At 71.4% G+C, this 52656-nt stretch carries 61 protein-coding genes and 4 pseudogenes (2 of these 65 cut by a window edge); 35 read left to right on the top strand and 30 right to left on the bottom strand.

The features are described from left to right. Window positions 1–4 carry the 3' end of a hypothetical protein gene (locus tag ACIGFK_RS39175; RefSeq protein ID WP_386470307.1) on the top strand. Its footprint begins 587 nt before the window's first position, so the window shows 4 of its 591 coding nt (coding positions 588–591); the start codon falls outside the window, past its left edge; it ends in the stop codon at window positions 2–4. On the opposite strand, the gene ACIGFK_RS39170 is transcribed toward ACIGFK_RS39175, so the two are convergent. Next, window positions 1–366 carry the 5' portion of a hypothetical protein gene (locus tag ACIGFK_RS39170; RefSeq protein ID WP_386470304.1) on the bottom strand. The gene continues 6 nt to the left of window position 1, outside the view, so the window shows 366 of its 372 coding nt (coding positions 1–366); its start codon is at window positions 364–366; the stop codon falls past the left edge of the window. The genes ACIGFK_RS39175 and ACIGFK_RS39170 overlap by 10 nt on opposite strands. 110 nt (window positions 367–476) lie before the next feature. On the opposite strand from ACIGFK_RS39170, the gene ACIGFK_RS39165 reads away from it, so the two are divergent. Further along, window positions 477–1877 carry a hypothetical protein gene (locus ACIGFK_RS39165; RefSeq protein WP_400055637.1) on the top strand — a complete coding sequence of 467 codons (1401 nt, stop codon included), beginning with the start codon at window positions 477–479 and terminating at the stop codon, window positions 1875–1877. A 1-nt stretch (window position 1878) separates the two neighbouring features. Here ACIGFK_RS39165 and ACIGFK_RS39160 read toward each other — a convergent pair whose 3' ends face one another. The 3 genes from ACIGFK_RS39160 to ACIGFK_RS39150 all read right to left on the bottom strand — a co-directional run bounded on the left by ACIGFK_RS39160 (window position 1879) and on the right by ACIGFK_RS39150 (window position 5023). Continuing rightward, the gene (locus tag ACIGFK_RS39160) at window positions 1879–2904 is read right to left on the bottom strand and encodes an RNA ligase family protein (protein ID WP_400055635.1); all 1026 of its coding nucleotides are present in this window, start codon (window positions 2902–2904) and stop codon (window positions 1879–1881) included. Beyond that, window positions 2894–3874, bottom strand: a complete 981-nt coding sequence (locus ACIGFK_RS39155; protein ID WP_400055634.1) for an MBL fold metallo-hydrolase — start codon at window positions 3872–3874, stop codon at window positions 2894–2896. The genes ACIGFK_RS39160 and ACIGFK_RS39155 overlap by 11 nt, the downstream gene beginning before the upstream one ends. A gap of 165 nt (window positions 3875–4039) precedes the next feature. Further along, window positions 4040–5023 (bottom strand): LuxR family transcriptional regulator, encoded by a 984-nt coding sequence (locus ACIGFK_RS39150; protein ID WP_400055632.1) that lies wholly within the window; start codon window positions 5021–5023, stop codon window positions 4040–4042. 149 nt (window positions 5024–5172) lie between these two features. On the opposite strand from ACIGFK_RS39150, the gene ACIGFK_RS39145 reads away from it, so the two are divergent. Next, window positions 5173–6585, top strand: a complete 1413-nt coding sequence (locus ACIGFK_RS39145) for an aminopeptidase P family protein (protein ID WP_400055631.1) — start codon at window positions 5173–5175, stop codon at window positions 6583–6585. Between the two features lie 107 nt (window positions 6586–6692). On the opposite strand, the gene ACIGFK_RS39140 is transcribed toward ACIGFK_RS39145, so the two are convergent. From ACIGFK_RS39140 to ACIGFK_RS39125, 4 genes are all read right to left on the bottom strand, one after another. Next, window positions 6693–7127, bottom strand: coding sequence for a hypothetical protein (locus tag ACIGFK_RS39140; protein WP_376657198.1), 435 nt, complete (start codon window positions 7125–7127; stop codon window positions 6693–6695). A 163-nt stretch (window positions 7128–7290) separates the two neighbouring features. Beyond that, window positions 7291–8559: a hypothetical protein gene (locus tag ACIGFK_RS39135; RefSeq protein ID WP_400055630.1), complete on the bottom strand. Its 1269-nt coding sequence runs from the start codon at window positions 8557–8559 to the stop codon at window positions 7291–7293. A gap of 123 nt (window positions 8560–8682) precedes the next feature. Then, window positions 8683–10407, bottom strand: coding sequence for an acyl-CoA dehydrogenase family protein (locus ACIGFK_RS39130; RefSeq protein WP_376657200.1), 1725 nt, complete (start codon window positions 10405–10407; stop codon window positions 8683–8685). 66 nt (window positions 10408–10473) lie between these two features. Continuing rightward, entirely contained in the window at window positions 10474–11028 is a 555-nt protein-coding gene (locus ACIGFK_RS39125) for a PadR family transcriptional regulator (RefSeq protein WP_376657201.1), read from the bottom strand. A gap of 203 nt (window positions 11029–11231) precedes the next feature. Here ACIGFK_RS39125 and ACIGFK_RS39120 point away from each other — a divergent pair, with 203 nt between their 5' ends. From ACIGFK_RS39120 to ACIGFK_RS39110, 3 genes are all read left to right on the top strand, one after another. After that, entirely contained in the window at window positions 11232–11696 is a 465-nt protein-coding gene (locus ACIGFK_RS39120) for a DUF6228 family protein (RefSeq protein WP_400055627.1), read from the top strand. Further along, window positions 11689–11874, top strand: a complete 186-nt coding sequence (locus tag ACIGFK_RS39115) for a hypothetical protein (RefSeq protein ID WP_400055625.1) — start codon at window positions 11689–11691, stop codon at window positions 11872–11874. Before ACIGFK_RS39120 ends, ACIGFK_RS39115 begins: the two co-directional genes overlap by 8 nt. A 264-nt stretch (window positions 11875–12138) precedes the next feature. Beyond that, complete coding sequence (locus tag ACIGFK_RS39110) at window positions 12139–13041, top strand: hypothetical protein (protein ID WP_400055624.1); 903 nt, start codon at window positions 12139–12141, stop codon at window positions 13039–13041. A gap of 452 nt (window positions 13042–13493) precedes the next feature. On the opposite strand, the gene ACIGFK_RS39105 is transcribed toward ACIGFK_RS39110, so the two are convergent. Continuing rightward, entirely contained in the window at window positions 13494–14516 is a 1023-nt protein-coding gene (locus tag ACIGFK_RS39105; protein ID WP_400055623.1) for a beta-propeller fold lactonase family protein, read from the bottom strand. 304 nt (window positions 14517–14820) lie between these two features. Between ACIGFK_RS39105 and ACIGFK_RS39100 the strand changes: the two genes are divergently transcribed. Continuing rightward, window positions 14821–15573 (top strand): hypothetical protein, encoded by a 753-nt coding sequence (locus tag ACIGFK_RS39100; RefSeq protein WP_400055622.1) that lies wholly within the window; start codon window positions 14821–14823, stop codon window positions 15571–15573. A 135-nt stretch (window positions 15574–15708) separates the two neighbouring features. Here ACIGFK_RS39100 and ACIGFK_RS39095 read toward each other — a convergent pair whose 3' ends face one another. Continuing rightward, window positions 15709–16119 carry an SsgA family sporulation/cell division regulator gene (locus tag ACIGFK_RS39095; RefSeq protein ID WP_376657207.1) on the bottom strand — a complete coding sequence of 137 codons (411 nt, stop codon included), beginning with the start codon at window positions 16117–16119 and terminating at the stop codon, window positions 15709–15711. 271 nt (window positions 16120–16390) lie between these two features. On the opposite strand from ACIGFK_RS39095, the pseudogene ACIGFK_RS39090 reads away from it, so the two are divergent. Next, window positions 16391–16525, top strand: a pseudogene (locus ACIGFK_RS39090) (SpoIIE family protein phosphatase); the annotation flags it as partial. Between the two features lie 55 nt (window positions 16526–16580). On the opposite strand, the pseudogene ACIGFK_RS39085 reads toward ACIGFK_RS39090, so the two are convergent. Together ACIGFK_RS39085 and ACIGFK_RS39080 are read right to left on the bottom strand one after the other, a co-directional pair. Further along, window positions 16581–17059: pseudogene (locus ACIGFK_RS39085) on the bottom strand (HAMP domain-containing protein); the annotation flags it as partial. 37 nt (window positions 17060–17096) lie between these two features. After that, the gene (locus tag ACIGFK_RS39080) at window positions 17097–17498 is read right to left on the bottom strand and encodes an STAS domain-containing protein (protein WP_376657208.1); all 402 of its coding nucleotides are present in this window, start codon (window positions 17496–17498) and stop codon (window positions 17097–17099) included. A 140-nt stretch (window positions 17499–17638) separates the two neighbouring features. Here ACIGFK_RS39080 and ACIGFK_RS39075 point away from each other — a divergent pair, with 140 nt between their 5' ends. The 7 genes from ACIGFK_RS39075 (at window position 17639) to ACIGFK_RS39045 (ending at window position 23244) form a co-directional block, all read left to right on the top strand. Next, window positions 17639–18553 (top strand): SigB/SigF/SigG family RNA polymerase sigma factor, encoded by a 915-nt coding sequence (locus ACIGFK_RS39075; protein WP_386470273.1) that lies wholly within the window; start codon window positions 17639–17641, stop codon window positions 18551–18553. A 9-nt stretch (window positions 18554–18562) separates the two neighbouring features. After that, window positions 18563–18871, top strand: a complete 309-nt coding sequence (locus tag ACIGFK_RS39070; protein WP_376657210.1) for an STAS domain-containing protein — start codon at window positions 18563–18565, stop codon at window positions 18869–18871. Beyond that, the gene (locus ACIGFK_RS39065; protein WP_386470270.1) at window positions 18868–19818 is read left to right on the top strand and encodes an anti-sigma factor RsbA family regulatory protein; all 951 of its coding nucleotides are present in this window, start codon (window positions 18868–18870) and stop codon (window positions 19816–19818) included. Before ACIGFK_RS39070 ends, ACIGFK_RS39065 begins: the two co-directional genes overlap by 4 nt. Before the next feature lie 120 nt (window positions 19819–19938). After that, window positions 19939–20403, top strand: coding sequence for an ATP-binding protein (locus tag ACIGFK_RS39060; RefSeq protein ID WP_376657212.1), 465 nt, complete (start codon window positions 19939–19941; stop codon window positions 20401–20403). A gap of 416 nt (window positions 20404–20819) precedes the next feature. Beyond that, complete coding sequence (locus ACIGFK_RS39055) at window positions 20820–21611, top strand: class II aldolase/adducin family protein (RefSeq protein ID WP_376657237.1); 792 nt, start codon at window positions 20820–20822, stop codon at window positions 21609–21611. Between the two features lie 8 nt (window positions 21612–21619). Continuing rightward, a complete protein-coding gene (locus ACIGFK_RS39050) occupies window positions 21620–22372 on the top strand; it encodes a TetR/AcrR family transcriptional regulator C-terminal domain-containing protein (protein WP_376657213.1) in 753 nt (250 codons plus the stop codon). After that, window positions 22369–23244 (top strand): alpha/beta fold hydrolase, encoded by an 876-nt coding sequence (locus tag ACIGFK_RS39045; RefSeq protein ID WP_376657214.1) that lies wholly within the window; start codon window positions 22369–22371, stop codon window positions 23242–23244. The genes ACIGFK_RS39050 and ACIGFK_RS39045 overlap by 4 nt, the downstream gene beginning before the upstream one ends. Window positions 23245–23269: 25 nt before the next feature. Here the strand turns inward: ACIGFK_RS39045 and ACIGFK_RS39040 are convergent, their stop codons facing one another. Further along, the gene (locus ACIGFK_RS39040) at window positions 23270–23899 is read right to left on the bottom strand and encodes a hypothetical protein (protein ID WP_400055620.1); all 630 of its coding nucleotides are present in this window, start codon (window positions 23897–23899) and stop codon (window positions 23270–23272) included. A 204-nt stretch (window positions 23900–24103) separates the two neighbouring features. Here ACIGFK_RS39040 and ACIGFK_RS39035 point away from each other — a divergent pair, with 204 nt between their 5' ends. Continuing rightward, window positions 24104–24766: a DUF998 domain-containing protein gene (locus tag ACIGFK_RS39035; protein ID WP_386470262.1), complete on the top strand. Its 663-nt coding sequence runs from the start codon at window positions 24104–24106 to the stop codon at window positions 24764–24766. A 4-nt stretch (window positions 24767–24770) separates the two neighbouring features. Here ACIGFK_RS39035 and ACIGFK_RS39030 read toward each other — a convergent pair whose 3' ends face one another. The 3 genes from ACIGFK_RS39030 to ACIGFK_RS39020 form a co-directional block, all read right to left on the bottom strand. After that, window positions 24771–26309: an MFS transporter gene (locus ACIGFK_RS39030; protein ID WP_400055618.1), complete on the bottom strand. Its 1539-nt coding sequence runs from the start codon at window positions 26307–26309 to the stop codon at window positions 24771–24773. A gap of 238 nt (window positions 26310–26547) precedes the next feature. After that, window positions 26548–27417 (bottom strand): GyrI-like domain-containing protein, encoded by an 870-nt coding sequence (locus tag ACIGFK_RS39025; RefSeq protein ID WP_376657218.1) that lies wholly within the window; start codon window positions 27415–27417, stop codon window positions 26548–26550. Window positions 27418–27703: 286 nt separating this feature from the next. After that, entirely contained in the window at window positions 27704–28630 is a 927-nt protein-coding gene (locus ACIGFK_RS39020) for an NAD(P)-dependent oxidoreductase (RefSeq protein ID WP_376657219.1), read from the bottom strand. 83 nt (window positions 28631–28713) lie between these two features. On the opposite strand from ACIGFK_RS39020, the gene ACIGFK_RS39015 reads away from it, so the two are divergent. After that, window positions 28714–29085 carry a winged helix-turn-helix transcriptional regulator gene (locus ACIGFK_RS39015; protein WP_400055616.1) on the top strand — a complete coding sequence of 124 codons (372 nt, stop codon included), beginning with the start codon at window positions 28714–28716 and terminating at the stop codon, window positions 29083–29085. Window positions 29086–29299: 214 nt separating this feature from the next. On the opposite strand, the gene ACIGFK_RS39010 is transcribed toward ACIGFK_RS39015, so the two are convergent. Then, window positions 29300–30445 (bottom strand): epoxide hydrolase family protein, encoded by a 1146-nt coding sequence (locus tag ACIGFK_RS39010; protein ID WP_376657221.1) that lies wholly within the window; start codon window positions 30443–30445, stop codon window positions 29300–29302. A 63-nt stretch (window positions 30446–30508) separates the two neighbouring features. Between ACIGFK_RS39010 and ACIGFK_RS39005 the strand changes: the two genes are divergently transcribed. After that, window positions 30509–31477: a helix-turn-helix transcriptional regulator gene (locus ACIGFK_RS39005; protein ID WP_376657222.1), complete on the top strand. Its 969-nt coding sequence runs from the start codon at window positions 30509–30511 to the stop codon at window positions 31475–31477. Window positions 31478–31526: 49 nt separating this feature from the next. Here ACIGFK_RS39005 and ACIGFK_RS39000 read toward each other — a convergent pair whose 3' ends face one another. After that, window positions 31527–32642 carry a serine hydrolase domain-containing protein gene (locus ACIGFK_RS39000; protein ID WP_376657223.1) on the bottom strand — a complete coding sequence of 372 codons (1116 nt, stop codon included), beginning with the start codon at window positions 32640–32642 and terminating at the stop codon, window positions 31527–31529. A 199-nt stretch (window positions 32643–32841) separates the two neighbouring features. On the opposite strand from ACIGFK_RS39000, the gene ACIGFK_RS38995 reads away from it, so the two are divergent. Then, a complete protein-coding gene (locus tag ACIGFK_RS38995; protein WP_376657224.1) occupies window positions 32842–33723 on the top strand; it encodes a GyrI-like domain-containing protein in 882 nt (293 codons plus the stop codon). Between the two features lie 81 nt (window positions 33724–33804). On the opposite strand, the pseudogene ACIGFK_RS38990 reads toward ACIGFK_RS38995, so the two are convergent. Further along, a pseudogene (locus ACIGFK_RS38990) lies at window positions 33805–34482 on the bottom strand (GlxA family transcriptional regulator); the annotation flags it as partial. Here ACIGFK_RS38990 and ACIGFK_RS38985 point away from each other — a divergent pair. Continuing rightward, complete coding sequence (locus tag ACIGFK_RS38985; protein WP_386470332.1) at window positions 34378–34728, top strand: zinc-binding dehydrogenase; 351 nt, start codon at window positions 34378–34380, stop codon at window positions 34726–34728. The pseudogene ACIGFK_RS38990 and the gene ACIGFK_RS38985 sit on opposite strands and share 105 nt — an antisense overlap. Window positions 34729–34837: 109 nt before the next feature. Here the strand turns inward: ACIGFK_RS38985 and ACIGFK_RS38980 are convergent, their stop codons facing one another. Continuing rightward, entirely contained in the window at window positions 34838–35758 is a 921-nt protein-coding gene (locus ACIGFK_RS38980; RefSeq protein WP_400055613.1) for a tyrosine-protein phosphatase, read from the bottom strand. Between the two features lie 206 nt (window positions 35759–35964). Here ACIGFK_RS38980 and ACIGFK_RS38975 point away from each other — a divergent pair, with 206 nt between their 5' ends. From ACIGFK_RS38975 to ACIGFK_RS38965, 3 genes are all read left to right on the top strand, one after another. Then, the gene (locus ACIGFK_RS38975; RefSeq protein WP_400055611.1) at window positions 35965–36183 is read left to right on the top strand and encodes a hypothetical protein; all 219 of its coding nucleotides are present in this window, start codon (window positions 35965–35967) and stop codon (window positions 36181–36183) included. 134 nt (window positions 36184–36317) lie between these two features. Then, complete coding sequence (locus ACIGFK_RS38970; protein WP_376657228.1) at window positions 36318–36869, top strand: SigE family RNA polymerase sigma factor; 552 nt, start codon at window positions 36318–36320, stop codon at window positions 36867–36869. Further along, complete coding sequence (locus ACIGFK_RS38965; RefSeq protein WP_400055609.1) at window positions 36866–37774, top strand: hypothetical protein; 909 nt, start codon at window positions 36866–36868, stop codon at window positions 37772–37774. The genes ACIGFK_RS38970 and ACIGFK_RS38965 overlap by 4 nt, the downstream gene beginning before the upstream one ends. 242 nt (window positions 37775–38016) lie before the next feature. Here ACIGFK_RS38965 and ACIGFK_RS38960 read toward each other — a convergent pair whose 3' ends face one another. Next, the gene (locus tag ACIGFK_RS38960) at window positions 38017–39576 is read right to left on the bottom strand and encodes an FAD-dependent monooxygenase (RefSeq protein ID WP_376657230.1); all 1560 of its coding nucleotides are present in this window, start codon (window positions 39574–39576) and stop codon (window positions 38017–38019) included. Window positions 39577–39664: 88 nt separating this feature from the next. On the opposite strand from ACIGFK_RS38960, the gene ACIGFK_RS38955 reads away from it, so the two are divergent. Further along, entirely contained in the window at window positions 39665–40300 is a 636-nt protein-coding gene (locus tag ACIGFK_RS38955; protein ID WP_400055607.1) for a TetR/AcrR family transcriptional regulator, read from the top strand. A 130-nt stretch (window positions 40301–40430) separates the two neighbouring features. Here ACIGFK_RS38955 and ACIGFK_RS38950 read toward each other — a convergent pair whose 3' ends face one another. The 3 genes from ACIGFK_RS38950 to ACIGFK_RS38940 all read right to left on the bottom strand — a co-directional run bounded on the left by ACIGFK_RS38950 (window position 40431) and on the right by ACIGFK_RS38940 (window position 42061). After that, window positions 40431–40838, bottom strand: coding sequence for a TraR/DksA family transcriptional regulator (locus ACIGFK_RS38950; RefSeq protein ID WP_376657238.1), 408 nt, complete (start codon window positions 40836–40838; stop codon window positions 40431–40433). 91 nt (window positions 40839–40929) lie between these two features. Continuing rightward, entirely contained in the window at window positions 40930–41382 is a 453-nt protein-coding gene (locus ACIGFK_RS38945; RefSeq protein ID WP_376657232.1) for a hypothetical protein, read from the bottom strand. 244 nt (window positions 41383–41626) lie between these two features. Further along, window positions 41627–42061, bottom strand: a complete 435-nt coding sequence (locus ACIGFK_RS38940; RefSeq protein ID WP_376657233.1) for a hypothetical protein — start codon at window positions 42059–42061, stop codon at window positions 41627–41629. A 124-nt stretch (window positions 42062–42185) separates the two neighbouring features. Here ACIGFK_RS38940 and ACIGFK_RS38935 point away from each other — a divergent pair, with 124 nt between their 5' ends. The 5 genes from ACIGFK_RS38935 to ACIGFK_RS38915 all read left to right on the top strand — a co-directional run bounded on the left by ACIGFK_RS38935 (window position 42186) and on the right by ACIGFK_RS38915 (window position 44997). Then, window positions 42186–42452 carry a GlsB/YeaQ/YmgE family stress response membrane protein gene (locus ACIGFK_RS38935; protein WP_376657234.1) on the top strand — a complete coding sequence of 89 codons (267 nt, stop codon included), beginning with the start codon at window positions 42186–42188 and terminating at the stop codon, window positions 42450–42452. A 95-nt stretch (window positions 42453–42547) separates the two neighbouring features. Next, a complete protein-coding gene (locus ACIGFK_RS38930; protein ID WP_376657235.1) occupies window positions 42548–42685 on the top strand; it encodes a hypothetical protein in 138 nt (45 codons plus the stop codon). An 82-nt stretch (window positions 42686–42767) separates the two neighbouring features. Next, window positions 42768–42938: a CsbD family protein gene (locus ACIGFK_RS38925; RefSeq protein WP_376657236.1), complete on the top strand. Its 171-nt coding sequence runs from the start codon at window positions 42768–42770 to the stop codon at window positions 42936–42938. A gap of 827 nt (window positions 42939–43765) precedes the next feature. Continuing rightward, complete coding sequence (gvpJ, locus tag ACIGFK_RS38920; protein ID WP_400055651.1) at window positions 43766–44170, top strand: gas vesicle protein GvpJ; 405 nt, start codon at window positions 43766–43768, stop codon at window positions 44168–44170. Beyond that, window positions 44167–44997, top strand: a complete 831-nt coding sequence (locus ACIGFK_RS38915; RefSeq protein WP_386470236.1) for a GvpL/GvpF family gas vesicle protein — start codon at window positions 44167–44169, stop codon at window positions 44995–44997. Before gvpJ ends, ACIGFK_RS38915 begins: the two co-directional genes overlap by 4 nt. A gap of 76 nt (window positions 44998–45073) precedes the next feature. Here ACIGFK_RS38915 and ACIGFK_RS38910 read toward each other — a convergent pair whose 3' ends face one another. Both ACIGFK_RS38910 and ACIGFK_RS38905 read right to left on the bottom strand, forming a co-directional pair. Next, a complete protein-coding gene (locus ACIGFK_RS38910) occupies window positions 45074–46162 on the bottom strand; it encodes an SRPBCC family protein (protein ID WP_376661913.1) in 1089 nt (362 codons plus the stop codon). A gap of 3 nt (window positions 46163–46165) precedes the next feature. Then, window positions 46166–47098 carry a histone protein gene (locus ACIGFK_RS38905; RefSeq protein WP_400055604.1) on the bottom strand — a complete coding sequence of 311 codons (933 nt, stop codon included), beginning with the start codon at window positions 47096–47098 and terminating at the stop codon, window positions 46166–46168. A gap of 237 nt (window positions 47099–47335) precedes the next feature. Between ACIGFK_RS38905 and ACIGFK_RS38900 the strand changes: the two genes are divergently transcribed. The 6 genes from ACIGFK_RS38900 to ACIGFK_RS38875 all read left to right on the top strand — a co-directional run bounded on the left by ACIGFK_RS38900 (window position 47336) and on the right by ACIGFK_RS38875 (window position 49897). Next, window positions 47336–47716 carry a gas vesicle protein gene (locus ACIGFK_RS38900; protein ID WP_376661915.1) on the top strand — a complete coding sequence of 127 codons (381 nt, stop codon included), beginning with the start codon at window positions 47336–47338 and terminating at the stop codon, window positions 47714–47716. A 30-nt stretch (window positions 47717–47746) separates the two neighbouring features. Next, window positions 47747–48211 (top strand): gas vesicle structural protein GvpA, encoded by a 465-nt coding sequence (locus ACIGFK_RS38895; protein WP_400055603.1) that lies wholly within the window; start codon window positions 47747–47749, stop codon window positions 48209–48211. 3 nt (window positions 48212–48214) lie between these two features. Next, window positions 48215–48925: a GvpL/GvpF family gas vesicle protein gene (locus tag ACIGFK_RS38890; RefSeq protein ID WP_376661917.1), complete on the top strand. Its 711-nt coding sequence runs from the start codon at window positions 48215–48217 to the stop codon at window positions 48923–48925. A 74-nt stretch (window positions 48926–48999) separates the two neighbouring features. Further along, on the top strand, window positions 49000–49248 hold the full coding sequence (locus tag ACIGFK_RS38885) for a gas vesicle protein GvpG (RefSeq protein WP_400055601.1): 249 nt from the start codon (window positions 49000–49002) through the stop codon (window positions 49246–49248). A gap of 44 nt (window positions 49249–49292) precedes the next feature. Next, on the top strand, window positions 49293–49505 hold the full coding sequence (locus ACIGFK_RS38880) for a gas vesicle protein (protein WP_376661922.1): 213 nt from the start codon (window positions 49293–49295) through the stop codon (window positions 49503–49505). Window positions 49506–49564: 59 nt separating this feature from the next. Further along, complete coding sequence (locus ACIGFK_RS38875; RefSeq protein ID WP_386470327.1) at window positions 49565–49897, top strand: gas vesicle protein K; 333 nt, start codon at window positions 49565–49567, stop codon at window positions 49895–49897. 14 nt (window positions 49898–49911) lie between these two features. Here the strand turns inward: ACIGFK_RS38875 and ACIGFK_RS38870 are convergent, their stop codons facing one another. The 4 genes and pseudogenes from ACIGFK_RS38870 to ACIGFK_RS38855 form a co-directional block, all read right to left on the bottom strand. Further along, window positions 49912–50082: a hypothetical protein gene (locus ACIGFK_RS38870; RefSeq protein ID WP_376661920.1), complete on the bottom strand. Its 171-nt coding sequence runs from the start codon at window positions 50080–50082 to the stop codon at window positions 49912–49914. Between the two features lie 115 nt (window positions 50083–50197). Next, the gene (locus tag ACIGFK_RS38865) at window positions 50198–51442 is read right to left on the bottom strand and encodes a geranylgeranyl reductase family protein (RefSeq protein ID WP_400055649.1); all 1245 of its coding nucleotides are present in this window, start codon (window positions 51440–51442) and stop codon (window positions 50198–50200) included. Between the two features lie 215 nt (window positions 51443–51657). Further along, entirely contained in the window at window positions 51658–52410 is a 753-nt protein-coding gene (locus ACIGFK_RS38860; RefSeq protein ID WP_386470223.1) for a DUF72 domain-containing protein, read from the bottom strand. Between the two features lie 159 nt (window positions 52411–52569). Then, a pseudogene (locus ACIGFK_RS38855) lies at window positions 52570–52656 on the bottom strand (lytic transglycosylase domain-containing protein); the annotation flags it as partial.

Here is a 52656-nt window from a genome sequence, read left to right as displayed (position 1 = left end):
CTGACGGCCCCGGCCGAACAGCTCCCGCAGCCGGCCGCCGCGGCGCTTCGCCGCGAGCGGCCACGGCCCCTGGGATTCGAGTGCGTCGGCGAGCCGGGCCAGGAAGGTCCGGAACTCGGCTTCGCCGAAGGGCTCTTGGCCCGGGTACGGGTCGAAAGTGCTCGCCAGTGGCGTGTCCGTGGCCAGCACCGCCCGCAGCCCCGCCACCTGTTCGGCCATCGGCCGGTCGGAGAGCGGTTCGACCTGCATGGCCGTCGCGTACCGCCGCACCAGCTCCTCGTCGAGCGCCGCGCCGCTCTCCCGGTACATCGCCTGGTACAGGATGCAGTTGACGAGCCCGAACGCCCATGCCCCCACCCGAGCCATCGCCGAGCCCCCTTCCTCTGACGCATTCACCGACGAACAACAGAGTCGACCGGGGCCCATCAAACCAGCCGTCGCCCTCGTTGTCGGTGGAACCGTCTAACCTGCGGTCCATGATCGAGGGGGAATACGCCGTACCGTCAGCCGGTGCGCTCGCCGACGAGGTCGCGGCCGTGCTGGCCGGCCGCCGCAGCCCGGGAGTGGTGGCGTACGAGCGGCTGCTCGGCGCCGTGGTGGTGCACGCCTACCGGGACCGGGAGGCTCTGACCGCCGCGCTGGGGTCCGTCTCCCGCGAGTTCGCGGTACGGCCGGACCGGCAGGTGGCGTGCCTCGCCGGCATCGTCGGCGCCGCGGTGGAACCCGTACGGGCCGGGGAGTCCTGGGAGGACGCCGGGTCGGGCTGGCTCGAGCTGTGCCAGCACGTGGCGCTGGACTACATCGAGGGGGCACGCGTGGGCGAGCTCCGGGCGCGGCTGCGGGTCGGCGGCCCCGTCCCGTTCCCGCTGTCCGTGCCGAGCGGGCCGACCGGTGCGCTGGAGCCGAGCCAACTGGTCGGGCGGCTCGCGGAGTACGCGCGCCTCGGTGTCCGGCCCGGCCCCGCGGACCTGGGGCTGGCGCTGCTCCGGTGCGGCGGCCCTGTCGACGGGGAAGCCGTGCGCGCCGCCGAGCAGCTGGATCTCGCGGAGGGGCCCCGGGTGGCCGACTGGCTGCGGCAGGGCGGGCTGCCGCAGCCGGCGGCGTGGCGGGAGCAGGAGTCCGGTGCGCCCGAACGTCCCAGCAGGCGGCGGGGTGCGCGCGTCGGGCGCCGGATCCTGGTGGGGCATGAGGCGATCGACGGCCGCGGGGCGTTCCCCCGGCCGTTCTGGTCGCTGTTCCGGAAGTTCGAGCCGGCCATCGGGTGCCCGCACATGTCCCTCGCGGACTTCCGGGACGCCCATACGGTCGCGACCCTGCCCTGGCACCCGGAGATCGCCGCGGCCCGGCTGCTGACGGGCGTCGCGTCGGCGGCCGACCAGGACGGCGGCCGCGGTGCGCCCGCCTTCCTGGAGGCGCTCGCCGCCGCCGACGGCCCCGCCGGACCGGCCGTGCACCTCGCCGTCGCCTACGGGCTCGCCTCGGCTCCCCCGGAGGACCGGGAGGCCGCCGTACGGGCGCTGCTCCTGCTGGCCGCGCGGGGCAGGCTGGACGGGGACCTGCTGGGCCGGGAACTCGCCGAACTCGTGGGGCTGGGCACGCTGAAGGCGGCCCTGGTGACGGAGTCGCTGGGGGTGGCGGCCGCCGCCCCGCAGGGCGCCGCCCCCGTCTGGGCGGTCATATCCTCCGCCCTCCCGAGCCTCCTGGCCTGCACCAAGCCGCAGGCGCACGGGGCGCTGCTGGCCGTCGCGGCCGACGCCGCACGGCTGTCGGGTGCGCGTGGTGCACTGCCCGAGGTGACCGTCCTGGCGCAGAGGCCGGGGTCGTCCCGGCTGCTCAGGGAGGCTCGGCGGCTGCACGACGCGCTGGCCGGGACCTGAATCACGGGGCCCGGCGGTCGGCCGCGTCGAAGCGGGCGAGGGCGAGCGCGCCGGCGTGCAGTGCCCGCTCCAGCGCCGGGGCGAGGCCGTCGTCCAGGCCTCCGAGGGCCTCGGCGGCCTCCTCGACGGCGTCCCGGACGATCTCGGCGGCGACCTCCTCGACCGGGGTGCGCGGCCCCAGCTTGCTGACGGCTGCCGCCGCCCGGTTCGCGGTGAGCAGCGCGGCGACCTGGCCGAGGAGCCAGCCGGGCACCCCCGCCGCGCCTTCGGCGGGCGCGCGGTACGGTCGCGAGCCGTCGAAGCGGTCGTCCTCGGCGAAGGCGGGGTGCTTGAACTTGGCCACCGGGCGCCCGGCCGGGCGCGTGCCGTCAGCGCTCCCCCACTCCTCGGCGGGCTTGACGACGAGCCCCTCCGCGAGGTTGCCGGGCAGTTCGGGCAGGCCCAGCAGGGCCGGTACGCGGGTCGGGAACACCGGCGTCCGCTCCTGCACCTGGGCGAGCGTCCCGCGTGCGATCAGCGGGGCGCAGTGCAGGCCCGCGGCGCCTGCCGCCTCCCGCAGTGCCCGGTCGCCGACCCAGCGGGTGCCCTTCCCGGCCGTCTCGACCGTGGCGTCGAACGGCAGCCAGAGCAGCCCGGGCGCGTACCAGACACCGGTCTGCACCGGCTCCGTACCCGGCGAGGGCGGCACGTCCGGGTGCGGGTAGCGCCCGCCGGCCAGTTCGCCGTAGACCGTGACCGGAGCCGAGGGGGCGGTGCCGTAGGCGCGGCGCAGGGCGGCGGCGCAGCGCTCCGCGGCGACGGCCAGGGCGGGCCAGATCCGTCCTACGCCGAAGAAGTCGTCGAGCCCGCTCTCCCCCAGCAGTTCACGGCGCTTGGCCGGGCGCGCTCCGGCCGCGTCGCACACGACGGCGAAGTTCGCACCGTGGACCTTCTCCGATGCGACCCACTCCCGGGCCCCCCGGTTCTCGCCCAGCCGGACCCGGGAGGGGATCTTGGGGTACGGCGACCAGCCGCTGTCAGCCGCCATTCCGGCCACCGCCGTGCTGGTGCTGTTCGGGCAGTCGGCTGTCGGGGTGCGCCCACAGGAGCACGTTGTCGGGGCGCGCATCTGCGAAGAAGTCGAGGACGTCCTGGTCCGAGTGGCGCAGGCTGAAGTGGGTGAGGACGAAGAGGGTGTCCGGGTGGGCCTCGACGACCGGCCGCAGCCGGCTCCACACGGTGTGCCCGACCCGGTCGGCGCGGTCCAGCTCGGCGTCGTCGAGGTAGGTGCACTCGGTGATGATCACCGGGTGGTCGAAGAGCCACGGGTTGTCCTCGAAGACGCTCACGTGGGTGTCGCCGAGGAACGCGAACAGCGGCTTGGGGACCTCGTGTTCCACCTCGGCGCCTTCCTTGCGGCGCTGCGCGAGGATGCGCCCGAACTCGGCTCCGCCCCGGCCCTGTGCGGCGAGGGTGTTCCGCAACTCCTGGTACGCGGGGAGCAGTTCCCTGCGGCGCTCGGAGAACGCGTAACCCACGCAGGGCACCTTGTGCGCGCACTCCACCACCCGTACGTGGTGCCCGCGGCGGCCGAAGGTGAACTCGTCGCCGCCGCGCACGCCGTGCAGCCGGCAGTTCGCGGCGAGGGCGGAGTCGTAGGCCGTGCCGTGGTTGAGTTCGGCGGAGGCCCGCAGGAACCGCTCCACGTACGGGACGGCGGGGGCGGGCAGGTGGATGTCGACCCCGCCGGGCCGGGCGGCGAGGTAGTCGAGGTCCTTGGAATGGTCGTGGTGGGTGTGGGTGAGGAAGACGGTCTCCGGCTGACGGCCTTCGGCGAGGCCTGCGTCGAGCGCGCAGCGCAGCTCGGGGATGTGGAAGAACGTTTTGTCGTTGGCGCGCGAGTACCCGGTGAGGGTCAGCTCGGTGCCGGGTATGCGCCAGGTCTTCCACTGACGGAACGGGTGTCCGCGCTCGAGCCGTTCGGGGTGGGCGGGGGTCCGCTCGGGGGCCTGTGCCATCGGTGCCGGTGCCTCCGTCGGACCGCGGTGATCAAGGTGAGGGCCCGATCGTAGCGGCCCGTGCGGCGGGCCGGCCCGTGGTTTTCCGCGTGCGCGGCGCGGCCCGCACCTCTGCGGGGCGGGTGCCGCTCGAGGGCGATTGCGCCGGTCCCGGCGCTCCCCCGCTCACAGCCAGCCGTGGCGCTGCGCCTGGAGGCCCATCTGGAAGCGGTTCTCGGCGCCCAGGCGCGCCATCAGGATCTGGAGCCGGCGGAAGAACGTGCGGCGGCTGACGCCCAGCTCACGGGCGATGACCTCGTCGCTCGCGCCTCCGGCGAGGAGCCGGAGCAGCCGGCGGTCGGCCGGGGGCAGGCCGGCCGGGCGGGTGGTGCGGCCGTGCAGCGGCAGGGCCGCCTGCCAGGTCTGCTCGAACAGGGCGAGCAGTGCGGAGAGCAGACCGCACGGCTGTACCACCAGCATCGTGTTGTGCACGTCCGCCTCCCTGATCGACAGGGACACCAGCGCGTACGCCTCGTCGATGATCACCAGCTTGACCGGTACCGACGGCGCCACCCTGGCCTGCTCGCCGGCCTCGATGCACGGTTCGATGGCCGTCTCCAGCTGCCCGGGCACCTCCAGCGACGCCCTCGAGTAGACCACCCGCTGCGTGATGCCGCGGGCGAGTGTCGCCAGTGCGTCGTCCGTGGCACCGGCCAGCGGGAAGTACGGCGGCGAGTCCAGCTGGCGGATCTGCTCACGGGCACTGGCCCACGCGTGGCGCATCCTCGGGCCGATGGCGTCGCCCGTCACCACCTCGACGAGGTTGTCGTTGTACGCGGCGAGCCGCTGGCGGCGGAACGACTCGAACGCGCCGCCCACGGTGATGCGCGACTCCTCCAGCTCCGCCGCCCGGTGCCGGGCGAGGATCTCCAGGCCGGCGGCGGGCGGCACCGGCGCCACCACGTCCGCGCCCTCCTCGGCGGCGCTGGCCAGTCCGGCGTCGACCAGCTCGCCGTAGGCCGCGGCGAGCCCGGCGCCGTCCACTCCGGCCGCCTCCCCGATCGCGCCGAGCGGAGCGGGGGCCAGTTCCAGGAGCGCCAGGTACACGCGGCCCGCCACCGGGTCGATCCCCAGCAGCCGCAGTGCCTCGCCCAGTTTCGTGTTCGCCATGCACCGCATTATCGACGCCCGCGAGGTGCAGTGGCTGATCGGTGCCACTGACACCACCGGCCCTCCCCCGCCTGCCGTCCCGCAGTACCGTCCGGGAGTCGCCGAGGCCTCGCGCGGCAGTCGAACCCATCCGGAAGAAGGTGCACGACGTGGCGAAGGGTCGGAAGAACGGCCTCTACTCGGGGATCTCCGAGGAACTGTCCGCTCTGATGAAGACGGGCTGGGCGGACACCGAACGGCACGACGTCCCGCTCGACGATCAGGCTCCTTACGCGGCCGGCCGGCGCGCCGCACTCTCCGCGCGCTTCCCCGGCGAGCGGCTGGTGATCCCCTCCGGCAACCTCAAGACCCGGTCGAACGACGATCCCTACCCGTTCCGCCCGTACTCCGGCTACGTCCACATGACCGGGGACCAGGCCCGCGACGGCGCGCTCGTCCTCGAGCCCCGCCCGGACGGCGGCCACGACGCGTACTGCTACCAGTTGCCGCGCGACGGCCGGGACACGGACGAGTTCTGGCTCGGCTACACCGCCGAGCTGTGGATGGGCCGCCGTGCCTCCCTCGCCGAGTCCGAGCGCCGGCTCGGGCTGGCCTGCCGCGACGTCCGTACCGCGGTGAGCGAACTGACGGCCGCCCCCGATGCACCCACCCGGATCGTCCGTGGCATCGACCCGGCGCTGGAGGCCGCCGTCACCACGGACGCGGAGCGCGACGCCGAGCTGGAGGAGGCCCTGAGCGACCTGCGCCTCGTCAAGGACGCGTGGGAGGTCGGCGAGATGCGCAAGGCGGTGGACTCCACCGTGCGCGGCTTCACCGACTGCGTGGCCGAGCTCTCCCGGGCGGTCGCGTCCTCCGAGCGGTGGATCGAGGGCACCTTCTTCCGCCGCGCACGGCTGGAGGGCAACTCCGTCGGCTACGGCTCGATCTGCGCCGCGGGCGACCACGCCACGATCATGCACTGGACGGACAACGACGGGCCGGTACGCCCCGGCGATCTGCTCCTGCTCGACGCCGGCGTGGAGACGCACACCCTCTACACCGCCGACGTCACCCGCACCCTGCCGATCAGCGGCACGTTCACGCCCGTGCAGCGCAAGGTGTACGACGCGGTGTACGGGGCCCAGGAGGCGGGCATGGCCGCCGTGAAGCCGGGGGCCGCCTACCGCGAGTTCCACAGGGCGGCGCAGCAGTACCTGGCGGAGAAGCTGGTCGAGTGGGGCTTCATCGAGGGCCCGGCGGACCGTGCGTACGAACTCGGCCTGCAGCGTCGCTTCACCATGGCGGGCACCGGCCACATGCTCGGCCTGGACGTCCACGACTGCGCCGAGGCCCGCAACGACGAGTACGTCGACGGCGTGCTGGAGCCGGGCATGGTGCTCACGGTGGAGCCGGGCCTGTACTTCCAGCCGGACGACCTCACGGTGCCGGAGGAGTGGCGCGGCATCGGCGTCCGGATCGAGGACGACCTGCTGGTGACGGCCGACGGCCACGAGAACCTGTCGGCGGGCCTGCCGCGTTCGTCGGACGAGGTCGAGGCGTGGATGGCCCGCGTCGCGGGCTGACGGGCACCGACGGCCTGGGCAGCCGGACCCGTCCAGGAGCGGGACGGCGATGGAACACCGCGGCTTCCGGTGCCGCGGAGCTCCATCGCCGTGCTTCCGGGTCCGGATCAGAAACGCCGCTCGGTACGCCAGGTCGCCTGGCTCGAGGGGTTGGTGAGGTCGTAGGTGGTACCCGAGAGCCGGCCGTCCGGGCCCCGCGTCCCGGTGTAGCGGCCCACGGGACCGTGCGACCAGGCGATCACGAAGTAGATCTGCTGGCCGTCGACCGCGCCCTCCCGGACGTTGCCCACGGTGTTGCCGGACCGCACCGACCCGAAGAGGCGCCCGTCGGCGTCCTGCGAGAAGTCCACGCGGACGGTCGCGTTGCTCTGGTAGATGTCGTACACCCCGCTCGCGTTGAAGCCGGGCACGCGGGCCGACCGCTCCGCCGCCGGGGCTGCCGTGGTGCTGCCGGCGGGGGCGGCGAAGGCTGTTCCCGTGACGGAGAGGAGCACGGCAACGGCGGTCGCGGTGAGCAGCTTGGGGATGCGTACTGTGGACACGGGCCCTCCAGGGCGGCCGGGACGATCGGCTCCGGTGCATGATGCACGGAACCTCAACCGCAGCCATACCCAGCGCATGCGCCCTGAGGCCTGAGTTCACCCGAACGGGGCTGCAGCCTGCGCGAACGCCCTGGCCACGCGCCCTTGCGGCCCGGTTCGGGGGTCAGAAGCGGTTGCTCCGGACCGGTCCCGTCGAACGGAGGGCGGAGCGCGGGCCCGTGAGCCAGAGCGGGGCGACGGCGGCGGCGAAGGCGCGGAAGGCCGCATCGGTGTCAGCGCCTGCGGGGGCCGAACCGTCTCCGGGATCGGTCTCGGCCCCGTCGGCCGTGACGATGTCACGCGCGATCGCCTCCGCCGGCCGGGCGTCAGCCTCGCCACGGCCGTCCACGCGCAGTTGCTCGCCCCAGGGCTCGGAGCCGAGCTGCCGTTGCAGACAGCTGAAATCGGCCGGAACCGTGCCGGGTTCGGTCCACCGGCTCGCGTGCTCGTACAGGACCTGGCCGGGGGCGCGGTCGCGGAGTCCGGCCTGTACGTCCTCGTCGTGCGCGCTGAGGTCGTAGGCCACGAGGAGGGTGCCCGGGCGATCCGGGTCGTACGGGACCTTCTCCAGACCCAGGATCTCGGCCGCCGCCAGGGCGAGGATGCCGTCGGAACGACCCGGGAGTGCGCTCACCGCGTCCGGCCGGTGCCCGGCCGCCTCCAGGGCTGCCGACAGGCGGTCCAGGCCGCGTCGGCAGGCCTGGTAGCTGTCGCTCAGGTAGGCGTATCGGCCCGTCATGACTTCGAAGCCGTGCGGGGAGAGCGTGCCGAGCAGTGTCCCGGTCAGCGCGAACTGCCACCCCCGCAGGTCCGCGGCGTCCAGCGGAGCCACCTGCGCGGCGGCCCGGGCCCGTTCGAGCATCCGGCTCAGCCTGCCGTACGCCCAGCTCCAGGTGTCGTCATCGGGTGCGGGCAGGCCCGCAGCTTTGGCCCGGGCGGTGGCGACGTCTCCGGCGAGCAGGGCGTTGTAGGCGACCAGGTACTGGCCGGGCCACGGTTCCAGGAGGGCTTCGTGGCGCAGGAGTTCCTGCGTCGCCTCGGCGTGCCGGTCCTCGGCCTCCAGGGCCGCGACCAGCTCGGACAGGACCCGCCGGGCAGAGCCCGGGGCCAACCGCAGTACCTCGCGCAGGGCCGGTACGGCGGCGAAGGCGATGCCGTGCTCGATGCACAGGTATCCGAAGTCGAAGAGACCCTGGGGGTCGCCGGGCTTGCGGGCCGCCTTCTTGGCGGCCTCGGCGAGGTCGTCGAACCCGACGGCCTCGGCGAGCGGGCCGACTTCGGCGGCGAGTTCGCCGGGTGCGGCCGTGTCGGCCAGGGGGCGCAGGGCTCGGACGGCGCTGGGTATGTCGCCGGAGGCCAGGTGGCGCCGGACGTCGTCGAATGTATTGCTCATCGCCGATGATCCTGGACGTGGGGCGGGACGGGATCAACTGGATTTCGCGGCGCCCCGGCCCCGGTGCGGGCGGACGGCTCACCGTGGTGGGAGCCGTCCGCCCGGAGCGCGGACCGACCTGGGTCAGGGGGCCATCTCGTACGCCCCGGCCAGGGACTCCACGCGGGCCCAGACGCGGGCCGTGCGCTCGGCGCCGGTGACCGGACGGCGCACCGCGGCCAGGGCCCAGGCCTGCTGGGCAGCCGTGGCGGATTCCTTGCCGTGGAGCTCGACCGCGTGCGCGGAGAAGTCGCGCACCAGCACGCCGAACAGCTCGTCGAGCACGTCCTCGTCCAGGCCGGTGAGGCGGGCCTGCTCCAGGATCAGCTGGCCGTGGACGACCAGGGCGAACAGCTGGCCCACCGCCAGGAGGAGGTCGAGGTCGCGGCTCTGCTCCTCGTCGGGCGCGGCGGTCTCGACGAACTCGCACAGCGCGTCGGCCTGTTCGCGGAAACGGGCGACGTTGGGCACGGCCGCGTACGCGTCGTAGGCGGGACGCCAGTCGTGGAAGCGTACGGAGCCCAGGCCGCGGGCCGGGCCCTGGGCGAAGAGGAAGGCGTCGTCGGCCGCGTCGAGGCGGGTCGGCACGGGAGCGTACTCGGCCGGGGCCAGCAGGTGGTTGCGCATGAACTTGAGGATCAGCGCGAGGTTGACGTGGACCGTGCCCTCCAGCTTCGGCAGGCCGCGGATCTCGACGGCGGCGTTGGCGAAGTAGGTGTCCTTCTCGAAGCCCTTGGCGGCGATGACGTCCCACATCAGGTCGATGACCTTCTCGCCCTCCGTGGTCACCTTCATCTTCGTCATCGGGTTGAAGAGGAGGTAGCGGCGGTCCTCGGGACCGGCGGAGCGGAAGTAGTCGACGGCGCGGTCGCTGAACAGCTTCATCCCGACGAGCCGGACGTAGGCATCGGTCAGCTCCCGGCGCACGTGCGGGAAGGCGGTGACGGGGCGGCCGTAGAGGATGCGGCCCTGCGCATGGGTGACGGCCTCGTACATCGCGTGCTCGCAGATGCCGATCGACGCGGTGCAGAGGTTGAACTTGCCCACGTTGACCGTGTTGAGGGCGGCGTCGAAGGCGGCGCGGCCGGTGTGCAGGACGTCCTCGGCGCGTACCGGGTAGTCCTCCAGGCGGAACTCGCTGACGTACTTGGAGGAGTCGACGACGTTCTTCACGAGGTGGTACGCGTCGTGACGGCTGTCGGCTGCGAAGAAGACGTAGCCATCGGGGCCTTCGACGTCGGTACGGCGGCCGAAGACCGAGACCAGTCCGGCGGCGTTGCCGTTGCCGATGTAGTACTTGGAACCGGTGGCACGGAAGCCCCCGGAACCGTCCGGCTCCAGCAGCATGTCGGTGGAGTAGATGTCGGCGCCGTGGGTCTTCTCGGAGAGACCGAAGGCGAACACCTCGCCCTCGGCGAGGAGTTCCGCGGCACGGCTGCGGGCGGCGGCGTTGTCGCTCTGCCAGACCGGGCCGAGTCCGAGGATGGTGACCTGCCACGCGTACCAGTAGTCCAGGCCGTAGAAGCCGAAGATCTCGTTGAGGGCGGCGATCCGCGCGGTGTCCCAGCGCTTGTCCGGCTCGCCCTCGCCGGCGGCGGGCGCCGGGGTCAGGAAGGTCGCGAAGAGCCCCTCCTTGGCGGAGAAGGCGATGAAGTCCCCCAGCCAGGCACGGGTGCGGTAGTCCTCGATCAGCTTTCGCTTGCCCCGGGCCTCGAACCAGTCGACGGTCGCGCGCAGCAGCCTGCGCGTCTCGGGGTCGAAGTGCGCGGGGTCGTAGGTGCGCGGGTTGAACAGCAGCGGATCGCTCATGGAGGTTCGCCTTTCAGCCAAGGGATGAGGGGTGGGGAAGGAACGAAGGAAGAGGGGCGGGGGCGGTCAGGAGGCCGCGAGCCGGTGGAGCGTGGCGAGTACGTCCTCCAGCCAGGCGAGCTGCATCCGCTCGTAGGCGATGCCGCCGCGCAGCACCACGTGCTGGAGCTCCTGCCCGGCATCGGACGTCGCGGGCGCTTCCGGGCCCGTGAAGTCACGCAGCTCGCCCGCGAGGTAGTGCGTGAGCCTGTCGCGGTGCGCCTGGAGGTGCCGCTCGACCTCGCGGATCAGCGCGGCCGGGTCGTCGAAGGCCGCACCGCGGATCTTCACGGCGAGCTCGTGCCGGACGCTGTCGGGCTGGATCGGTTCGTGGAGCCAGGCGGAGAGGGCGGCCCGGCCGGCCGCGGCGACGGAGTACACCTTCTTGTCCGGCCTGGCCTGCTGCGGCACCTCGAGGACGTCGAGCCAGCCGTCGCCCTCCATGCGCTTGAGCACGCGGTAGATCTGCTGGTGGGTCGCGGTCCAGAAGTAGCCGATGGACCTCTCGAACCGGCGGGCCAGCTCATAACCCGAGCCCGGCTTCTCCAGCAGGGAGACGAGGATCGCGTGCTCTAGTGCCATGCCCCCGATCCTTCTATGCAACTCGTTGCATAGACAAGTGCCACCGCTCGTGTGAGACGCGGCTCACCCGGGACGAGGGGGAGGCGGCAGGTTCAAGGGCACGACCGCTGTCAGCACCGGTCGCCGGCGAGCAGGGGCTCGACCGCCCGGCTGACCTGCAATCACGGTGGCGACAGGCCCGTCGCTGACCTACTGTTCCCGGGATGAGCCCCCAGGACGCCGCCCCCGACGAACCGGCCGAACTGACCGTGCACTGCCAGGACGACAGGGCCGTCTCCGTCAGGTTCTGCGACCTGTTCGACGAGGACCCGGACTGCGTGCATTACGCCATCGAGGGGCGCGCAGCAGGCCTGAGCGCCCGCCTGGACGGCGTGGCAGCCTGGAACCGGGGCACCGACCTGGCTCCTTTCCTGGAGGAGCTGTCCGAAAGCTTCCGAGGCTGGGACGGAGAGCGCGTCTGGCAGACCAACGACCGCGATCTCACCGTCAGAGCGGTCTTCCGCTCGGGCGGCCACGTCGGGCTGACCTGGACGCTCCGTCCGTGGCGCACGTCCGTCGGCAGCTGGGAGGCATCCGTCACCACCTGGCTCGAAGCCGGTGAGCAGATGTCCACGCTCGCAGCGGATGTCCGGCACTTCCTCGGCCAGGGGGCGGGTCGGCGTGAGTGACATGCAGCTCGTCTGGACTCTGGGGGGACCGGGATGGGCCGACTGCACCATCGCCGATCATCAGGGGGAAATCGAGGTCACGGCCTCGTACATCTCCCCAGCCCCCGAGGACCTGCTGACGGCGGTGACCCGCCTCGTCACCGGTGCAGCGGAGACGCGCCTGCAATTCGAGGCGTAACCCACCGCGTTCCGCTGGATTCTCCACCGCGAGGGCACCGACGTGTGGATTCGTTTGCTGGAACTGACCAATGGCAGCAGACACGACAACACCGGAACCGAAATCCGGTTGAGCCTGGAAACCACCTGAGCCTGGCCGAATCCGCAACTGCCCGATCGAAAAATGGAGTTGTCGCCCACCCCTCGCCTTGCGAGACTCCGGTGGCCCTTTCGGCAGCCCGCCGTACAGGGCTCCACGAATGAAATGCGGGGGGATTGCATTTTGATGCAGCACGCAATGAGGCGGACCCTGGCCCGCACGGCCGCCGGGTTGGGGCTCGTACTGGCTCTGACCACGGGAGGCCTTCTGGCGGCGACCGGCGCGCACGCACAGGCGGTGACGGAGGGGACCGTCAGCTTCAGCGGCGATGCAGGGGACTACATCAGCGGCGGCAAGACCTACGCCTACTCCGCCGCCACGGACGGAATCCAGGTGAGCGGATCCGCCGCGAACAGCATGATCGACGTCAACATCAACGGCGCCAACGGCGACTGGTGGTCGATCTCACTGGCGGCGCCGGACGGGCAGCGGCTCCACACCGGCACGTACGAGGGAGCCACCCGCTACCCGTTCAACGACGGCTCCCCGGGCCTCAGCCACAGCGGCAACGGCCGTGGCTGCAACACGCTGACCGGGGCGTTCACCATCTCGAACATCAGCTGGGGACCCAATGGCTACGTCGAAGCGCTCGACGCCGTCTACGAACAGCACTGCGAGGGCGGAACGCCCGCCCTGCGCGGCCAGGTGCACATCAAGAACGCGGCCGCCCCTGCCGAACTGTCGCTGGGCGTAGGGGTGTCCGTCGAGGGGAAGGCCAGCGCGCTCAACGGCAAGGCAACCGTCCACGGCAAGGTCACGTGCAACAAGCCTGCCCGCGTCGACGTGACGGGCCTGGTGACCCAGGTCAAGCGGAACATCCTGATCCGCGGCTCGTACAGCACCACGGTCGCGTGCGTGCCCGGCACACCCGCTGCATGGAGCGCCGAGGCGGACCCCACGGGCACCACCCCCTTCCAGGCCGGTGACGTCGAGGTCAAGGCCACTGCGAGCGCGGTCGACAGCGACTACCGGGTCACCGTCACCGCGAGTGACATCAAGGCAGTCCACCTGACCCGGGTGAAGCGGTAGCAGGACCGGGCAGCACGGAACCCGTGCGCCGTGACGAGATCTGCCCGTGAGCCGGCTCCTGGACGGTTCGTGAGATCCCGTCCGATCGCTTCGGTCGGACGGGATCTCTGCGTCTCCCGGCCCGCGGGCGATCCGGCCCCGCGCGTACGCCGCGGCGGGCCTGAGGGCAGGGCCTCATCGCCGTGCGAGCCCGGGCACTTCGGTCTCGGTCGGGTGACGACGGAGAGCTGTGTGCCGAGCTCGCTGTCCAGCCTTCCGCCTTCAGGAGCGTATCGGCGGCGCGGTCGGCTGTTCGTGACAGTGCGTCATGCAGAAATCCGCACGGTCCTTGCGGCCTCCCGCATTGACACCCGCTCCGTGCTCACCGGCCGGGTCGCGCGGACACAGCCGCCCAAGGGGGAACTGGCGTCCGTGACGGGGGCGCAGCGCAGCCGCGCCCCTTCGGCCCTGGGTCAGGAGCTCTTTCCCTGTGCCGCGGCGACGCCCGTCGGCCCGTCGCCCACGGCCACTGTGTCCGTGGCGCGGCCGGTCGAGGTGTCGATGACCGACAGGCTGTCCGCCTCGAAGTTGCTGACGTAGACCCGGGAGCCGTCCGGGCTGACGGCGAGGCCGTTCGGGCTGTCTCCCACCGTGATGGTCTCCGTGACGGCACCGCGGCGCGTGCTGATCGCGGACACGGTGTCGGACCCGATGTTGGCGACGTACACCTGGCGGCCGTCCGGTCGCACCCCGATTCCCGCGGGCTGGGCTCCGACCGGGATGCGGTCCGATTCCGTGCCGTCGGGGACGTCGACCACCGACACGTCGCCAGAAGTCATGTTGGCCACGTACAGGTGACGGCTGTCGGGGGTGAGCACCAGGGCGGTCGGTCCGCCGCCGACGGGGATGGTGCCGGTGACCGTGCCCGCGGCGGTCCGGACCACTGAGACGGTGCCGGAGGCGGCATTGGCGACGTACAGGGTGCATCCGTCGGGTGTCACCGCCAGACCCAGCGGGGCATCGCCCACCTGGATGGTGTCCGTCACGGCACGGGTGCGGGTGCTGATCACGGACACGTCGTCCGATGCGACGTTGGCGACGTAGACGTTCCGGTTGTCCGGGGAGACCGTCACTCTGCTCGGTTCGTCCCCGACCGCGACGGTGTCGATGACCTTCCTGGTGCGGGCGTCGATGACGGATACGGTGTCCGCCGCGGAATTGGTGACGTACACGCGGGACCCGTCCGGGCTGACGGCCACGCTGTCCGGTCCGTCGCCGACGGGGACGCTGTCCACGACCGTGCCGGTGTCGGCAGCGACGACCGACACCGTGTCGGAGTGGAGGTTGGCGACGTAGACGAAGGCTTCGGAGTGTGGGGACGATCCGGCTGCTGCCGTCCCGGCAGATGCGCCGGCCAGGTTTCCCGGTCCCATGAGTACTGCTGTCGCGCAGAGCACCAGGGCTGCTCGCCGCCCCATGTCCTGATTGCTCGTCATGGGACCACGCTAGGACTCCGGAGCGGGAAGGGACGTGAGGCTCGCGCGGCTGCTGACCGCACGGCGCATCTGTGCGGGGGGCGAGCCGCGACCCCGGCATCGGTGGCCACCGGGCGCCCGGCCGCCTGACGGGCCCGGTTCGCTCCGGGCGGGGCCCGGGCCCTCCGGCCGTGCGCCGGTGCCGAACAACTCCGGTACGAGATCGGGACGTTGTCGTCACGCCCCTGGGCTGGCCCCCGTGGCCGAAAGCAGGCTCAGTGGAAGCGGGACACCCCAGCACGCTGATGCAGGAGGATCTGGCGCCATGAGCGACGGCAGACGCGGGCCGGACGTACCTCGTCCGGACGAGAACGCGGGGGCGGCCGCCCGCGCGGAGGACGACGATTCACCCGGGACGAGCACACCCCACGGGACCACCCCGAGCGGCGAGGGCGGTTCCACCGACCCGACCCCGGGCCAGGACGGCATCATCGTCCAGGGCGGACGCACGGCCTCCGCGGTCGTGGGGCGGCAGCTGGGCCACGACCCGGCCACCATCGTGCCGCAGGCCGTGGGGACGCCCAGTGGCGTCGATCCGTCCGCCGCGCCCGCCCCCTCGCTCTCCATCGACAACACCGCCCCGACCCCCGTTCCCAGCAGTAGCGTCCCGGCCGCGGGTGCGCGATCACCGACGCCCGCCGCCTCCGCCCCGCCCGCCCACACCGCCTCGCCCGGCCGGTCGGCCCCGCCCGCGCAGCCGAAGCCGTCCAGCACGCCCGCTCCGGCCGCCGTGCCCGTACTGGCGTTGCGCCCGAACGGCGTCCAGGAGTACTGCGTGAACGGGGAGTGGCCGAACAGCCTGGTGGTCCGCAACAGCGGGAGCGGCCATCTGGACTGGTCCGTCGGCAAGCTGCCCCCAGGGGTCACCGTCAGCCAGAGCAGTGGCTCCCTCGCCGCCGACGACTCCCAGGTGCTCACGCTGGGCGGCCGGACCGAGCAGCAGCCTGCGAACGGCAGGTTCACGATCGGCTTCACCGGCAACGGCGGCAGCGGCCAGGTGACCGTCACCTGCGCCTGACGGGCGCGCTTCCGCGCCCGGCGGGTGTGAGGGAAGCGTGCTGCCGCGCACTGTTTCCGGCGCCCACAGCCACCTCCGTGCGGCGCGAGTCCCAGGGAGAAGGCGACTCGCCGAGCCCGGTCGCCGCACGGCTCTTCATCCGGCCCGGAGCTTGTCGAGGTGCTTGTCGACGTCGAGGAACTCCTCCCCCGCGCCGATGACCGCGTACGTCTGCTCGAGGAAGGCCGCGATCCTGGACGCCTGCACGAAGATGACGGCCTTCCCTTGCCGCTCGCCGTTCCGACCGCGCAGGTCGACCCGGAGTTCGCCGACACCGGCTTCCTGGTGCGGGCGGAACGCGACGTCACCTTCACCCACGGGACGGTGGAGTCCCTCGGCCAGCATCTGCCGGTCGAAGTGCCAACACGCCAGGAGGGTGAGGCCGTCGAAGAACTCGGCCTGAACCTCGTACGGGTCGCCGTCGTCGTACGAGAAGCGGCCTGAAAGACGCAAACGGCCCGTCGCCACATCAAGGCGCACGGGGATCAGAGCGGACACGAAGGACATCGACAGCCTCCTCGAAGGGCATCACGGCCGCCCTCGTATGCCCCGCTTCACCCATGGCACACCCCTGATCGGGAAAGCCGAAATGCGTTGGCACAAGCGGGGCTTGGGGGCTGCGATCGGGGACACCTGCTCCGGGTGAGCAGGGCGTCGAGCCGGTCGTCCAGATCGCCCCCGCCCGTGGCCGCCGTGTCCAGCAGGTGGGCCAGGGTGTCCTGCCGTTCGAGACGGACCTCCTGCTCGGTGTACGTCACGTCGGGCAGCGCGCCGAGGAAACACGGTCACCCACCACCCGACGAAGCAGGTCACCGCGACCGCCGTCTGCGGGCTCTACGATCCCCGGACCCGCGTCGTGCGCCGGGCCCGCGCGGGGCACCTGCCGCCCGTACTCGTCCGCAAGGGCGAGGCGCAGGCGGTTCTGGCTGGCCGGCAGGGCCACCTGGCCGATGAGGGACTCGCCGAGGTTCGCCGACCTTGCCCGGCGCGTGCCCGGTGATGGACCGGGTGAGGTCACCTTCGGCAACGGCACTGGTGACGGCGGCGATGGCCCGGACCTGGCGGGTGAGGTTGCCGGCGAGCTCGTTGACGTTCTCGGTCAGCCTCTTCCATGCGCCGGAGACCCCTTCCACTTCGGCCTGGCCGCCGAGCCGGCCCTCGCTGCCGACCTCGCGGGCCACGCGGGTGACCTCGGCGGCGAACGCGGAGAGCTGGTCGACCATCGTGTTGATGGTGGTCTTCAGCTCCAGGATCTCGCCCCGGACGTCCACGGTGATCTTCTGTGAGAGGTCCCCCCGCGCGACGGCCGTGGCCACCTGGGCGATGTTGCGGACCTGATCGGTGAGGTTCCGGCCATGAAATCGACCGAATCCGTACGGTCCAGCCAGGCTCCGCCGACGCCGGGAACCTCGGCCTGGCCGCCCAGCGTGCCGTCGGTGCCCACCTGGTGAAGGCTGACGCCCGCTCAGCGGACACCGCGGCCGTCACGGGGCGAGGGCGTCCTGAACGCTCGGGTGCAGGGACAGGACCGTATCGGCACCGGTCAGGGCGAACAGGCGGCGCAGTTGGTCACCCGGAGCGACGATCCGCAACACGGTCGAACGGTGCAGTCGCAGCAGCAGATTGAGGAAGGAAGAGTCGCCGAAAGTGACGGAACTCGCGTCCAGGACCACCACCGCATACCGGTCCGCGGCCGCCGTCAGGGCCCTCTCCAGCGAGGGCAGGGTGTCCTGGTCCCACTCTCCGCGTGCCGTGACGACCCAGCCGGATCCGGCCGGATGACCGCCCTCGACCACGCCTTCGCCCTGCACGTCCGCTCCGGCCATGTCCGCCTCCCCTGATCGCACCTCCACCCGTTCCGGATTGGAGTATGCATGCTCGATCACGGCGGGGCGATGCCGCGGTTGTCCGCTCCGTCCCCCATGGCACAGGTCACACACGGTCGCCGAAGTCCGCATGTGTAGGACCCGGAAGCCGGGGCAGAAGCGCGGCTGCAGCCATCGACAACAGGGAGGGACCCGCCACCATGCTCCGTTCGGCCGCAGTCGTGAGCCCTGAACGTACGACGGACCACCGCGCGCCGGCCTGTCCGCCGGTCACGGCGGAAGAGGCGGCTCGGGACGTCCCGCTCCCCCGGATCGAGCAGGCCCGGGAGGTCGCACCTTCGGACGCCAGGGAGCTGTCGAGGCTGTTCTTCGGCAAGCTGCGCTCCCTGGAGGAGGGCACGCGGGAGTACCAGTACGCCCGCAACACCCTGATCGAGATGAACCTCTCCCTCGTGCACTACGCGGCCCGCCGGTTCCGCGCCCGGGCGACCGGGGGCTCGCTCGACATGAACGACATCATCCAGGTCGGGACGATCGGGCTGATCAAGGCCATCGACCGCTACGAACCGGAGCGCGAGGTCGAGTTCTCGACGCTCGCGCTCCCGTACATCACCGGTGAGATCAAGCGGCACTTCCGGGACACCACCTGGGCCGTCCACGTCCCGCGCCGCCTCCAGGAGTTGCGCTCCGTGCTCGCGAAGGCGCAGGAGGCCCTCACCGAGACGCTGAACCGGGCGCCGACGGTCAAGGAGGTCGCCCGGCACCTCGGGCTGTCGGAGGAAGAGGTGATAGACGGCCTGGTCGCCTCGAACGGCTACACCAGCGGCTCGCTCGACGCCGCCGGCGAGACGGACGCGCACTCCGGCCGCCCCGCCGCCCTGGCCGACACCCTCGGCGACAACGACCCCGGCATGGAGCTCTTCGAAGAGTTCCACACCCTCGCACCGCTGCTGCGTGAACTGGCGCCGCGGGACCGGCTGATCCTGAGCATGCGGTTCGGGCAGGAGAAGACCCAGGCCGAGATCGGCGCCGAACTCGGCATCTCCCAGATGCAGGTGTCGCGGCTGCTCTCACGCACGCTCGCCCGGCTGCGCGCCGGAATGCTCACCTCATAGGAGTTCCTGGTGGCCCTGACAGCCGTACCGCTGGAAGACCGCACCGGCGCGCGCCTCAGCGGCAGCGGGGACCTGGACAGCCGGTCGGCGCTGTGCACGGCACTGGCCGCGGTCAGCGGGATGGCGGGTCCCGTCGTACACCTCGACCTGTCCGCCGTGAGCTTCCTCGACACGGCCGCCGTGGCCACTCTGGTGCAGGCATCGGCCCTCCTGCTCGGCCAGGGCCGGTGCCTGCTGCTCCACAACCCGCCGTACTCGCTCCGCAAGGTCGTGGAGATGTTCCCGGACGAATGTGCCGCGCTGGAGGTCGCAGCATGATCACCGTTCCAGCGGCCGACCGACCCGGGACTTTCGTGCATCCCGCGCTGTTCTACCGGGGTCTCGACGAGTACCTCGTCGGGGTGGGCGGATTCGTGCGCAGCGCGCTCGCGGCGGCCGAACCGGTCCTGGTCGCCGTACCCGCACCCCGGCTGGGTCCACTGCGGGAGAGCCTGGGCGGGGAGGTCCCGGGCGTCGAGTTCGTCGACATGGAGCAGCTGGGCCGCAACCCGGGCCGGATCCTCTCCGCACTGCAGGATTTCGCCGGACGGCACGAGGGACGACCGGCCCGCATCGTCGGCGAGCCGATCTGGCCGGGCCGTTCGCGGGCCGAGGTCCTGGAGGCCACGCGGCACGAGGCTCTGATCAACACGGCCTTCGCGGGCCGCGACGCCACCATCCTGTGCCCGTACGACGTGGCCGGCCTCGCCTCCGGAGTGGTCGCCGACGCCCGGCGTACGCATCCCACGCTGAGGGAGGCGGGCCGCGAACTGGCGAGCCCCGCGTACACCGACGCGTCGGTCGTGAGCGCTGCATGCGACCTTCCGCTGGCCGAAGCCGGTCCGGGAGCGGTCGGCCTCGACTACACGGGCGGGGAACTGGCCCGGGTCCGCGAGTTCGCCGAGGCATGGGCTCGCGGGACGTCACTGGCCGCGGACCGGCGGGGCGACCTCGTCCTGGCCATCGGCGAGGCCACGGCCAACTCGCTCGCCCACGGAGGCGGCCACGGCACCCTGCGGTTGTGGAGCGTCGCGGGGCGGGAGATCGTGGCCGAGGTCCGCGATGCCGGCCACCTGGCCGATCCGCTGGCCGGCCGCCGGCGTCCCGCGCTCGCCTCCACCCACGGCGGGCGCGGCCTGTGGATGATCCACCAGCTGTGCGACCTCGTCGAAATCCGGGCCACGCGCTCCGGACTCACCCTGAGACTGCACATGGCCGCCGGCTGAGCACTCGTGCCACCCACACGGTTCCGGCACTAGACGTCGCCGGAACCTACCGAAGCAGCCGGGGAACCCGAGCGGTCACCACGAGACGAGAGCCGTGTCAGCGGCGGGGGTGAGAGCACAGTGACGAGCAGCGGATCGCAGACCGGCCGATCGCCGGCGCAGCGGCCCGGGGTACCGGTACAACGTCGGCGCCGGGCACTGGCCGGAGCCCACGGCCAGGTCGCCAAGGGCCGCGACTTCATGCGGCAGGCGCTGCGGGACTGGGGCTGGGACGGGACCGAGACCTCGCAGGACGCCCTGCTCGTCGTCTCCGAGCTGGTGACCAACGCCGGTCTGCACGCAGGTGGTTGCACCGAGCTGGTCCTCGCCCGCGGTGACGTCCTGCGCATCGAGGTGCTCGACGGCTCCACGGCCCCGCCCCGCCGCCTGTCCTCGCCCCGGCGCGGGGTCCCGGGCGGCCACGGGCTGTACATCATCGACCGGCTCTGCAACCGCTGGGGTGCCGAGGTGCATGCCGAGGGCAAGCGGGTGTGGGCGGAGATCGACGCCTCCCGGCTGGTCTCCGGCAGGCCCCGGACCGGTTGAGGGCACCGCGCGGCGCGCCGCGTGCGGGGCGGGCGCGGCACGGCGGAGCTGCGCGAAATCAGCGTACGTCGCGATGCGGGTGCGGAGGGCGCGTTCCCCGGCGGACGGTCCGGATGCCGCGGTGCGCGCAAGAACCACGCCGCCGGCGCGGGGCGTTCGGGTCCGGCATCGCTTCGTGGATGACCCTGGCTCGACCGGGCGCACGAGGGGCAAGGCGGCAGCGCGCTCGGCCCGCTGATCAACGTCGGTCTCGCCGGCCGATCGCCGCCGGGATCTTGCGAAACGCGTCCACTGGACGCATGATGTGCGTCCAGTGGACGCACACGGTCGCATGAGGGCAAGGGGACGTCGTGGAGGAACGGACGGCAGACGGCATCGCGGGGAGCGGGACGGCAACGGCCCATGCGGCAGGCGGCCTGCACCGCAGCGCCTTCGTACCGCGCCAGGAGGACCTGGAGGTGGCGCTGCCCCCGGTGTTCGACGACCCGGCGCAGGAGCGCGAGCACCGCAAGCAGCGGCTCGCCGGGGCCTGCCGCGTGTTCGGCCGGTTCGGGTTCTCCGAGGGCGTGGCGGGGCACATCACGGTGCGCGACCCGGAGTATCCGGACATGTTCTGGGTCAACCCGTTCGGCATGTCCTTCCGGCACATCAGGGTCTCCGACCTGATCCTGGTCGACCACGAGGGCCAGGTCCGCCACGGCCGGCGCCCCGTCAACCGCGCGGGGTTCGTGATCCATTCCGCCATCCACGCGGCCCGCCCCGACGTGGTGGCCGCCGCCCACGCGCACGCCGTGCACGGCAAGGCCTTCTCCAGTCTCGGCCGCCTGCTGGATCCGATCACCCAGGACGCCTGCGCCCTGTACGAGCAGCACACCGTCCACCGGGACGGCGCCGGTGCCGTGGTGATCGAGGAGGAGGCGGGCCGCCGGCTCGCCGCGGGGCTGGGGCCGCACAAGGCCGTCATCCACCAGAACCACGGCATCTTCACCGTCGGCGAGTCCGTCGACGAGGCCGCCTGGTGGTTCATCTCCATGGAGCGCAGCGCCCAGGCGCAGCTGCTGGCGCAGGCAGCCGGCACACCGCTCCTCATCGATCCCGAGGCCGCCCGGCACACCCGAGACCAGACCGGCTTCCCGCTCGCCGGCTGGTTCTCCTTCCAGCCCCTGTGGGACGAGATCGTCCGCACCGACCCCGACCTCTTCGAGTAGGACCCGACATGGCAACCGCCCCCGACCGACGCCCGCCCGTCGAAGGCCCGGGGCCTGCGGACCCCGGTTCCGCCTCGTGGTGGCAGGCACGCTACGCCGAGCGCGATCGGCGCCGGCCCCGCGCGGGCGGGCTCACTCTCGACCGGATCGCCGCGGCCGCACTCGAACTGGCGGACCGCGACGGGCTCGAGGCCCTCACGATGCGGAGCCTCGGGGAGCACCTCCAGGTGCGCCACACCTCTCTGTACCGCCACGTGGCGAGCCGGGAGGAACTCCTGATCGAGACCGTGGACCACATGCTGGGCGAGATCCGGCTGCCTTCCCTCGACGGGGACTGGCGGGTCGGCGTGGAGCAAGGGGCGCGGGAGTTCCGTCGGGTCCTGACCGCTCACCCGGCCCTCGTACCGGCCCTGACCAGCGGACAGTTGCTCGGGCCCAACGCCCTGCGGGCCCGCGAGCACGCCCTGGGGCAGCTCCTCACCGCGGGGTGGGCCCCGCGCACGGCCGTGCACGTCTACCTCACGGTCACCCACTTCGTGATCGGCTCCGCCGTGCTCGACACCGGTGGCGCGGCCCGGACCGGCCCGCAGCGTGCGGCGATGAGCGCACTGTTCGCCGGCCTGCCGCCCCAGACGCACCCGGTGGTCCGCCGCCACGCAGACCTGCTCAACTCCCCCGACGGACTCGACGAGTTCGCATTCGGGCTGCGCGTGCTGCTGTCGGGACTGGGCCACTTGTACGCCGAGGAGGCGGGAGCATGAAGAGCCGTCCGGTCCTGCCGCCGTTGGACCAGTGGACACGGGGCGGCACCCGCGTCCCGGTCGGGGCGCACGAGGTGTTCGTCCGCCAGGACGGCCCTGCGGACGGGGCGCCCGTGACCCTGCTCCACGGCTTTCCCACGTCCTCCCACGACTGGGCGGCGGTCGTCCCCTCTCTTGCCGGGGCCGGACTGCGGGTCACGACCCTGGACTTCCTCGGCTTCGGAGAGAGCGACAAACCGCGCCGGCACACGTACTCCGTACTCGACCAGGCCGCCTTGGTCGAGGAGGTGTGGCAGCGGACCGGCATCGGACGCACCGCCCTGGTGGCCCACGACTACGGAGTCAGCGTCGGGCAGGAGCTGCTGGCCCGGGATCCGTCGCGCATCACCCGCATGGCCTGGCTCAACGGCGGGCTCTACCCCGACCTGCACCGCCCGATACGGACGCAGCGCCTGCTGCACGGTCCGCTCGGCCCGCTGCTCGCGCCCCTGACCACGCGCCGCCGGTTCGGGTCGGCCCTGCGCGGTGTGCTCGGCCGGGAGCTGTCGGACGAGGACGTGCGGGAGCTGTGGGCGGCCGCGTCCCGGGCAGGCGGCCACCGGCGCGCGCCGCGGCTGCTGCGCTACATCGACGAGCGACGACGCCATGCCGGACGGTGGACGGCCGCCCTGGAGGAGTACCCCGGCCCGGCGCTCTTCGTATGGGGGCCGGCCGATCCCATCAGCGGTGCCCATGTGCTGGAGCGGGTGCGCACGAGGCTTCCGCGGGCCTCGGTCGTCGAACTCACCGGACCGCCTGCGGTCGGGCACTATCCGCAGCTGGAGGATCCGGTGGTCGTCGCAGGCGCACTGAGGTCCTTCCTCACGGCCTGAGGCCGGAGCGAGGCCGACGGTCTCTTCACGGCCCTACGGCTCGGCCCGGACCTGCGCGTTCGACGGTGGAGCGGACCCGTACCAGGGCCGGCCTGGCCGGAGCCGATCCGAAGCCGAAGCGCACCGGCGGGAAGACGGGGGCGAGGGGGCCGAGGTCGATCCCGTCGAAGGACGCGTCGGCGGCGACGATCGGCCACAGGTCGGCGGCCGCGTACCACTGCCGGTACCCGGGGCGTGAGCTCCCCCGGGTCCGTACGCCGGCCATCAGGCGGGCGGGGACGTCGGCCACGGCCGCCCACAGCGGCCTCCTGGCGAGCGGCCGCGGGACGGCCCGCAGCGCGTACCCGAGGGCGCCACGGCGGCCGACGGTGAAGCACAGGACCAGGGGACCGGCCACGACGTCCCACACCCCGTCGCGCCTGCACACGCTCACCGGGCCCGTCCGGACCTCGTCGAAGTGGTAGATGCCCGCGACGTACTCCGCGGTGCGGGGGGTGGGTGCCAGCAGCAAACGCCGGCCGTCGGCGCGTTCCAGCATCACGTCGCTGAACGGGCCGAAGGGCGATTCGGGCCAGTGCCCGACGACCACGCGCGTGCCTGACCCCGTTCCGGCGGCGGCGATCCAGCCGTCGAAGCTCAGCCGTTCACGTCCCACTCCCCTTGAGTACCCCTTGCCGTGGCCGCGTATGCAGGGGGCGGCCGGGCGGCGTGGGCGGCGAAGCGGTCGACACCGGCTTACTGGTGGGACTCGCGGGGCGATGTGCACCGCCGCCGGCACCGGGAGAACATACTGTGGAGCCTCCACCGGACGGTCCACGACCGTCCCGGCGCTGCCCCCTCGCCGATCGAGCACCCTCACATGCGCGAACTCACCTACACCGCCTCGACGAGACTCCTGGTCGGAGGGCTGCTCTGGGCTTCGCTGATCCAGATCTTCGTGGTCAACGACTTCATCGTCCTTCCCCGTGCTTCGAGTCAGGACCTGGTGGATCACATCATCTCGGCGCTGGGAGTGACGCGGTGCGGCCGCATCGGGGGGTTCCGCTTCTGCTCTCCCTGGCACGAGGCCGCCGACGTCGCGTGGATCATCGGGGGACTGTGTCTGGCGTCGGGCGCGCTGGTCAACGTGGTGGTCTTCCCGCCGGACCGGCTCCGGAACCTGACGTTCGGCGTGCTGGCCGTCAGCGGACTGGGGCTCGTGTCCACCGGCTGCAATCCCTACAACCTCCGTCCGGCGGTGCACCTCCTGTCCGCCGGAACGTGCTTCTTCACCGGGGCCGTGGGCGTATTGCTGCTGGGAAGCATGCTCGTACAGGCTCAGCGGCCGTACTGGGGTGCGGCCGGCATCGTGTGCGGTGCGACGTCCGTGGTCTTCGCCATGCTCACGGGACTCAGACCGGACCCCGGTGTCCAGGGCCTGTTCGAGCGGGCTGCAGCCTGGCCCAGCGTCGTGCTGATCATCTACACGGGTGCCGTCATCGCCGTGTACGCCCGGCGGGGGTCCCGCAACGCCGGCCCGTGACCCCTCAGCGGGGCGTTCGCTCCCGCCCGGTCTCCGCCCCCGCCGCGGGCTCGGCCGTCACCCTCGTACCCGGGTGCAGCAGGGTGCACAGGTGCGCCGCTCCCAGTGCGATGGCCATCCCGTAGAAGACCCACTGGTTGGCCTGCGCGAAGTCCATGCGTACGTCGGGAAAGGCGCCGCGCATCACCGCGGAAGCCGGTCCGCCGCCGATGGGCCGGTGGTCGTCCGGGTGCCCGATGACCGCTTCCGCGATGCCGCGGGCCGCACCCCGTGCTTCTCCCTCCGCAAGACCCCTCGTCGTGAGTATCTGCATGATCCGGCTGGTCGTGACGTGCGTGAGGACCGAGCCGAAGACCGCCATGCCCAAGGCGCCCGCGTAGTTGCGCACGGTCTGGGTGATGCCGGTGACCTCTCCGTACGAGCTGCCGGTCGCCCGGTTGACGGCGTCGGTGGAGGCCGGAGAGAGCAGGAGGCCCATGCCCGCTCCGGCCAGGCAGGCATAGGGCCACTGGTCGTGGGCGGACAGGTCCGTCAGATGCGCCGCCCAGAGGGCGAAGCCCGCGCAGCCGATCGCCGTACCCAGCCTCATCGCGGGCCGGGCACCGCGCTTGTCGAGGATCCTGCCACCCACCTGGGCCGCGAGGCCGAAACCCACGAAGAAGTACAGGAGGTAGAGCGCGGCCTGGTGGGGCGACGCGCTGAGCGAGATCTGCGCGTACACCGAGGCGAAGAACATCACGGGGACGAAGGCCAGCATCGTGAAGAAGAGCACCAGGCTGTCGGCCGTGAACGCCCGGTCCCGGAAGACCCGCAGCTTGATCAGCGGTTCGCGGGTGTGCAGTTCGTAGCCGCAGAAGAGCGCGAGGACGACGAGTCCGCCGATGATGCACGCCCAGGTCGCCGGGTCGGTCCAGCCCCAGACGGACGCCTGCTGGATGCCGAAGACGTTCAGGCCCATACCGGCTGCGACGAGCACGGCCCCCGGCACGTCGATGCGTTCGGGCCGGCGGATGTCGGGGATGCGGGCGAGCGCGGTCAGGACGAGTGCGACCACGGCGACGGGAAGGTTGATCCAGAACACGGCCCTCCAGGTCCAGGCGGTGAGCCAGCCGCCCACCAGCGGCCCGAGGGCGGTGAGGCACCCGGCGAGCACGTAGAAGAGGGCCAGCGCCCGGCCCCGTTTGCCGACCGGGAAGACGGAGACGACGACGGCGAGGGCGGACGGGAACACCATTGCCGCGCCCAGCCCTTGGAGGGCGCGGAAGACGATGAGCCAGGTCTCGGCGTAGCCCCCGGAGGGGACCGATCCGCACAGCACAGAGGAAGCGACGAAGACGAGCGTGCCCGCCACCACCACCCGCCGGTGACCGAAGACGTCGGAGAGGCGCCCGCCGAGCGCGAAGAACGCGGCGAGCGCGAGCAGGTAGGCATTGACCACCCGTTGCATTCCGGAGGACGACAGGCCGAGTTCCTCGACGATGCTCGGGGCGGCGATGCTGACAACCGTCTGGTCCACGAAGACCATCGAGACGGCGAAGATCATGGCCGTGAAAGCGAGCGTCCGGTGGGGAACTCCTCCCCGCCGGCCGGACTCCGCCGGCGCGGTCCCGCCCGGCACCCTTCTTCCACCCACACCATCGCGGGAGGCGCCCCCAGCGGCGCCCCCTCTGACCTTCACCGTTTCATCGTCGCTCCTGGGAAGCCGTGGCGCACGCCGGAAAGCGGTGCCGGGCGTTCCGGGGCCGGGGACCTCGACCCCGGAACGCCCCTCGGCACCCGGGTCAGACCTTGGTGCGGGTCACCGGGATCCACAGCTGGGCGTCGGACTGCGTCGGGTCGTCCTCCACCGGGCGGGTACGCAGGATCTCCGGCCCCGGGCGGTACTCGTACGGGTTGGACGGGATCCACTGGGCGGCCACGTCGGCCCACATCTGCTGCAACGCCTGCGGGAACGGCCCGGTGTTCTCGAACACGGCCCAGGTGCCGGCGGCGCAGTCCAGCACGTCGAGGTCCTCGGGCACCTCGGAGGTCGTCACCACGGCGTGGTAGTAGTCGAGTTCGCTGCCCTCCTCGAAGCCGTCGGACAGGCGTACGGTCACCGACAACACGCCCTCCGGGTCCTGGTCCGAGAGGCCGGCGATCCGGAGCATCGTCTCCTGCGAGATGCTCCGGATGTGCTCGGCGATGTGCGGATTGGCGCCCTGATAGATGAGTGGGACGCGGGCCTTCTTGCCGGCGACCCGGAATGCTTCCTTCTCCACGATGCGGTACCGCATGGTGCTGTTCCCTTCGACGGTGAGGCGGAAGGACAGCCGGGGCTGCGAGTTCAGAGCCGCGCCGGTACGCCTGGCCTCGCCCGGACCGACACCGTGCACGGCACGGAACGCCCGGGCGAAGGCCTCGCCCGAGGTGTAGCCGTAGCGCAGCGCGACCTCCAGCAAGGTCGGTTCCCCGGCCAGTACTTCGGCCCCGGCAACGGTGAGCCGCCGGCGCCGGACGTACTCCGACAGCGGCATCCCCGCCAGCGACGAGAACAGCCGCCGGAAGTGGTACTCCGACGTGACCGTGATCCGGGCCAGCGCTGCCACGTCGACGTGCCCGTCAAGGTGACCCTCGATGTGCTCCATGGCCTGGTTCAGCCGATCCAGCAACTCCGGCCTCCTTCCCTTTCGATCACCCACGTTAGGAAGGACCAAGCCTGCCGCACCCGACATCCTGTGCCCGCTCCGGTCGGGTGCGGGCGGCTACAGGACGATCCCGCTGGACGGAACCGAAGGACGCGTCGGCGGGAGGATCAACCGTGCCGACGTGGCGGACTTCCTCCTCTCCGCCACGACCGGCGACCTCAGGGTCCGCCGACGCGTCATCCTCACGTGCCGAGCGGTCCGGGCAGCCGGATCGCCTGGGCCAACGCCTCAGAGGTCGAAGGCATACACGTCAGAGCCCGGCGGCGGGTGCAACGACCCCTCGGATGCTGTCGATGATGCGGGTCCAGTTGTCGCCGCCGTACCCGTTCTTGATCGCGTGCCGGTAGTGGGCCTGCACTGCCAGGGGGAGCGCGAGGTCGAGGCCGAGTGACGCGCTGGTCTCGACGATGTGGTCCGTCGTCGCACCCATCATGGTGACCGTGCTGAGCTCACCGGGATGCTCTCCCGCATCCAGCGCGGTCCCCGGGTTCTCTTCACCCGCCCTCAGGATGGCGCCGATCGAATCCGCGGCGGAGAGCAGCTCGGGAAGCGCCTCCTTGGCCGGCATTCCTGCGGTGCCCAGCATCGCGGTGGCGTGCATCAGTGCGGACAGGGTGGTGAGGAACACCGTGAGCTGGGCTTGGTACATCATCTGGGCGAGACCCGGGTCCTCGCCCAGGTACTTAGGGGTTCCGAGCAGGGCCAAGGCCGCCAGGTGGCTCTCCAGCGCCTCGGCGCGGCCGCTGTAGTAGACGTAGGCCGCCTGCGTGCCGACCATCGGCGCAGGGACCATGACACCTCCGGTGAGGAAGGTGGCGCCGTGGCCGGCTGCCCAGGCCTCCGCCTCGCGGGTGCGTTCGGGAGTGTCGGAGCTCAGGTTGACCAGTGTCCGGCCGGCGAGCGATTCGGTGGCGCCGCCGAGGACGTCGTACATCGCCTGGTAGTCGGTGAGGCTGAGGATCACGAGGCTGCTGGCTTGGACCGCCTCGGCGGTGGTCGCCGCGAGGCGTGCTCCGTCAGCGACGAGGCCGTCGGCCCGACTCGCGGTGCGGTTCCATACGGTGACCGGGTGGCCGGCAGTGAGGAGGGTGCGTGTCATCGCCTGGCCCATCGGGCCGAGCCCGATCACGGTCACAGGGCTGTTCTGGCTGGTGGTGCGTTCCTGTCGTTCGTTCACCTCTCCATGCTCGGAGAGTGCCACTAATCTCGGAAGTACCCACTATTTTCTGCGGTACTTACCTTTTAGTAAGGGAGACGGAGATGGCCAGGGCGCCGAGGAGCGGGCCTTACATCTGCGGCATCGATGCTGCGCTCGACGTGGTGAGCGGCAAGTGGAAGGGGCTCATCCTGTGGGAGCTGGAGGCACGTGGTGTGCGCCGCTTCGCCGAGCTCCGTCGGGGTCTGCCGGGAGTGAGCGAGAAGATGCTGACGCAGCATCTGCGGGAGATGGAGGCGGACGGCCTCGTGCACCGGGAGGTCTACGCCGAGGTGCCGCCGCGGGTGGAGTACTCCCTGACCGAGCACGGCCGCACGCTCAATCAAGCGCTCGGGCCGCTCGGCGCCTGGGGGGTCGAGCGGATACACCGCGAGGGCTCCGAAAAGGTCACCGTCGACGAGGCCCCACCTGTCTGAGCCGCGGGGTCGATGGAGTGGGCGCGTGCCGGGCCGTGGCGTGGCGTGTCAGCGTGTCTACGAGGCGTCTGCGTAGGCGAGATGGGTGCCGCAGATCGTGCAGCGGAAGGGCACGGCGGGCCGCCAGTCGTTCGGCCGCTGGTCAGGCGGGTCGGCCCGGGCAGTCTGGGCCTGGTGTTCCAGCTCTTGGGCTGCCCGGGCGTTCCCGTGGGCGTCAGTCGGCGAGTGCGCCGAAGAAGGCTCGGACGTCCGTGACGAACGCCTGGGGCTGCTCGAGCGCGAGGAAGTTGCCGCCGCGTTCCAGCTCGGTCCAGCGGGTGATGTTGTGGTCCCGCTCGGCGAAGCGGCGGACGGCCACGTCGGTGTTCAGGGCGACGGCAACACCGGTAGGGACGGTGCCGCGCGGCTTCGGGGCCCATGCGCTCGCATCGTGGCCCGCCTCGTAGTAGAGGTTCGCCGAGGAGCCGGCCGTGCCGCTGAACCAGTAGACGCTGATGTTCGTCAGCAGGCGGTCGCGTCCCACGGCGTCCTCGGGGAGTTCGGCGGCGGGGTCCGTCCACTCCTTGAACTTCTCGGCGATCCAGGCCAGTTGGCCGACCGGCGAATCGTGCAGTCCGTAGGCGAGGGTCTGCGGGCGGGTGGACTGGATGGCGTTGAAGCCCATCTTGTCCTGCTGGAAGTCCTCCAGCCGGGCCAGGCGCTCCTGCTCGGCTGCGGTGAGCCCCTCGAATTCGGCGGGGTCCCCAGAGGGAAAGGTGATCAGGCCGTTGACGTGGATGCCGATGACCCGGTCGGGTGCCCGGCGTCCCATCTCGGCGGCGATCCAGGCGCCGCCGCCCGTTCCCTGGACGCCGTAGGAGCCGTAGCCGAGCCGGCCCATCAGCTCGACGAAAGCGCTCGCGATGCGTCCGGTGTTCCACCCGGCCTCGCCGAGCGGGCCGGAGAAGCCGGTGCCGGGCGTCGAGGTCACGATGACGTGGAAATCCTCCGCCAGCGGCCGGATCACCTCGACGAACTGCACGAAGGAGCACGGCCAGTCGTGCAGCAGGAGCAGGGGGACGGCCGCCGGATTCTGCGAACGGACGTGCAGGAAGTGGATGTTCTGGCCGTCGATCTCGGTGGTGAACTGCGGGAACTCGTTGAGCTCCGCTTCCGCCTTGCGCCAGTCGAAACCGTCGGCCCAGTACGCGGCGAGGGCCTTGAGGTAGTCGGTGGGCACCCCTCGGCTCCATCCGGTGCCGGGGATCTCGCTCCCCCAGCGGGTGCGGGACAGCCGGTCGTGCAGGTCGTCGAGCTCCTCCTGCGCAACGTCGATGCGGTACGGGTGGATCCGGGCCTCGGTGCTGCTGCTGATCTCCATGGGTGAAACAGTATTCTCGATATAGGCACGTTCCGTTCCTAATGACACAACAGGCTGGGCCTCATGCTGGATACCTCCGCACGGTTGTTGCGCCTGCTCTCCCTCCTGCAGACCCCGCGGGCCTGGCCGGGGTCCGAACTCGCCGAGCGGCTGGGAGTGAGCGGCCGCACCGTGCGCAACGACATCGACCGGCTGCGCGAGCTCGGCTACCCCGTGGACGCCACGCGCGGATCCACCGGCGGATACCGGCTGGGTGCCGGAGCGGCGATGCCGCCGCTGCTGCTCGACGACGAGGAGGCCGTCGCGGCGACGATCGCGCTGCGCACCGCCGCGCAGGGCGCCGTCCCTGGCGCCGAGGAGAACGCGCTGAGGGCGCTGGTCAAGCTGGAGCAGGTACTGCCCTCCCGGCTGCGCCGACGGGTGCGGGCGCTCCAGGCCTACACCGTGGCCGTGCCCGCCGACCGTCCGGCGCCGATCGTCTCCGCGGAGGTGCTGACCGCCCTGGTGTCCGCCTGCCGCGACCGGGAACGCCTGCGCTTCGACTACTCGGACCACGCCGGCTCCTCCACCCGCCGCACGGTGGAGCCGTACCGGGCGGTGAACTGGGGGCGGCGCTGGTACCTGGTGGCCTGGGACGTCGAGCGTGAGGACTGGCGTACGTTCCGGATCGACCGGATCCAGCCCCGTACCCCGACGGGACCCCGCTTCGCCCCGCGCGAACTGCCCGGCGGCGATGTCGCCTCGTACGTCTCGCAGCGGGTGTCGGGCGCGGCCTGGCGCCACCGTGCGCGCGTGACCGTGCATGCGCCGGCGACGGCGGTGATCGAGCGGATCAACCCTGCGGTCGGCACCGTCGAAGCCATCGATGCCGACCGCTGCGTCCTGACCACCGGTGCCGACAGCGTGCAGACCCTCGCGGTCCACCTGGGCATGCTCGACTTCGATTTCGACGTCACCGAGCCGGAGGAACTGGTCACCCAGCTCCGCCGGCTCGCGGTCCGCTACGCCCGCTCGACTCCGCCGCCCTGCTGAGGCGGGCCGGACCGGCACACCCATCGGGCCCCGGCCGCTCCGTTGCCGGTCAGTGCAGTCCGCTGTAGGCGGCCATGATGATCTCCATGCCGCGGTTGTCCTCCTCCTGGTCCCGGTCGATCATCCGGTTCATGACGTAGGCCACGGTCATGCGCGAGTCCGGGTCGCTCGCGACCAGCGAACCGCCCCAGCCGCCCCAGCCGAAGGTGTTGCCGAACCTGCCGAAGCCCGCCGTCCAGCACATCGGTGTGCCCAGGATGCGGTCCTCACCGCGGAACACCTCCCGCCACGCCGGTTCGCACCCCTGGGGGGACAGCAGCCGCACGCCGGCGGCGGTTCCGCGGTTCCCCAGTACGGACTGGACGAGGGCGACGGAGCGGGCGTTGCCGAAGCCGTTCACCGCAGGGATCTGCGCACGGCGCCAGGCAACCGAGTTGACGTCCTTGACCCGGATCGCGGCACCGGTGGTCTCCCGGCGAACGCCGTCCGGTCCGGGCGGTGCGCTGGCGGCGTACTCGTCCGTCAGGGACGGCGGAGCGATGAGCGCTGCGACGCGGTGGTCGTGCTCGGCGGGGAGCCCGATGTGGAAGTCGGCGCCCAGCGGCTCGGCCACCTCCTCCGCGAAGAACTCGCCCAGGCTGCGGCCGGTGATGCGGCGGACGATCTCACCGACGAGGTACCCGAAGGTGAGCGCGTGATAGCCGGCGGCCGTCCCGGGCGCCCATTCGGGTGCCTGCGCAGCCAGCTCCGCCGTCACCTTCTCCCAGTCGTAGAGGTCCTCGACCGCCGTCAGCCCGGGCAGGTGCGGCAGCCCTGCCGTGTGGGACAGGACGTGCCGTACCAGCACGTCCTCCTTGCCTGCGGCGGCGAACTCGGGCCAGTAGGCGGCGACCGGTGCGGACAGGTCGAGCAGGCCGCGGTCGGCCAGGACGAGCGCGCACAGGGCTGTCATGTTCTTGGTCGTCGAGTTCACTCCGGTGAGGGTTTCGCGCTCCCAGCTGATGGAGCGGTCGGCATCGGCGTACCCGCCCCAGATGTCGACGACCGGCTCGCCGTCGAGGTAGACGGCGACCGAGGCACCCACGTCGTGCTGGTCGAGCGAAGCGGCGAGGGCCGTCTGTACTGCGTCGAACCGCGGCTCGCACAGTCCCCTAATATCAGTCATGGGTGAAAGGCTCCGGTATGGCCGTGGCTTCCTGCCCGACCGTTCCCGCACCGGTTCTGTCGGGCGGGGCGGCGGGCGGTCGAACCTTCCCCTGATCCGGCAAGGCGGGCTGACGGCCGCGCTTTCGGCCCGTCGGGCGACCGGCCGTGTCTGTCATCGTTCCCGTAGGGAAGACGCGAGAGAAGGAGGACGGAGTCGCGTGCTGGAGCGGCTGAATCAGGCGCTGGACCACCTGGAGGCCTGCCTCGACGGGGAGGTCGACGTGGCCGGGCTGGCCCGGATCGCCGCGGTGTCGGAGTACCACTTCCGGCGGCTGTTCTCCGCGCTCGCCGGGATGCCGCTCCCCGTCTACGTGCGGCGCCGCAGGATGACGCTCGCCGGGGCCGAGGTGCTGGCCGGGGAGAAGACGCTGCTCGATGTCGCGGTTCGGTACGGGTACGGCTCGGGCGAGGCGTTCGCCCGGGCGTTCCGGTCGGTGCACGGCATCGGGCCGGGCGAGGCCCGGCGCACGGGTGCGGTGCTGACGGCGCAGCCGCGCATGTCCTTCCGTGTCGTCGTCGAGGGGGGTGCGGCCATGCGGTACCGGATCGTGGAGAAGGAGCCGTTCCGGTTCGTCGGCCGGAAGGCCCGGGTCCCGCTCGTGCACGAGGGGGTCAACGCAGCGGCAGCGGAGCACGTGGCGAGCCTGGACGAGCAGACGATCGTACGGATGAAGGGGCTCTCCCACCGGGAGCCGGAGGGGATCCTGTCGGCGGCGGTGTATCTGAGCGACAGCCGGGAGGAGGGCGCCGAGGCGGAGTACTGGGTCGGCGTGGCGACCGGTCCCGAGACGGCCGCCGGGGAACTCGACGTCCTCGACGTGCCGGCCGGGACCTGGGCCGTCTTCGACGACGAGGGCCCCTATCCGACCGCCCTCCAGGAGCTGTGGCGGGACGTGTTCACGCAGTGGTTCCCCTCGAACCCCTACACGAGCCGACCGGGTCCGGAGCTCCTGTTGACGCACCCGGTGGAGATCGGCGCGGAAACCCGCTCGCAGCTGTGGATCCCGGTCGAGCGGGGCAGCTGGAGCTCCGCGCAGTGAACACGAGCACCTGGACGCTGCCCTTCGCGCGGCAGCCCTCTCACGGCCTGTGGACCTGAGGACCTGGAGACGGCAGATCCACTAGCCGGTGCGGACCGTGCGGCGGTAGGTGTGGGGGCTGACCCCGATGGCCGTGTGCAGGTGTTGGCGCAGGCCGGCGCCCGTCCCGATGCCGGCGCACCGGGCGACGAGGACGACGGGCCAATCGGTGGTCTCCAGCAAGTGACGTGCGAGGTCGATGCGTTGCCGGGCGAGCCACTGGCCGGGAGTGGTGCCGACCTCGGCGCGGAAGCGGCGGCTGAACGTACGGACACTCATGGCGGCGTGAGCGGCGAGGTCGGACAGGGCGAGTGTTTCGGGCAGGTGCTGCATGGCCCAGGCACGTGTCGCCGCGGTGCTGCCGACGGACGGCTCGGGGACGGGCCGGGGGATGTACTGGGCCTGGCCGCCCTCGCGCCACGGCGGCACGACGCAGCGGCGGGCCACGTCGTTGGCAGTGTGGCTGCCGTGGTCCTTGCGGACGATGTGCAGGCACAGGTCGATGCCCGCGGCCACCCCGGCCGACGTCAGGAGGTCGCCGTCGTCGACCTACAGGACATCGGGTTCGATCCGGGCGGTGGTGTACATGCGTTGCATCCGTTGGGCCTCGCGCCAGTGCGTGGTGGCGGTACGTCCGTCCAGGAGTCCGGCGGCGCCCAGGACGTAGGAACCGGTGCAGATCGCGACGAGCCTCGTGCCGGGCCGGATGGCCATGAGGGCGAGGAAGCCGGCGTCCGGGCGGTGTTCATGCTCGTCGAACCCGACCTGCAGGGCCTGCGCGAGATCAGCACCCTGGTCGAGGAGGGCCGCCTGCGCGTGATCGTGGACGCGACCTTCCCCGTCGAACGGGCTGCCGAGGCCCACGCCATGGGCGAAACGGTCCGCACCACCGGAAAGATCGTCCTGACCGTCGGCTGTTGGCTCTTTGCCGGAGAGCGTTCGCGGCCTCCCGGCCGCCGGACTTGACCGCGCCGACGGACTTGACCGCGGGGATGTGGGGGAGCGCTCTCCCCCCTACCTGTCCCATCGCAAGCAAGGCCCCCACCCGTGGCAGGAGCCTTGCACAGAACCTGAGTCAGGCGACCGTACGCGACCGCAGCTTGACCAGCGTGGCGATGTCCAGACCGAGACCGTCCGTCAGGAAGCCCCCGAAGGACCCGTAGTCGGCCACGGCCTGGTCCCGGAACGCGGCGAGGTAGCTGCTGCGCACCTCCTGGAGCGGGATCAGCAGGTCCGGGTTCTGCATGTACCCGCCGGCCTTCACCTGGTCCCGCAGGGCCTTGTCGGACGCGGCCCGCAGCTGGTTGGACAGGAGGTAGTCCTGTTCCGAGGCCGAGGCCGGAACGCCGACCGCGCGCAGGATCGTGTCCGCGAGGACTCCCGTACGGTCCTTGCCGGCCGAGCAGTGGAACGACACCGGGCCGCTGGCGCCGGCGATGTCCCTGATGGCCGCGCCGAGCTGTGCACGGTTGGCGGGGTTCGTCACGAAGCCCTTGTAGAGGGCGGCCATGCGGGCTTCGGCCTTGCCGTCGCCGAGCTGGGCCTGCTGGTAGGCGGGGTCCTTGGAGCGGACGACCTGCCCGATGAAGGCGAACAGGGAGGTGTCGTCCACGGGTCGCGCGATCGACGGCACTCCGGCCGGGAGCTTGTCGGTGCCGTCGACGGCGATCTCGGGCGCGGTGCGGAGGTCGATGACGCCCTTGAGGTTCAGGCCGGCCAGCGCCTGCGTCCCCTCCGGCGTCAGCTTGGAGAGGGTCTCGGTGCGGTAGACGGTGTTCCACTTGGTGGTCTTGCCGTCGTAGGTGGTGTAGCCGCCGAGGTCGCGGGCGTTGACGGTGCCGGGGACAGCGAGGACACGGTCGGCGGTGAGGGTGCCGGCGAAGTGCGCGGGCCGCACGGAGGCCTGGGGCGCGGCATGGGCGGCCACGGGAGCCAGTAGGGCCGCGAGCGCCAGGGCAGCAGCGGAGGCGCTGAGGGCACGGGAGATCGATCGCACGCAGGTGGTTCCTTCCTTGAGCGAGGGCGGGAACGTAACGCGTCGGGCGCGAAAGCTGAAGACGTTGCCAGGGTCCCGATTTGACGAATCGTCACCGATTGCCGAGGCGGCATTTCACGCCGCGCCGCCCTGCCCGGGCCCGGAGAGCCCGATCCGGCCGCGCAACCGGCGCAAGGGGACCGGGGGACCGGGGCCCACCAGTTGGCGTGGCCGGCCAGCCGCATCAGGGCCGGTGTCGAGGCGGTGATCGCCGTCCGTCGCCGGAGCTGTCCGCCGAGGAGCGCTCGCGCGCGGCGCTCGCGGGGATCCGGCTCTTCCAGGCCATGATGCCCTTGGCGGTCGCGGCCGAGGGCGGGGAGCGGGCGGCGCTGGTGCGCGACCTCGAGCGCGCACTGCGGGGCTACCTGGCGGACACCATCGGCTGATCACCGGGCCTGCCCTTCGGAGCGCGGCGGGCCGCGCGCGGCCTTCCCGACCGGCGCGCGGGCACATGTGTCCCAGATCACTCAACCTCGCCGTCGGTCCAGGTCGTCGAGAGGGCGGACATCAAGGAGGGGACATGCAAGGAGCTGTCGGTGACGCGGAGTTCGCCGAGTTCACACGGGCCCGCTGGGGGCCTCTCGTGCGCTTCGCATACGGCCTGACGCTGGACGTGGGCCGCGCGGAGGACCTCGTGCAGGAAGCCCTGGTCCGCTTCTGGCGCATGCGCGGCCGGGTGGCGGTCGAACGGCCGGAGGCGTACGTCCGGCGCACGCTCGTCAACCTGGCCGTGACGGCCGGGCGGCGCCGCTGGTGGAGCGAGCGGGTCCTCGGACGCGTCCCGGAGAGCGCCGGCCATCCCGAGTCCGATCCTGGCCACGGCAGTGCCCAGCGCGACGAACTGCGCCGGGCGCTGGCGCGGTTGCCCGCGCGCCAGCGCGTGGTCGTGGTGCTGCGCTACGTCGAGGACCTGTCGGAACGCCAGGTCGCGGAGCTGCTCGGCTGCTCGGTCGGCAGCGTCAAGTCCCATGCGTCGCGCGGGCTCACAGCGCTTCGCGGGACGCCCGCGTTCCAGACGCTTCCTGAAGCGGTGTCCGGTGTTCGTCTGACCCGAGGGGAGGCCGTGCGATGAGCGGTATGAACGGTGCCGAGCAGGTGCTGAAGGAGTCGATCGACGAGGTGGTCGGCGGGTACCGGACGACGGGTGATCCGTTCGTCCGCGTCGAAACGGCCGTCCGTCATCGTCGGCGCAGGAACCGGGCCGTGGTGGGTGCGTCGCTCGCCGCCGCGGTGGCGGCGTCGGTCGCAATCGTGGCCGCACTGCCCGGCGGCCCCGGGCAGGAGTCCGCGAGACCGGCCGCGGCCGCGACCGCGTCCGTCGACTCGCCGAGCGTGGTGCTGCCGGGCTACGAGATGGTGCCCGGCACGGTCTACCGGGTCGCGCGCGGGACGCACGCCGGGGTCGAGTGGCAGGTGGGGTCGGCCGACGGCCTGAAGGGCCAGGCGTGCCTGGTCTCCCGGAACGTGCTGATCGGGATCGCCGCGTGTTTCCCCACGGGGGACGCCGTGGTGCATTGGGCCGCCGCATCGTCCAGCAGCAACGGGAGGACGGCCGACGAGCCGTTCACGGTCGTCGGCGTCGCCCCGAAGGGTGCGGCACGGGTCAGGGTCGTGCTCTCCGGCGGTTCGGGACCGCAGGCGGAGACCGTCGCGACCCCGACCGCGGCAGACACGCGGTTCTTCGCCGTGCTCGTCCCCGGGAGCATCCGCCAGCAGGTGCAGGTGCAGGCGTTGGACGCGACGGGCAGCCCCCTGGGCGCACCCGTGGCGGCCGACGGCAAACAGCAGTTCAAGGACCGCACGCCACCGTGGTGCCGGACCGGCGGCGACCACCCTGCGGACGGCCCGGAGACGACCGCCGGCCCCGGCACGGACCCGAACCTCATTGCCGGCGCCCCCTGCGGAACGCCGAGTTCGGCCCTGGGCCGGCCGGTCGCGCCCTCGTCGGCGCCGCCCTCTTCGAGCCCGCCCCGTTGAAAGCGAGAAGACGGCCAACCACCCCGCCGTCGGCGACGCTTCGTTGCGTTCGACGGCGTCGGCCGGCGGGGCGACGGCACGGCCTGGCATGCCGTTCCGCCGCCCGCAGATGCGGCCGGCCCCGAGGGCTGGGACCGGAACTGGATGAGCGGCATCAGTGGTGTCCCTCCCGCCCACGTCCTGAGGCGCTCAGAAGGCCACGGTCGCCCGGTAGGCGGCCGCGGCCGGCGCCTTGAAGTGCCTCACCCGCACTCCCCCGCGAGCCCCTCGCCCACCAGCCCTTCGCCCACGCCATCGGCCGGGCCGAACCAGCGGGTGAGCGTCTCGGCGAGCCCGGCGCCTCCGGCCCAGCACACGTATCCGTCCGGGCGGACGAGTATGGCCTCGGCATCGGTCGCACCGGATTCCGCCCGGGCCCGCACGTGGATGACCCGGTCGCTCCAGGGGCCCGCGGCGGTGAGAGGTGCGTCGGCGAGGTTGAGCAGGACTCCGCGGCCGGTGCGCATCAGGTCGCTGAACCTGACCCGCTCGCCATCACCGTCGTCGCCGCCGACGACGAGGTCCAGGTCCGGCATCCGCAGGCCCAGCAGCGGATGGGCGGCGGCGTCGGGAGAGGGGAGGCAGAGGTCGAGCCCGGCCATCACGCCGGCCATGTACCGGTTGGCATCGGGCAGGCGGAGCAGGTCGGTGAGGACGTCACGCAGCTCACCCAGCCCGCCGTCGCGCTGGGGCCCCATGACCACTCCCTGGGCCCGGGTGAGGGCGAGCACGCGCGCGGCGACGGGGTGCCGCTCGGTCTGGTAGGTGTCCAGCAGCTCCTCGCCCACCTCGCCGCGCAGGACTGCGGCGAGCTTCCAGCCCAGGTTGAACGCGTCCTGGACGCCGAGGTTGAGCCCCTGGCCGCCGGCCGGGGAGTGGATGTGCGCGGAGTCCCCGGCGAAGAACACCTGGCCGTGGCGGTAGTGCTCCAGTTGCCTGCTGGCGTTGCTGAACCGGGAGGAGTAGCGGATCTCGGCGACGTCGAGCACCCCGTCGTGGGTGGCGCGCAGCACCTCGCGGATCTCCTCCGGGGTCACGGGGGCGTCGCGCCCGGCCTCCATGGTCTTCGGGCCGCTGAAGATGATCTTGTGTAGCCCGTTCGCCAGAGGCGTGATCATGGCGAAGTGACCCTCGGGCGAGGTGTGGATCCGCGAGCTGATGTGCCCACCGGGCCCGTCGTCGAGGTCGCCGGTGAACAGCACGTCGGCGGTGGCCATGCGGATGGTGGCGGCCTGGCCGGGGAAATCGGCTCCGATGAGCTTGCGCACGCTGCTGTGGGCGCCGTCGCAGGCGACGAGACAGCGGCCGCGCAATGACCGGTCGCCGTCCGGTGCGGTCACGGTGACCGTGACGCCGTCGGCATCCTGGCGGAGGCCGGTCAGCCGGTGCTCCCTGAGCACCCGGCCTCCGAGCTTGGTGAGCCGCTCCTCGAGCACGGCCTCGAGCTGGTCCTGCGGGAGCAGGACCGGGTGCGGATAGCGGGTGTCCCACGCCGAGTAGTCCAGCGGGACGGGAAGTCCCGCGAAGTGGCCGCCGACGAGCTGGTAGTCGATCGACCGGCCGAGGGCGTCGTCCAGCAGGCCGCGCAGCGCGAGCATCTCGGCGGTCCGGGGCTGGATCGCCCCGGCGCGGGACTGGAGGTTGCGGCCGGGCAGCCGGTCCAGCACGACGGCCGGGACGCCGGCGAGGGCGAGCTCGGTGGCGAGGGTGAGTCCCGCGCCGCCGGCCCCTACGACGATGACATCGGTGACCTGCGTGTCCATGGAGCCTCCCGGGAAGATTCCTTCACTTGGTGGAAAACTATACCAGGTGCAAGTTTCCCCTCGGTACCCCCATTGCTATCGTGGGCGCATGGCTGAGCAACTTGGACTCCGGGAACGCAAGAAGCAGCGCACCAGGCAGACGATCTTCGAAGCGGCACTGCGGCTGTTCCTGAGCCGCGGCTTCGACGACGTGTCGATCGTGGAGATCGCCGATGCGGCCGAGGTCTCCAAGCGCACGCTCTTCACCTACTTCCCGACCAAGGAAGACCTGGTCCTGCACGTGTTCGCCGACCACGAGGACGAGTCCGCCCGCGTGGTCCGCGCCCGCCCTGCCGGCACGAGCCCCCTGGCCGCCCTGCACGCGCACGAGCTCGACGCCCTGGCCCGGCGGGACCCGGTCACCGGACTCACCTCCGACCCCGACGCCGTCGCCTTCGCCCGGCTGCTGAGCACCACGTCGAGCCTCAGCGAGCGGCTGCTCGCGTACGCGGGGCGCAGCATCGCGGCCCTCGCCGACGCGCTGGAGGAGTCCGGCGCCGACGAGCTCACGGCGCGGCTCGCGGCGGTGCAGATCGTCACCGTCCTGCGGACCCTCGCCGACCGCAACAGCGACCAGGTGCAGGCGGGCCGGCCGGCCGACGAGGTCTACCCCGAGGCCGTCGCCGCCACCGACCGGGCCTTCCGGCTCCTCGGCACGGGCCTGGCCGACGCCCTGCCCGCCTGAAGCACCGCGGCTGTCACCGCGGCGGCGGGCTCCGCCTCGGCAAGCCCGGAGGAGTCACCCTCCCCCGGCACGCCGAGGCCACGGGCCGTCAGTCGGCACCGGTCGACCCGTTCGGACGGGCGTGTCGGCGTCATGCGGGTCGCGGCGCCCGGTGCACGTCCGGACGGGCGCAGTGCACGCAGGTGGTGGCCGCCGGGCGGATCTCGAGGCGTTCGGGCGGAATCGTCTCGCCGCAGCCTTCGCACTGTCCGTACCGTCCCTGTTCGAGTCGTTCCAGGGCTCGGTCCAGCTCTTCCAGGTGCTCGTGCGCCCGCGCCATCAGGGCGGCCACGTGGGCCCGTTCGAAGGCGGTGCTGCCTCCCTCGGGGTCGTGCTCGTCGTCCACCGCAACCAGGGCGTTCGCCGCGACGATCCCGTCGAATTCGCGGCTCAGCGCGGCCTCCCGCGCGACGGTTTCGGCGCGGTCGGCCGCGAGGCGTGCGCGGGCTGCCGCGAACGGGCCGCGCACGTCATGGCCGTACGGGGACGGATCGCCCATGCGTGCCACAACGCCGATTCCAGGTCCGGGATTCCCCGACACCGGCGCACAGCGGCCTGGGCGAGCGGCCGTCCTCCACTGTTCGCAGCATTCAGCGGTTGCGCCGGGCACGCCTGACGAGAAGGAAGACGAGAAGGGCGATTCCCGCCGAAATGAGCGGGGTCCACTTGGACTGTGCGGTGTGCGCCGCCTGTGCGGCCCTTTCACGCACGGCGTCGGGGGTCTTGTCGGCGGCGAGGTGTCCCGCGCGTGACGCAGTCTCTCGGACGTGTGCGGCAGTCTGGGTCGCCGTGTGCAGGAGCGGCTCGGGCGTCTTCTCCTTGGCCAGCCGAGTTGCCTGGCCCGCCGCATCGCGGACCTGGTCCCTGGCCTGCTGCGCCATTTCCACGGCTCGATCCTTGACCGAGGCAGCCCGCTCTTCGGCCCCGGGCCTGGTCTCGCCGGTGTCGGTCCCCGGCGCGGTGGGGTCGGCGTGACTGCGGTCGCCGTCGCCCGGCCCTTCAGCGGGAGAGGAGGCATCGTTTCCGTCGGGCTGACTGGTCATCGGTGTGCGTTCTCCTTGGTCCCTGCGGCGGTCGATGGCTTCGGTTCTGCTCCGGCACACCGGTATCCGCTCGCTGTGCACGGCGACCTCTCCGGCCCCCTGGTGCGATGATGGCGCGGCCACGGGCCCGATGACCGGCAGCGGACTGGTTCTCTAGGCCAGTCGGACCCAGCAGTTCGCACGACCTGCTGTCGGCTGCCCCGCCCGGATGACGGTCGGCGGCCCGACATGCCTCGCGTCGCGGCTACTCCACGGCCACGATGCGGAGCACCATGTCAGCCATGTCGGCCATGTCGGCCGGGCGTTCGGCTCTGCGCCTCCAGACGCGAACGAATGCGGCTCTGGTAGCCCAGATGCCGAGATCGGCGGTGTCTGCGCTGTATTCCTGCCAGCTCCTGCCCCGCTCGCCGTCGTCAGGCGTCCAGGTGCGCGGCTTGGAGTCCCACACCGTGACGGTGGTGACCCAGGTGAGTTCCTGCCTGAACGTCTCGTCGGTCTCGCCCGCGAAGGACGGGGCCCGCAGGGAGCAGAGCCGGTTCAGCCCCAGATGTGCGAGGGAGTACGCGACGGCATCCCCACCCTCGTCCCACTGGTCGGGCCGCACCGTGACGGAGGCTCCCCTGAAGTGCGCCGCTTCGTACAGCGTCGCTTCACGCGTCGGGCCGTCCTCGTCCGTCATGGCTCATCTCCCGGTCCTGCGCCTTCCCCGCCTTTTCGGCCGTATTCCCTGGCCGGTCGGGGTTTGGGGCACAACATGTGGGCAAACGGAATTGCATAAGACATGCGTGGAGAAGAGGCGCACCATGGGGATCATCGGCTGGATTCTAATGGGACTGCTCGCCGGAATCATCGCGAAGTTCCTGATGCCGGGCCGAGACCCCGGTGGCTGCATCGTAACGCCGCTGATCGGAATTGCCGGAGGCGTTCTCGGCGGATGGCTCGGAAAGGTCATTTTCGGGGTCGACTCCATTGACGGGTTCTTCGAGCTCTCCACCTGGATCGCGGCCATTGTCGGCTCTCTGATCATCCTGGCCGTCTACCGGCTGTTGTTCGGGAGGAAGAAGTCGTGAAGTTTCCCCCGCGGCGGCGCACGCGTAAGAAGATCAAGCGGCGGGTGCTCCGCCGCTTGAGGCCTCGTTCCCTCTTCAGCAGGATGTTCGTGCGAATGTCGGTGTGGAGCATGGGCGTGATGATGTGGGTCATGCGGCGGACCTTCCGGCGCATGCTGCGCGCGGCGATCATCGGCCGTTGCGGGCTCCTGTGGTGGAACAGCAGTCGGCAGATACCGCTGTCCATCACGTAAGCGGGTGACCGACCACGTCCCGGAAGGAATACGCGGGCACCCAGGGGGTAGCGGCCCAAGAGAAGTACGGAGGTGACAGCGTATGGCCGCTGGAAAGAAGGCCAAGAACATCGGCAAGAGCGTCAAGGGCAAGGTCAAGGAGACGACGGGCAAGGCCGTCGGAAACGAGAGCCTTGAGATGAAGGGAAAGGTCGAGCAAACGGTGGCCGACGCCAAGCAGACCGGGCGGAAGGCCAAGGACACGCTGACCTGACCACTTCGAACACGAGGCCGCCGACCTGCGAGGTCGGCGGCCTTTCATATCCAGGTTCGCAGGTGAAAGTTCCTGATGCGACGTGTGGTGCGGGTGGGGGCGGGAAGACGCTCTAGCCCATGGAGGTCTGGATCGCCGTCGGCGCAGCGTGCTGGGCGGCAACGGCGAAAGCCCCAGCAGGCGGCCAGGCGGCCAGGCCCCCCGCGCAGGATGGCCAGGTCGACAGGGGTGCGCCGACCTCTCACGAACGGCCCCTGAGGTACCGCCGGGCATGACCGGCCAGTCGGCCGAGTCCGCACCGGCAGGAAGGGAAGCGCCATGACCACGGTGCCGCAGGGGGCGAGCGTCGGCCTCGGCCGCAACGGCGGAGGCACGAGCAGCCTCCCCCACGTCCCCGAACGCAGTCTCGCTCGCGGGCTTGTCACCCTCGCCTTCGCGCGTACGTCCCCGGCCTGGACGGGCCCCCTCGCAGTCGAAGACGGTCCGTCGCCCCGGGCTCCGATGCGTACCTCCGCCTGGCGGAGAAGCACCATCGGCCGCCTCTGGAAGCCGGCCGGCAGGCACCCGCGCAGCTACCGGACGACGTCGACGAGTTGGTCGAAGGCGGCGATCCGCGGCAGGACCCGGGGCGTTCCGACCGGGGCGCCCGGGGCCGTCGCACAGTCCCGGTCCGGCAGGGGCCAGGACGAGGAGGAAGAAGAGCCTCCCCCTCGGCGTCGGCCGCTCACGCAGCAGCCGCCGTGGCCGGAGGGGGAGCACGAACGTCGAACTGGAGGCGAGCGCAGGTGACGAACCCTCTGGACCGCAGGTTCGGTACGGCCCCGTCCATGGCGGGGTACCCGGCGAGTTCCTCCTCCAGCCTGGCCGACATCCTGGAACGGGTCCTGGACAAGGGAATCGTCATCGCCGGCGACATCCGCATCAACCTGCTCGACATCGAGCTCCTCACCATCAAGCTCCGGATCCTGATCGCGTCGGTGGACAAGGCCCGGGAGATGGGCATCGACTGGTGGGAACACGACCCGTCCCTGTCGTCCCGGCATGCCGACGAGTCGCTGGCCACGGAGAACCACCGCCTGCGCGAGGAACTCGCGCAGCTGCGCCGGGAGAAGATCACCGCGTCCGAACCCCAGTCTCGAGCCTCGGACCTGGAGCAGGAGCGGGAACAGGAGCAGGAGCAGGAGACGCAGCGGCCCGGGCGGGGTACGAGCAGGCGGAGGGCTGAGGAATGAACGCCGCGGCCGGTCCGACGCTCGTCTACGTGTACGCCGTCACGCCCCCCGCCCCCGTTCTGGAAGGGGTACTGGCGCACCTGACCGGAGTGTCCGGCAGCCCCGTCACCCTTCTGGCGCCCTCGGGCGAGGGGTCGGCGCCCGTGGCGTTCGTCGTCAGCGATGTGCCGTACGCGGATTGGGCCGAAGACGTGCTCAAGCACCGCTTCGAGGACCTGCGCTGGCTCGAGGAGACGGCCCGCGCCCACCACCTCGTCATCGAAACCCTGGCTGCACACATCACTGTCCTGCCCCTGCGCATGGCCACCCTCTACCAGGACCGCACCCGCGCGTTGCAGGCACTGCAGTTGCAGGGCCAGGAGTTCGCCACCCAGCTGGCCCGGCTCAGCGCCCACACCGAGTACGGCGTCAAGATCTACGTGCGCCCCGCGGCGGAACCGGATCCGGCCGCCGCTCCGGCTCCGGCCACCCCCGGCAAGGCCTACCTGCAAGCCCGGCGCGCCCACCATCACGCCCGGGAGGACCACTACCGGCAGGCCCAGTCGGCGGCCGACCGCATCGCCGGCATCGCTCAGGACCACGCGGCCCAGTACGTGCGCCACGCACCGCAGAGCGGCCCCCTGGCCGCACAGGCCGATGGGGAGAACGTCCTCAACTACGCCTTCCTCGTCCCGGACGCCCGGGCCGAGGCGTTCCAGGCAGCCCTGCACGAGGTCGCCGAGGCCCTTCCGGGGATCCGCCTGGAGGTAACGGGCCCCTGGGCCCCGTACTCCTTCGCCACCGCATCCGCGACTCCCCCGGTTCCCCCGGGTTCCCCCATGGCATGACGGCGGTGGTGCGGACGGAATCGTCCCTGCCCGGTCGGGCAGGGACGATTATGCCGACGGGACGGTCCGTTGGAGCTCAGCGCCGACGTCGCGAGCGGCTGGGCTCCTCTTCCTCTTCTTCCTCTTCCGGCTCTTCCTCTTCCTCGTACTCGTCCTCCGGCTCGTACTCGCCTTCGGGCTCGTACTCGTCGGGATAGTCCTGCTCCTCGTCCTCGTAGTCCCCCTCCGCGCCTTCCTCCTCTTCGCCGTTCTCTTCCTCGTCCTCGTAACCCTCTTCCCCGCCTTCTTCCTCGTCGGGCTCCGAGCCCTCCTCCCCGTCCGGCTCTTCGGCCGACGCCTCCTCTTCCTCGAGCGCCTCTTCGTGGGTGACGACGACTTCGCCGTCCTGGATCTCTCCGCGCCAGCCGTCGGGCTCATCGGTGGAGAGGGTGACGTAGCGATCGAAGTGCTTCAGGTCCAGACGCACTCGCCGACCCTGGGCACGCCAGATGTTTCCCGTCTTTTCGAAGAGTCCCGCGGGGTAGTACTCGAGCACGAGGAGGATCCGGGTCAGGGAGGGGGCGATCTCGTGGAAGCTCACGCAACCGCGCGTCGTTCCCTTGGGCCCCGCGGAGGACCAGACGATCCTCTCGTCCGGAACCTGTTCTTCAACAGTGGCTTTCCAACTTCGCGTGGAGGGGCCTACTTTCACCTTCCACTCGCTGGTCGTGTCGTCACTTTGGGAGACACTGCGCACGCCTTTGGCGAAGCTGCTGAAGTTCTCGTACTGGGTCCAATGGTCGTAGGCGGTTCGCAGCGGCACCCCGACATCGATCGACTCGATGATGTTGATCACCTTCGTGCCGCCCTTGCGGCCCTTCCCCTTGCCGCCGCCGAGGAGGCTGGTGCCTGCGTCGGTGACCTTGTCCTTGAGGTCCCCGAACGCTTTCCCCGCAATGGCTTTGACCGGAGAGTCCCCTTTGAGGAGCCGCCCTCCGATGTCGGCGAGCGAGCCCCCGTTCTCGGCCACGTCCAAGAGGCCGTCGGTGAGATCACCGACCTTGTCCACGGCCTTGTCCGCGAGCTGGCCGGCCTGAGCGGAGAGGAAGGCCGTGACTTCGTCCATCAGCTTGTCGAGACCGGACTGTGACTGTGCGCCTCCGGCGCCACGCTGTGTGGTAGCCATGGTTCACCTCCGCGCAGTCGACTTGCGGCGGGCCGTGGTCTTCTTGGCCGCCGTCTTCTTGGCCGTGGTCTTCTTCGCCGCGGACTTGGAGGCGGGCCGGCCGGCCGTGCTCTTCTTCGCTGCCGTCTTCTTCGCCGGCGGCTTGGCCGCTGCCTTCTTCGCCGCTGCCTTCTTGGCGGGGGGCCGACGCGTCGTGGTGGACGCAGTCGTCTTGGCCCTCGTACCCGCCGGCCTCTTCGCCGGGGCACGCTTCGCAGCACCTCCGGTCTGCGCCTTCTTGGCGGGGGCCGCCTTCTTGGCGGGCGTGGCCTTCTTCGCCGGGGCCGCCTTCTTGGCGGGAGCCTTGCGGGCCTGGGTCCTGCGCGACGGCGTCTTCGTGGCGCGCGCGGGGGAAGGACGACGGGCGGGTCGGCGGCGAGCTCGTGGTTCTTCCGCTTCTTCCTCTTCCTCCGGCGGTTCTTCCTCCTCTTCCTCCGGCTCCTCTTCCTCCGGCTCCTCTTCCTCTTCCTCGTCCTCCGGCCCTTCCTCGTCGGCCCCTTCGTAGGACTCGTCCTCTTCCGGCTCCTCCGTGTAGCCCTCTTCCTCGTCCTCGTAGGCCTCGCCCTCGTCCTCCTCTTCAGGGCCGCGGGTGAGGGCGAGGGTCCGGTCGTGGAGCGTGTCGGCGAGCTGGGACAGCTGGCGGTTCGCAGTGGCCACTATCGCCTTGCGGCCGGCATCCAGGGCTTCGCCCCTGATCTGCTCACCGAGCTCGGCGACCTGCGGCATCTCGCCCAGTTTCTTCACGCCCTGCATCGCGAGCTCTCGCGGGTCGAGGCCGAGGTGGCGTCCCATGGCGTACGTCGCCAGGCTGAGGGCCAGGCGTCCCTTTTTCGCCCGTCCCAGTACGTAGCCTCCGACGATGGCGGCCGCCAGGGCGATCTTGGTCGTGTCGTCCATGAGCCTTTCCCTTCACCAAATGCGCGGGCCCGTCGTCACCGCCCTGGCCGGTCCACAAGCCACCGTGGACGCACGCTCGGGTGACGGGACAATCGCTCGCACGGTCAAGAGGCGGCTGCTCCGCCTGACGCCAGATATGCCTCCCATCAGATGACAATCTGGGTTTTGTCAAGATGGACGAGTTTGGTATCGATATGACCGGGCAGCCCCAAGGCAATCCGCGAGGGGAGTGACCCCATGGCCCCATCAGAGCCGACGCGGCGTCGCCGTTCCCCGGACGACGGCGATGACCCGGATGTACGGGCCCGCAGGCCCGTACGCAAGGTCCCGGCCCGCAAGGCGCCCGCGCGCCGCGGCGTCACCGGCGCGGCCACGGCGATGCGCCTTGCAGCCGAACAGCTCTCCCAACTGCTGGGGCGCATCCCCGACTCGGTTTCGTCCCTCCAGCCCACCGAGGAGGGCTGGGAGGCCCAGGTCGAGGTGGTCGAACTGGAGCGCATCCCCGATACCACCAGTGTCATGGCCAGTTACAAGGTCACGATGGACGAGGAAGGCGAACTGATCTCCTACGCGCGGACCCGGCGCTACAGCCGGGGCATGATCGACAGGCCGACCTGAAAGGTCGGCCGCCTCTGAAGGGAAGCGGCCATGACTGTGTTGCCGCAAGGCGGAAACAGCCTCAGCAGAACCGCAGGCGGACAGGGCGGCACGAGCAGCCTCTACGACGTCCTGGAACTGATCCTCGATCGCGGTCTCGTCATCGACGTCTTCGTCCGCGTCTCCCTGGTCGGGATCGAACTGCTGAAGATCGACGCCCGCATCGTCGTCGCGAGCGTCGACACCTACCTGCGATTCGCCGAAGCGTGCAACCGGCTCGACCTGGAAGCCGGCCGAAAGGCTCCCGCCCAGCTCACCGACGTCGTCGGGAACATGGTCGAGAGCGGGGCCAGCGGCAAGTCCAAGGGTGCGCTCAGCGGGGCCATAGAGGGAGTGAAGCAGTCCCTGACCGGCAAGTCGGATCAGGACGAGGAGCCGGAGGAGGAGCCCGAAGAGGAAGAAGCCCCCCGGCGCCGTCGGCCCACCCGTCGCCCCGTACGCCGCGAAAAGGACTAGACGATGGCTGTTTACGTGTACGCGATCACTGCTGCCACACATCCCTCCAGCCTGGACGACCTGACCGCTGTCGGGGCAGAACCTGCGCCCGTTCGCGCCGTCACCGCCGGGCAGCTGCGCGCAGTCGTCAGCGACGTCGACGAGGAGATCAGACCCAAACGCCGGGACCTGGCCGCCCACCAGGAGGTCCAGGCCCACCTCATGGCCGAGGGAACGATTCTCCCCCTTCAGTTCGGATACACCGCCCCCGACGATGCCGCGGTCACAGCGGTCCTCGAGGAGCGCGCCGACGCCTACCTGGACTCTCTGGAACGACTCCGGGGCTGCGCCGAGTACAACGTCAAGGCGTCCCAGGACGAAAGCGTGCTCCTGCGTGAAGTCCTTGACGGCTCCCCGCGGGCGCGGCAGCTCAACGACCGGATCCGGGGCGGTGATCCCGACCCGCGGCTGCCACTGCAGCTCGGGGAGCTCGTCGCCGGCGAGGTACGCGAGAGGCAGGAGTCGCTGGCAGCCCGTCTGGTCCAGGCCCTCATCCCCCTCGCCCGGGACCACAGCGTCCGGCCTCCGGTCGGCGGCGACCTGCTCAACCTCTCCCTCCTGGTCCCGCGCGACCAGAAGGAGAGCCTGCTCGAGGCGGAAGCCGACCTCGCCCGGCAGGTCAACGGCATGGAACTGCGCTTCACGGGGCCGCTGCCCCCCTACAGCTTCGTGTAGCGGTCGGACCGACCGGCCGGGGCGGCCGGGGCGGGGCCGGCCAGAGCGGACCGGAAAGCACCAGGAGGAACTCCATGGGGCTGCTGAACATCTTGCTGACAGCACCGCTGGCGCCCGTGCGGGCCGTCGTGTGGGTGGCGGAGCAGATCGCGGACCAGGCCGAAGAGCAGTACTACGATCCCGCGCCCGTCTGGGCCGCCCTCGCCGACCTCGAAGGGCGACTCCAGCGGGGCGAGATCGATCAGGACACCTTCGACCGCGCCGAAGACGAACTGCTCGACCGCCTCCAGGAGATCACCGAATTCCGGCGCGGCCGGGAGTGACCGGGGAGGACGGCGCCGTGACTGACCCTCTTGCGAACGCGGCCATGCCCCTCACGCAGAGGGACGATTCCCTGCCGGGCCGGCAGGTAGCCCTCGTCGACCTCCTCGACCGGCTGCTGGCCGGCGGCGTGGTCATCACCGGCGACATCGTCCTGTCCATCGCAGACCTCGACCTCGTGCGCATCTCCCTGCGCGCCCTCGTCACCTCGGTCAGCACGTTCGACAGCCCTTCCCACCACGGCGGCGAGCAGTCGTGACCACCGAGCCCGCGGCAGAGCCGCCATCAGCCCCGGACCTGACCGCCGTCAGCGACACCATGGCCGACGCCTTCCGCCTCCTCCACGCACCGCCCACGGCTCCCGGTGAGCCCCGTGCACCGGCCCGCCGCCTCCGCGCCGACCCCGAAACCGTGGGCGAAGACCTCCTCAAGCTCGTCCTCACCCTCGTCGAACTACTGCGCCAGCTCATCGAACGCCAGGCCCTGCGCCGCGTCGACTCGGGAGACCTCACCGATGAGCAGGAAGAGGAACTCGGCGCCACGCTGCTCGCCCTGCACGAGCGCATGACCGAGCTGTGCACCCAGCACGGGTACGCCCTGGAGGACCTCAACCTCGACCTCGGCCCTCTCGGCCCGCTCCTGCCCCCCTGAGCCGTGCCGGGCCGTCAGCGGACGGTGTCCGCGGCCTTCTCCTTCGCCTGCCGGGCCTTGCCCCGTGCCTCAAGGGCAGCGCCCTTGGCAGCCAGGGTCTCCTTGCCCAAGGCATGGGCCGCCTTCTTCACGGCCTTGCCGGCGACTTGTTCCAGCTGGGCCTTTACCTTCTGATTGGCGCTCATGTCGGCACCCCTCGGCGTGAACCTGCCCATGGTCATGGCTGGAGTCCGCTCGTCACTCCAGACGCCCAGCGCTTTTCCCGGCTGCTCTGTTTCAAACGCTTTCCCGGACGGCCGACTACCGCTTCGGGGCCGGGACGAGGCGGAGAAGCGCGTGCAGAACGGCGTCGAGGCCGTCGTGGGCGGGCTCGGCGGTCACATTGGTGAGCAGGCGGGCCAGCGCCCTCAGCAGCGGGGGCGACGCCATGACGCGGGGGTGCAGGAGGGCCCTGAAGCCGTACCGGGCGAAGACGAGGTCGCTGGCGAGGTTGCCCAGTCGGTAATAGCGCCCCCAACGGCGGCGGATCTCCAACGGGTACTGCTCCAGTGCGCGCTCCCGCCGGGGCCCCGACGGCCGGGCCAGGGCCAGGGCAATGGTCTCCGCGGCCACCTCTGCCGCCTCCATCGCCTGGGCGATTCCTTCGCCGCTCCACGGGCTGACCATGCCCGCGCTGTCTCCGACCAGCAGCAGCCCCCTGCGGTACTGCGGCCGTCGGTTCATCCCCGTCGGCAGCGGCGCGCTGCGCAGAGGAGAGTCGGCATTCTCCTCCCGCACGCCCCACTCCGCGGGCAGGCGGCCCAGCCAACGCTCCAAAGCCGCTCGCAGGTCCACGGGCCGGTCCCGCCGCTGGGGCGTGGCACCGAGACCGACGTTGATGCGCCCGTCACCGAGCGGGAACACCCATCCGTAGCCGGGCAGATCCAATCCCGTCCGTGGACAGCGCAGATCGGCCCACAGCTCCAGGTACGGATCGTTGGTGCGGGCCGGGCTGCGGTAGTAGCGGCGGGCGGCCGCCGCGACCGGCCGCCGGGCGTCACGTTCGAGGCCCAGGGCCACCGCAGTCCGTGCGGAGGCCCCGTCGGCCGCGACGACGAGGGGCGCCCGGTAGCGGACCGGTTCCCCGTCCGGCCCGCGGGTAGCCGTGACCCCCGTGATGCGTCCCGCCCTGTCGGTGAGCGGGGCCGTCACCTTGACCTGGGTGTGCAGACGTGCCCCGGCGGCACGCGCGTGATCGGCGAGCAGATCGTCGAAGTCACGCCGGCTGCGCGTGAGCCCGAAGTCGGGAAGGCTGCCCAGCCGCGGCCAGTCCAGCTCGACCTCCCTGCCTTCGCACACCCACCGCATCCCCCTGTTGCGCATCCAGCCCGGGGCATCGATGTCCACGCCCATCCGCACCAGCTGCTGCACCCCGCGGGGCGTCAGGCCGTCGCCGCACACCTTGTCCCTGGGGAAGGAACCCTTCTCCAGCAGCAGCACGTCCACCCCCGCTCGCGCCAGGTGGAGGGCTGCAGCGGATCCGGCCGGTCCCGCCCCCACGACGATGACCTGCGCCTCTTCGCCCCCGCCGCCCTCCGGCCGCGGAGAACTGCCGCCCGGACCGCTGTTCCCCGCCGCGTCGTCACGTTTGGTGGTCACCCACTCACTATGCCGTGTCACGCACCTACCGGCTGTCCAGCGGGGCCGAAGTCCCGAACGCCGCCTCCGTCCTTCTGTCCAGCCGATCAAGGAACCGCACCCCGGTCGACGCCTCACGGTGGTCACGGGTGGGGGTGACGAGCGGGCTCCGCTGCCGCCACGATCCGGATGAACGCCTGTGCATCGGCCACGGCCGCTCCGCCGGGGTCGTTGTTGAAGTAGGCGAAGACATCCGCTTCACGGGGCCAGGTGTCGGAGATCCGTTCCGCCCAGCTGCGCAGGGCGGTCCGGCCGTACCGCGGCCACGGGTGGGCACGGCCCTCGTGGAAGCGGACGTAGCCCCAGTCGGCGGTGCGCCAGAGGGGTGTCACGGGCCGCGATCCCCGGTCCGCCCAGCACAGGGCAGCGCCGCGTTCGGTCAGCACCGACCGCACCTCGCGACTCCACCAGGAATCGTGACGGGGTTCGACGGCGACACGCACACCGGCGGGGAAGCAGGCAAGGCAGTCGTCGAGCGCCTCCGGGGCGCCCCGCAGCGTGGGCGGGAGTTGCAGCAGGACCGGGCCGAGGCGATCCCCGAGGGAGGCGGCGTGCGCCATGAGCCTGTGGACCGGTTCGGCCGGATCGCGCAGGCGCTTGATGTGGGTGAGGAAGCGACTCGCCTTCACGGCCATCAGGAAGCCGGGCGGGGTGCGCTCGCGCCATTGGGCGAAGGTCTCCGGCGACGGGAGACGGTAGAAGGCGTTGTTGCTCTCCACGGTCCGGAAATGCCGCGCGTACTCCTCGAGCCAGAGCCGCTGCGGCCGGTCCGCCGGGTACAGGACGCCCGACCAGTCCCGGTACTGCCACCCTGAGGTGCCGACGAACACGGCCATACCGATCGCATGCCCCTGGACGGCGCGTCCACACCCACCCGGACCTGCCCGTCACGTCGGTTCACTGGGGGCGGCCCGGGTACGGGCGGACCGCATGACGCAAAAGACGCTCGGCCGGGAGCAGGTCCTGGCCGAGCGTCTTCGTGTATGCGTGGCGGCTTAGTACCAGTGGTTGGCGGACCAGAAGTTCCAGGCCTCGACCGGGCTGCCGTAGCGGGAGTTCATGTAGTCCAGGCCCCACTTGAT

The organism is Streptomyces sp. NPDC085524 (assembly GCF_044541755.1).
Taxonomy (GTDB): Bacteria; Actinomycetota; Actinomycetes; order Streptomycetales; family Streptomycetaceae; genus Streptomyces.
This window is presented reverse-complemented; position numbering and strand designations above follow the sequence as displayed.

Bases quoted from the DNA above. Each gene is read 5' to 3' on its own strand.
- ACIGFK_RS39165 (WP_400055637.1), top strand. From the start codon at position 477: ATGATCGAGGGGGAATACGCCGTACCGTCAGCCGGTGCGCTCGCCGAC.
- ACIGFK_RS39160 (WP_400055635.1), bottom strand. From the start codon at position 2,904: ATGGCGGCTGACAGCGGCTGGTCGCCGTACCCCAAGATCCCCTCCCGG.
- ACIGFK_RS39155 (WP_400055634.1), bottom strand. From the start codon at position 3,874: ATGGCACAGGCCCCCGAGCGGACCCCCGCCCACCCCGAACGGCTCGAG.
- ACIGFK_RS39150 (WP_400055632.1), bottom strand. From the start codon at position 5,023: ATGGCGAACACGAAACTGGGCGAGGCACTGCGGCTGCTGGGGATCGAC.
- ACIGFK_RS39135 (WP_400055630.1), bottom strand. From the start codon at position 8,559: ATGAGCAATACATTCGACGACGTCCGGCGCCACCTGGCCTCCGGCGAC.
- ACIGFK_RS39130 (WP_376657200.1), bottom strand. From the start codon at position 10,407: ATGAGCGATCCGCTGCTGTTCAACCCGCGCACCTACGACCCCGCGCAC.
- ACIGFK_RS39125 (WP_376657201.1), bottom strand. From the start codon at position 11,028: ATGGCACTAGAGCACGCGATCCTCGTCTCCCTGCTGGAGAAGCCGGGC.
- ACIGFK_RS39120 (WP_400055627.1), top strand. From the start codon at position 11,232: ATGAGCCCCCAGGACGCCGCCCCCGACGAACCGGCCGAACTGACCGTG.
- ACIGFK_RS39110 (WP_400055624.1), top strand. From the start codon at position 12,139: ATGCAGCACGCAATGAGGCGGACCCTGGCCCGCACGGCCGCCGGGTTG.
- ACIGFK_RS39105 (WP_400055623.1), bottom strand. From the start codon at position 14,516: ATGACGAGCAATCAGGACATGGGGCGGCGAGCAGCCCTGGTGCTCTGC.
- ACIGFK_RS39100 (WP_400055622.1), top strand. From the start codon at position 14,821: ATGAGCGACGGCAGACGCGGGCCGGACGTACCTCGTCCGGACGAGAAC.
- ACIGFK_RS39095 (WP_376657207.1), bottom strand. From the start codon at position 16,119: ATGTCCTTCGTGTCCGCTCTGATCCCCGTGCGCCTTGATGTGGCGACG.
- ACIGFK_RS39075 (WP_386470273.1), top strand. From the start codon at position 17,639: ATGCTCCGTTCGGCCGCAGTCGTGAGCCCTGAACGTACGACGGACCAC.
- ACIGFK_RS39065 (WP_386470270.1), top strand. From the start codon at position 18,868: ATGATCACCGTTCCAGCGGCCGACCGACCCGGGACTTTCGTGCATCCC.
- ACIGFK_RS39050 (WP_376657213.1), top strand. From the start codon at position 21,620: ATGGCAACCGCCCCCGACCGACGCCCGCCCGTCGAAGGCCCGGGGCCT.
- ACIGFK_RS39045 (WP_376657214.1), top strand. From the start codon at position 22,369: ATGAAGAGCCGTCCGGTCCTGCCGCCGTTGGACCAGTGGACACGGGGC.
- ACIGFK_RS39035 (WP_386470262.1), top strand. From the start codon at position 24,104: ATGCGCGAACTCACCTACACCGCCTCGACGAGACTCCTGGTCGGAGGG.
- ACIGFK_RS39030 (WP_400055618.1), bottom strand. From the start codon at position 26,309: ATGATCTTCGCCGTCTCGATGGTCTTCGTGGACCAGACGGTTGTCAGC.
- ACIGFK_RS39015 (WP_400055616.1), top strand. From the start codon at position 28,714: ATGGCCAGGGCGCCGAGGAGCGGGCCTTACATCTGCGGCATCGATGCT.
- ACIGFK_RS39010 (WP_376657221.1), bottom strand. From the start codon at position 30,445: ATGGAGATCAGCAGCAGCACCGAGGCCCGGATCCACCCGTACCGCATC.
- ACIGFK_RS39005 (WP_376657222.1), top strand. From the start codon at position 30,509: ATGCTGGATACCTCCGCACGGTTGTTGCGCCTGCTCTCCCTCCTGCAG.
- ACIGFK_RS39000 (WP_376657223.1), bottom strand. From the start codon at position 32,642: ATGACTGATATTAGGGGACTGTGCGAGCCGCGGTTCGACGCAGTACAG.
- ACIGFK_RS38970 (WP_376657228.1), top strand. From the start codon at position 36,318: ATGCAAGGAGCTGTCGGTGACGCGGAGTTCGCCGAGTTCACACGGGCC.
- ACIGFK_RS38965 (WP_400055609.1), top strand. From the start codon at position 36,866: ATGAGCGGTATGAACGGTGCCGAGCAGGTGCTGAAGGAGTCGATCGAC.
- ACIGFK_RS38960 (WP_376657230.1), bottom strand. From the start codon at position 39,576: ATGGACACGCAGGTCACCGATGTCATCGTCGTAGGGGCCGGCGGCGCG.
- ACIGFK_RS38955 (WP_400055607.1), top strand. From the start codon at position 39,665: ATGGCTGAGCAACTTGGACTCCGGGAACGCAAGAAGCAGCGCACCAGG.
- ACIGFK_RS38950 (WP_376657238.1), bottom strand. From the start codon at position 40,838: ATGGGCGATCCGTCCCCGTACGGCCATGACGTGCGCGGCCCGTTCGCG.
- ACIGFK_RS38945 (WP_376657232.1), bottom strand. From the start codon at position 41,382: ATGACCAGTCAGCCCGACGGAAACGATGCCTCCTCTCCCGCTGAAGGG.
- ACIGFK_RS38940 (WP_376657233.1), bottom strand. From the start codon at position 42,061: ATGACGGACGAGGACGGCCCGACGCGTGAAGCGACGCTGTACGAAGCG.
- ACIGFK_RS38935 (WP_376657234.1), top strand. From the start codon at position 42,186: ATGGGGATCATCGGCTGGATTCTAATGGGACTGCTCGCCGGAATCATC.
- ACIGFK_RS38930 (WP_376657235.1), top strand. From the start codon at position 42,548: ATGTCGGTGTGGAGCATGGGCGTGATGATGTGGGTCATGCGGCGGACC.
- ACIGFK_RS38925 (WP_376657236.1), top strand. From the start codon at position 42,768: ATGGCCGCTGGAAAGAAGGCCAAGAACATCGGCAAGAGCGTCAAGGGC.
- gvpJ (WP_400055651.1), top strand. From the start codon at position 43,766: ATGGCGGGGTACCCGGCGAGTTCCTCCTCCAGCCTGGCCGACATCCTG.
- ACIGFK_RS38915 (WP_386470236.1), top strand. From the start codon at position 44,167: ATGAACGCCGCGGCCGGTCCGACGCTCGTCTACGTGTACGCCGTCACG.
- ACIGFK_RS38910 (WP_376661913.1), bottom strand. From the start codon at position 46,162: ATGGCTACCACACAGCGTGGCGCCGGAGGCGCACAGTCACAGTCCGGT.
- ACIGFK_RS38905 (WP_400055604.1), bottom strand. From the start codon at position 47,098: ATGGACGACACGACCAAGATCGCCCTGGCGGCCGCCATCGTCGGAGGC.
- ACIGFK_RS38900 (WP_376661915.1), top strand. From the start codon at position 47,336: ATGGCCCCATCAGAGCCGACGCGGCGTCGCCGTTCCCCGGACGACGGC.
- ACIGFK_RS38895 (WP_400055603.1), top strand. From the start codon at position 47,747: ATGACTGTGTTGCCGCAAGGCGGAAACAGCCTCAGCAGAACCGCAGGC.
- ACIGFK_RS38890 (WP_376661917.1), top strand. From the start codon at position 48,215: ATGGCTGTTTACGTGTACGCGATCACTGCTGCCACACATCCCTCCAGC.
- ACIGFK_RS38885 (WP_400055601.1), top strand. From the start codon at position 49,000: ATGGGGCTGCTGAACATCTTGCTGACAGCACCGCTGGCGCCCGTGCGG.
- ACIGFK_RS38880 (WP_376661922.1), top strand. From the start codon at position 49,293: ATGCCCCTCACGCAGAGGGACGATTCCCTGCCGGGCCGGCAGGTAGCC.
- ACIGFK_RS38875 (WP_386470327.1), top strand. From the start codon at position 49,565: ATGGCCGACGCCTTCCGCCTCCTCCACGCACCGCCCACGGCTCCCGGT.
- ACIGFK_RS38870 (WP_376661920.1), bottom strand. From the start codon at position 50,082: ATGAGCGCCAATCAGAAGGTAAAGGCCCAGCTGGAACAAGTCGCCGGC.
- ACIGFK_RS38860 (WP_386470223.1), bottom strand. From the start codon at position 52,410: ATGGCCGTGTTCGTCGGCACCTCAGGGTGGCAGTACCGGGACTGGTCG.